Source organism: uncultured Fibrobacter sp. (assembly GCF_900316465.1).
Classification (GTDB): Bacteria; Fibrobacterota; Fibrobacteria; order Fibrobacterales; family Fibrobacteraceae; genus Fibrobacter.
Window position 1 is genome coordinate 115535 of record NZ_ONDD01000003.1, and the last position, 57671, is coordinate 173205.

Sequence of the window (57671 nt, forward strand, 5' to 3'; positions counted from 1 at the left end):
CACGGCGGGCGGCGAGAATGTGGAACTCACCTACAAGGAATACGAACTCCTGAAGCTTCTCGTGTCGCATCCGGGGCTCGTCTATTCCAGGCAGCAGCTTCTGGAAAAAATCTGGGGCATCGATTTCAAGATGGATACGCGGACGGTCGATATGCACGTCAAGACGCTCCGACAAAAACTGGGCGAGCGAGGTGCGATTATCCAGACGGTCCGAAACGTAGGGTACAAGGCACAATGAAAGACCGCATCCGCTACAGCCTAATATACATGGGAGTGATTGCGGCGCTCTTTGCAGTCTTTTTTACGACGCGTGTATTTGAAGGCGAAATGGCGGAGCAGCTCAAGGGACACCTGCGCGAAAACCTGCGCCTCATAGAAACTTCGTACAAGGGGGAATCGCTCGGCGGCGAGCCCCAGAAGCTCGCGAAGTTTGCAAGCAAGGACCTCCGCATCACGCTTGTTGATTCGAAGGGCGGAATCCTCTACGACAGCGATGCCGAAGCGGCCAAGATGGAAAATCACAACGACCGCGAAGAGATTATCGATGCGTTCGCGAAAGGCGTGGGCGAGGACCTGCGTTATTCTTCCACGTTGCAGGCGCAGGTGTTCTATTTCGCGAAGCGCCTGAGTGACGGGAACGTGCTCAGGCTCGGCATGCGTCAGGCGAACCTGCAGAAGGTGTATTCCAAGACGATCCCGTACCTTGTCGTGCTGCTCGCGGCCATTGTGGCAGCAGCTATCCTGATAGCCATCGGGCTCAGCCGTACCTTCGTAAGCCCGCTCAAGAAGCTCGTGGATCAGCTCGGCACTCCCGAATGGATGAAAATCGAGAACGTTTACAAGGAAATCGCGCCCCTCGTGAATACCATCCGCAAGCAGGACTTGGAACTGCAGCTGACTATCGAACAGCTTTCGAACGAAAAGCAGAAGATGGCTCACCTGAAGGATGAATTTACCGCGAATGCTTCGCACGAGCTCAAGACTCCGCTGACCTCTATTTCGGGCTATGCGGAACTCATCGAGAGCGGCATGGCGAAACCCGAGGATGTCAAGACGTTCGCGGGCAAAATCCACAAGGAAGCGAACCGCCTGCAGTCCATCGCGAACGACATCATCACGCTGTCGAAGCTCGACAACCATGGTGGCGAACCGTTCGAGCTGGGCGAAAAGGTGAACCTCTGGAACGTTGCGCATTCCTGTGTAGAGAGCCTCGGCCTGAACGCGAGTAAGAAGTCTATCTCGCTTTCGCTGGAAGGCGAAACATCCGCAGAAATCATCGCGAACTCCAAACTGCTTTACGAAATGATTTTCAACCTGGTGGACAACGCCATACGTTACACGGAGTCGGGCGGCAAGGTCGTCGTGCTCGTGGAACAGGGCTCCATTGCCGTGAAGGATTCAGGCATTGGAATCCCGGAGGAATGCCAGTCCCGCATCTTTGAGAGGTTCTATCGTGTAGACAAGAGCCGCTCCAAGGAAACCGGCGGAACGGGTCTCGGACTTGCTATCGTAAAGCACATCGCCGAAGTCCTCCATGCGACAATCCACTTGAATTCGATCGTTGGTCTCGGTACCGAAATCAAGGTCGGCTTTACAACCCTTTCAAAAACGAATAAGGTTTTATGATACTTGCAATTCTAAAAATGATCGGTTGCCTTGCGCTCCTCATGTTTGGCATGAAGACGATGAGCGAAGGCTTGCAGAAACTTACCGGCGGGCACTTGCGCGCCGTACTTGGCACCATGACCAAACATCGCCTGGGCGGGCTTTTGACGGGTACGTTCGTGACGGCCGCCGTGCAGTCCTCTACGGCGACGACCGTGATGACGGTGAGCTTCGTGAATGCGGGGCTCCTGACGCTCAAACAGGCCATTCCTGTCATCATGGGGGCGAACATCGGTACCACGGCAACGGCGTGGATCATGTCGATTTTCGGTTTCCAGTTCAACATGAGCAGTTTCGTGTGGCCGTTTTTCGGGCTCGGCATTGCGCTCAGCTACGTGCGCAAGAACAGCGTGAAGAGCTTCGGCGAGTTCGTGTTCGGTTTCGCGTTCATGTTCCTGGGCCTTACCACGCTGCGTGAAAATGCGGTGGCGATGGACCTCGCTCACAACGAGGCGATTATCAACTTCTTTGCGACCACGGGCGGTTGGGGCATGCTCTCGACACTCCTCTTCTTGCTCCTAGGCGGCATTCTCACGATGTGCGTGCAGTCTTCCGCCGCCATCATGGCGATTACGCTTATCCTTTGCAGTAGCGGCGTGCTCCCGATTTACCAGGGCATCGCGCTCGTGATGGGCGAAAACATCGGTACCACGGTGACATCGAACCTGGCGGCCCTTTCGGCAAGTACGCAGGCGAGGCGCGCGGCCTTGGCGCACATGCTGTTCAACGTGTTCGGCGTGGTGTGGGTGCTAATCATTTTCAATCCGTTCGTGAACATGGTTTGCCATTTTGTGGGCTTCGACCCGAATTTCGTGCCGCAGACCCAAGAAGAAATCGCCCATGCGAGCGTGCGCGTGACCTACGCCCTTTCCGGGTTCCATACCGCATTTAACCTGTGTAACGTCTTGCTCCTTATCTGGTTCATCAAGCCGATGGAAAAACTCATCTGCAAGATTATCAAGGATAAGGAAGATGGCGAGGATTTCGGCATCAAGTTCATCAGCGGTGGCCTCATGAGTACCGCGGAACTTTCGCTTTACGAAGCCCGCAAGGAAATAATCCTGTTTGCCGAACGCACCCTCAAGATGTTCCGCATGGTGCCGGAACTGCTCCGCTTGAAGAACGAGGAAGAATTCGCGAAACTGTTCGCGCGTATTGAAAAATACGAAGTCATCAGCGACAAGCTCGAAATGGAAATCGGCGAATACCTGAACAAGGTGAGCGAAGGCCGCTTGAGTCCCGAAAGTAAGACAAAGCTGCAGTGCATGCTCAAGGAAATTTCCGAAATCGAGAGTATCGGCGACGCCTGCTACAACATGGCCCGCGTCATCAACCGCAGGTACCGTTGCGGTGAGGACTATACCGAGGAACAGTACCGCCGCATTGACGGCATGGTGAAGTTCTGCGACCAGATGCTCGAACAGATGCTCCTGATTGTCGAGAACAAGCCCGAAGCGAGCCCGAAGGCGGTATTGACGCTTGAATACGAAATCAACGATTACCGCAAGATGCTCAAGGAAATGAACGTGAACGATCTCAATGCGCAGCGCTACAGCTACCAGATGGGCGTCCACTACATGGACTTGATCAACGACTTCGAGAAGCTGGGCGACTACGTGGTGAATGTGGTGGAAGCGCATGCGAACAAGAAATTCTCGACCTAAGAGAATTCGTCTATAAACTTCGCAATTCTGCATCACGATTTGGCTCACGTACGCTTTGTACGCTACGCCAAATCGTTCTTTGTTACTGAGACTCCACGCTTTTAGCGCGGGAAATGGGCTTTGCCCATTGTTCGTCGAAGGATGTCGTAATCATATCTTGTCGGAAACTTGTTTCCGTTTCAAGATATAGATTAGGACCTTGCTCGTTTCTAGGCGAATTTTGGTAATAAGGGTTGCAATTCTGCGTCTCGCAATATTTTTATATTTGCTGCCTAGTTGGTTATAAATAAAAAAGGAGGGCTTTATGAAAAAGCTGATAGCGCTGGTTTTTGCCTTGTCCTTTGCTACTGCGGCTGTCGCGGAATCGTTTGTGGCTTCGGAAAAGATTACGCAACAGGTTCTGGCTGGCAGCCTTACCCAGACTGTGGCTGCGGGCGATGAGATTGCGCCGATTAGAATTTTATATGAGAATATAGATGAAAATAAACATCAATCGGGTGGTTTTTCTGACCTTGGCTTGACGGAAAAATGGACAGGTCCTGTTTGTGAAATTTTTGGGAAGATTAGCAGAAATATTGCTGCCCAAACGGTAAAAGCTTATATCTTAGTCCAAGACGATGAGGTCAAGTACGCCAAGACGGATATAACATTTGAAATAAAAGAAAGAGAGTTTATGTTTGAATGGAATGATGCTAGCGGAGAAATGAACCAAACCGTCAAAGCTGGCGAAACCATGGTGCCTATCGTTTTCGATTATGAGGCAATTTCTGTATGGGGCGTGAGTGGATTGCCTTCCGGCCTTAAAGGAGATATTGATGAAGATGATCATGCAATAATCATTGCTGGCACGGTGGGTGAAACTGTTATGTCTGGTGATTATGATTATAAGGTAATCGTTAAAGATAAAAATTCGAAAGAACATTCGTTGTCAGGAACGATCACTGTGGAAGGACTCCCGAATGTTGCGTCAATAAGAATTGTTGAAAATGAAAAGCAGAAGGTTACGGCTGGTGAGGCAATTAAGCCGATTGTGTTCAAGTTCGCAAATGTGAGTGTTACCGAGAACATGGACAATTTTAAATTTGAACAAACTTTGCCCGGCTCGCTTAGAATCAGTGTAAAGGATGACTCTTTGACGATAAATGGAACTGTCGCGGAAAATGCGAAGGATGGTACTTATTCGATAAAAGTTATTGCAAAGGGCGAAAAGAACAATGATACTGCTTTTGCAACCGTTGAAGTGGCTCATAAGCCTGTTGAGACTTCGTCATCCAGCGTTGTGGCTTCCTCAAGCTCCGAGGCGTCTTCTAGTTCTGCTGTGTCCAGCAGCTCTGCTGAACAGTCTAGCTCCAGTGTAAACTCCAGCGATTTGAAGTCTTCGAGCTCTAGCAATGCAGATGAGTCGTCTTCGAGCGAAAAGACTACAAATATTGTGACGGCTGCAATGAATGATGTGAAGTTCGGCTATGCAAATAACGCGCTGACAATCGCGATGCCGACATCTTCGATGGTGCGTGTGCAAGTGTTCGACTTGACGGGGCATCTGGTTGAGTTTCTTGTAGAACCTGTTATGGGTTCCAGGAGCTTTAGCCTCGCTCATTTGAACAGGGGCAATTACCTTGTGCGTATCGAAAGCAATAGCCAAATGAGCGTGACGAGAATCGCTGTCAAGTAAGGTGAGTGCCTGTAAAAGTTCGCAAGAATTGCGTTCTTTTTCTGAAAACGAAAAAAGACTCCGCTGGTTGGCGGAGTCTTTTGAATTTAGAATCTTTTTGATTTTATTTCGTTTCTAAAAAATCCAGCGCTTCGCCGGCAAGTTCCACACAGCGGTTGCAGGGGATAATCTTGTTCGGGCGAATTTCGCTGCACTTGGTAAAATTCTGTGCGCCTCGCTTGAAAAAGTCCTCAATGGCCTCGGCGTGGTCAGGCTGCATCATCTTGGCCGCATAGAGCGCTCCGCAAGAACCGTTCGGGGCCTTCCCGCCACCGAAATTACGGAACATCTCGGCAGAAGCAACCGCATCCGTTTCGGGCTTGCCCGTTGCGCGTGCATAACCGTAAGCCACTGCCATCGCGCAATTGCCGCGATGCTCTGCATGGAATTGTTTTGAAATTTCCGCAATCGACATAGACGTTCCCTTGTTAAAGACTTCTAAAACTCAATATACAAAACTTAAAATCAAATCGTGCAATCAGAAGGTTGCAAAATCAGAAATTGCTCAAACAAAAAAGAAACTCCCGCAAACGCGAGAGTTTCCATAAATTCAAAATTTGATTTGCGCAAGCGCGAATTTCTAGGCTCGGAAATGCGAACGCAAGCGTTCGCGCTTCACTCGCCTTACGAATTTTTGAATTACTTGTCAGTGAGCACTGCAACACCGGGGAGGACTTTGCCTTCGAGGAGTTCGAGGGAAGCGCCACCACCCGTAGAGGTGTGGGTCACCTTCTTGTCTGCGCCGTACTTCTTGGCAGCCGTAGCGGTATCGCCACCACCGATCACGGTGATTGCGCCAGCAGCGGTAGCTTCGACGATAGCGTCAGCCATAGCCTTGGTAGCCTTTTCGAAGGCTTCGAATTCGAACACGCCTGCAGGACCGTTCCAAACGATGGTCTTTGCGGACTTGATAGCGTTCACGAAGAGCTTGGTGGATTCAGCGCCCACATCGAGGCCCATCCAGCCAGCCGGAATGCCTTCGGCGTCAGAAACAGCCTTGGTAGCAGCGTCGGCAGCGAACTTGTCAGCAGCGATGTAGTCGACCGGGAGGATGATTTCCTTGCCGGCAGCCTTAGCCTTGGCCATCAGATCCGGAACGAGCTTGGCGCCTTCTTCGTCAAACAGAGAAGAACCGATTTCGATGTTGTTGAGAACCTTCTTGAAGGTGAAAGCCATGCCACCGCCGATGATAATCTTGTCGGCCTTGTCGAGGAGGTTGTTGATGAGCTGGATCTTGTCAGCGACCTTTGCACCGCCGAGGATGGCGAGGAACGGACGCGGAGGATTGTTGAGCACCTGGTCGAAAGCCTTGAGTTCCTTGTTCATGAGGAAACCAGCGGCACGCTGCGGAAGTTCAACACCAGTCATGGAAGAGTGATCGCGGTGAGCGGTACCGAAAGCGTCGTTCACATAAACGTCAGCGAGCTTGGTGAGGCTTGCGCGGAATGCCTTGACGGCTTCCTTGTCGGCCTTTTCCTTAGTTTCGGTGCCATCGGCGTTCTTGATCTTGCGCTTGCCTTCTTCTTCGATGTGGAAGCGGAGGTTTTCGAGGAGGATGATTTCACCCGGCTTGATAGCGGCGCAGGCTGCTTCAACTTCCGGACCAACGCAGTCGGAGAGGAACTTCACCGGCTTCTTGATGAGTTCTTCGAGCTTCTTGGCAACCGGAGCGAGCGTGTACTTCATGTTCTTTTCGCCATTCGGACGGCCGAGGTGGGAAGCGAGTACGACGGCTGCACCCTTGTCGAGAGCGTACTGGATGGTCGGGAGAGCGGCTTCGATACGCTTGGTGTTGGTGATTTCGCCAGTCACCTTGTCCTGCGGAACGTTGAAGTCGACACGGATGAACACGCGCTTGCCGGCGAGTTCGAGATCTTCGATAGAAAGCTTTGCCATTGTAGCAATCCTCTTTTTTAGGTTAAAATTTTACGCGGGAAAATATAGCAATTTTAGTGGGCGATTGGTCGCTATCAGTATTGCGGCGAGAGCATGGCTAAATCACACTTTTTTGACAATCTGTAGAGCGAAGCATCTCGTGTGTAAACATTGTTAAACAGAGAACTTGTGGCGAACACTATGTGCACGGCTGTATATTACAAAAGAATTATTTTTAATACCATTATACGCATTTTTTTATATATTTCCATCAAAAATTAGACTTTTTGGAGTAGAAATGAAACGTTCACTTTTGATGGTCCTTTGCCTGTCTGTCGTATCCGCTTTCGCTAGCATATACGATATTGATGAATTTACCGCCAAGGATGCGGGTGTACCCGATGACTACATCGTAGCCGAATTCGGTGGCGAACTCAAGGTCGCTCCGGCTGACGAGGTCTCCTCTCTTCAGAGTGGCCGCATGGTTGTACGTCAGAAATTTGAAGACCCGTTTGGTGAATCTGAAACCTCTTACCAGCTCTATCAGGGTGGTAAAGGCGATGTATCCTCGATGACTCCGATGACTGCCGATGGCGTTGACTACTCCGCGCTCGTTAAGGCAAAGCTTTATACCCGTCGTGGTCAGGCAGCTGATAAGGACGTCGAAAAGGTTTACTTCGATGGTAAGGCTGTTTACGCTCCCGGTCTTTCTAGCGCAATCGTCTATATCAACGGCAAGCCGGTGGAACTGAAGGGTTCTGCTCCTGTTGCTGAAGAAGAAGAGGAAGAAGAAACTGTTGCAGCCGCTCCTGCCGTTCCGAGCAGCAAGGGTGAAGAATGTGACGAATACGATCCGGATTGCGAAGACGACGATGATGAAGACTACAGCAAGTACAAGACTTCCGCACCGGTTGACGACGATCGTGACTACGCTGCTAGCTCTGCTGCAAGTGACGTAGGCGACCGTTTCGGTATTGCTGACGAAGTCCGCTTCTGGACGGCTGTCGGTCTCTCTGCCTTGGCAGTTACTGCCGCTGTGGTTGGCATCATGCAGCACAGCAAGGCTAACGAAGCCAAGGATGCCTACGACGACTTGAAGGGCCTGAACGCTCAGATCTTGAGCGCATGTAAGGGCGACTCCAAGTGCGAAGAAATCATGGCATCGCAGGTAAGGCAGGAATCGTGGAACTTGCGCGACCTGCAGAAACGGATGGACGAAGACAAGAAGACGCAGGATTCTTACACGTCCGCTCGTAACATTTGGTTCGGCGTTTCTGCTGCCGCAATCGCAGGTGCTGTCGTACTCTTCGTATGGTAGTCGAAACCGGAAAAATCACGATTCGTGATTTGGAATTCAACTGCATTATTGGAACGCTCCCTTACGAGCGCGAAAATATGCAGCCGGTTGTCCTGAATATTTCGGTGTGGCTTGATTTTTCCCTTGCCGCCCGAAATGAAGATCTTGCCCATTCCATTGATTATGTGCAACTCGCTGACGACGTGCAGGATTTTGTCTGCAGGTCGTCTTTCCAATTAGAAGAAACCTTGGTCGTCGAAACGGCCAAGTACATCTTAAACCACTACCCGAAGACGCTTGCTGCAGAAGTCTCTGTCCGCAAGCCGTTGGCAATCCCGCAGAGTGCAGGTGCCGAATCCAGCATCAAGGTGATTCGCTAGCTCCTAAAGGCGCGGTAGCGCAAAGCTTCAGATAAGTCTATAATTTCAACAGAATCGGATTTTCGAAGGTCGGCGATAGTTCTGCCGACCTTTAATAGTCTGTAAAAGCCGCGGGCGCTGAGTCCCATTCTGTCGGCGGCGTTGATGGCGAACTGCTCGGTTTCTGCCGAAAGTTTGCAGCTCTTTTTGGCAAAGTCCGAAGACATCTCGGCGTTCGTCTTGAAGGGCGTGCCCTTGAATCGCTTGCGCTGGATTTCGCGGGCGCTACAGATTCGCTTGCGAATCTCGGCCGAAGACTCGGCGGTGCTCTTGCGACCGAATTGCGAGGCTTCGACGGGCGGGACGCTCACTTGGATATCGATGCGGTCAAGGAGCGGGCCAGATATTTTTTCTTGATAGCGCTTGCGTGCTTCGGGCAGGCACGTACAGGCTCGCTTGGGGTCCATGGCGTATCCGCAGGGACAGGGGTTCATGGCCGCACCCATCATGAATCTTGCGGGCCAAGTAACGGTCCCGCTAGCGCGGCTGATTGAGATTTCTCCCTCTTCCATGGGCTCGCGTAAAGCTTCTAGAACGCTGCGGTTGAATTCCGGCAGCTCGTCGAGAAACAAGACTCCATTATGGGCTAGGCTCGCCTCACCCGGCTTTAGCCGGGTGCCACCCCCCACCAGCGACACCATGGAAGCGCTGTGGTGGGGGGTACGGAACGGGCGGACCATGACCGGCTTGAATTCTTCGGAGTCACCCGCGGTTCTCGCACACGAATGGATTCGGGTTGTTTCGAGAATTTCAAGCTCGGTCATTTCGGGCAGAATGCCCGGTATGCACTTTGCGCATAGGGTCTTGCCCGCTCCGGGCGAGCCAACCATAAGGAAGTTGTGGGCGCCAGCGGCAGCGACTTCGAGCGCTCGCTTCACGCCTTCCATACCGACCACATCCTTAAAATCGGGAATGTCCCGGTCGGCATTCGTTAAATACATTTGCTCTTTCAATCCGGATGCTCGCTGCGCGTAATTGTCGGCTCCGGCTTCCATTTTTTCAATGCATTCCATGAGTGTGTCTGCGCATACATATCGGATTCCTTCGACAAGCGAAGCTTCTTGCTCGTTCGCTTTTGGAATCACCAGGATGTCTTTTGATTTTTCAGACAAACTCATTGCAATGGAAAGAACGCCCCGGACAGGCTTTAGCTGGCCGTCGAGCGAAAGTTCTCCGACAAAAACGAGGTGCTTTAAGTCGGGGACTTCAATCTCTCCAGCAGCAGTCAAAAGCCCAAAAGCAAGGGGCAAGTCCAGGGCGCTCCCTTCTTTTCGCAAATCCGCGGGTGACAAGTTTACCGTCGTGCGAAAACCGGTCACCACTTTGCCTGCGGAGCGAATCGCAGAAATGACTCGCTCCCTCGACTCTCTTACGGCATTGTCTGGCAAACCTACCAAGGTGAATCCCGGCAGACCCTGCGAAGAGTCGACTTCGACATTTACAGGGACTGCTTTAATTCCAAGCAAGCAATAAGAGCGGATTCTGCGGAACATGTTGGCTCCTATACGATGGCGGCCTGGTACTTTTCAAGAATGCAATTTTCAATGTGTTCGCGAAGCTGTCGCGTTACCGGGTTGCAAATCGAACGGTAGGTTTCACCTTTGAAGAACGGATCAATAGGGTAGCCTACGAAGAGTCCGTTTTCGCCTTCCGTCACGCGGAGCCCGCGAATCATGAACTGGTCGTTCAGCACGATTGACGCAATCCCCTTGGTGTGTCCCATGGAAGGGCCTTCCTGGAAGGGGTAGACTTGCACATTCGTAACGGCGAGGCAGTCGAATGCGGAACTTGCTTCGGTTTCTTTTTCGGGCATTTTATTTTTTACAGCCATAGAGGTCTCCTGTTTTTGTTGGTGTTTTTTGCTTTATAAGCGAACCTCTAATTGCAATTAGTGTGCCAATTTTTTGAAATGGCGAAATTGACAGAAAAACGCCAATTCCTTAAAAACACCTATGGCAATTCAAGTGATTAATCACTGATTAATCAGTGATTAATCACTTTACTACCTTTTAATCATGCTCTTGAAACCGAATATGAATTGGGTGGCAAACCAGGGGAAGGCTCTTCCGACGGTGCTTGCCGAAGTCGAAATCTCGCCGGATTATTTCACGGTGAATTTTACCGTTGAAGAACCTTCGGACTGTTTCCGCGCCGAAGTCAAAGAAGATAACGGTTCCAGCTGGGAAGATTCCTGCGTCGAAATATTCTTGCAGAATCCGGCGAACCCCGCCGAATACTTCAACTTCGAAACGACTTGTCGCGGCTACTTGCTGGCAGCCCATGGCCCCGATCGCAATTCGCGTACCAAACTGACGCAACCCGAAATTGATTCGGTTATTCGAACCAAACAGTTGGCTAGTGTCGCGGGCAATCTTGTATGCTGGGGCATGATCGTGCAGATTCCGGCAACGCTCTTTGGACTTCGTTCGTTCGATGGCGTTACACTTAAGGGGAACCTTTACAAGTGTGCCGATAAATCAAAGACGCCTCATTACCTGAGCGCCTTCCCGGTAGAAACAGAAAAGCCGGATTTCCACCGGCCTGAATTTTTCAGCGAATTTTAATTCGGTTATTTCATCTTAATTTTCATTTCGAAGACTTGGCGACCGGTGTCGTCTTCAATCTTCATGTAGGTCGCACCCATCTTATCGGTGCGGAAGATCTTGACTTCCTGGCCTTCGCGGGTTTCTCCCATAAAATGCAATTCAAGCATCGCAGGAATGCAAAGCTCCAAGTCGGCGGCGCTGAATACGTTCAAGGCGAGTTTCACGTATTCGATGTTGTTCATGTGGTGCGACATGTCAATGTGCTGCGGCAACACCTTCTGGCGGTACACTTCCTGGTATTCTTCGGGCTCCACAGGGAACTTCGAAAACTTGTTGTCCATAAAGTGCTCCGGAGCGCCTTCTGCCGGAAAGTCAACAGCTTCAAGCTTCATAGGGCGGTGACGTTCCAAGTCTAGGCAGCAGGCTTCCTGCACGGCAAGAATAATCGGTTCGCCTTCGACGGTCGTGATGGAGGTGTTCACGTAGGTACGAATCGGGGCGTTGTCCGTGGGGAACGATGTCGTGATGACTTTGTCTCGCCAGAACGGACGCTTGAAAAACTTGAATTTCGCTTTGTAGATTGCCCAGTAGCCGCCCTTTTCGTTTACGCAAAAATTGTCCATCTTGAGCGCGCCGAAATTTTCGGTGAGGTTGTCCTGAACCATGAGCACGGTTTGTGCAATGCCCATCTTGCCTGAAACGTCGATGTAGGCCGAGGTAATGGTGCGCTGTTTCTGGAAAACGAGCGGATTTTTAGCAAGCGAATAAATATCAATCATGCTTTGAATATAAATAAAAAAAGGACGGTTGTGATACCGTCCTAAAATATTTTGTCAACAGTCATTCCGCATTTGGAGCGGAATCTTCTTGAACCTAGATCTTCTTGAGCACCAGCAAATGGCCGGGAGCCTTGGCGGGGTCAAGTTTCACGTAGTTCTTGTTGCCACGCCAGACAAAGCTTTCGTCGGTAATCAAGTCCTTCAAGAAATAGAAGGCGTCCTGATTCAGGCCGAGCTTGCCCATGTCGAGTTCCACCATGCCTTCCTGGACGTTATCCATGTCCATGTTGCATACGCATAAAATAACGTCTTCGCCGGACTTCTTGGAATAAACCATTAGCTGGTCGTTGGCACAATAGTGGAAATCGAGGTTGTCGTATTCCTGCAGGGCGATGTGTTCCTGACGGGCGGTATTCACGCGGCGCACGAAATCCTGAATGCCCGGGCCAGTCCAGTTGTGGACCTTGTACTGGTACTTTTCGCTGTCCAGCAATTCTTCCTTGATGGGGCTCGGAATGTTTTCGCAGAGCTCGTAGCCATTGTACATGCCCGTAAGGCTAGAAAGCGTACCGGCCAAGAAGTAACGCTGCTTGAAGGCGTTCGGGCCCTTGTAGGCGAGGTACTTCGGGAAAATGTCCGGAGTCGTCGGGAAGAAGATGCCGCGCATGTATTCCTTGGCATCGGACTGCGTCAGTTCCTTGAGGTACTGTTCGAATTCCCACTTGGCAGAGCGCCAGGCGAAATACGTATAGCTCATGTCGAAACCGGACTTTGCGAGGCGATGCATCATCTTCGGGCGCGTGAACGCTTCGGCGAGGAACACGAGTTCCGGACGCTTTTCCTTGACGTCTGCAATCAGCCATTCCCAGAACGGGAAGGGCTTGGTGTGCGGGTTGTCGATACGGAAAATTTCGATGCCCTTGTCGGCCCAGAACAGGATAATGTTTTCGATTTCTTGCCACAAGGCCTTGTAGTTCTTGTTGTAGTAGTCGAAGGGGTAAATGTCTTCGTACTTCTTGGGCGGGTTTTCGGCGAACTTGATGCTGCCATCCGGTTCGTGGTAGAACCATTCCGGGTGGCTCTTCACGTACGGGTGGTCGGGGCTGCAGTTCAGCGCGATATCGAGAGCGAGGCGGAGACCCTTCTTGCGGGCGGCCTTTGCAAAGTGCTCGAAATCCTTCATGCTGCCAAGTTCCGGGTCCACATCGTAGTGGCCGCCGTTCTTGTTACCCACGGCGTACGGACATCCCGGTTCAAGCGGCTTGCCCTTCTTGTCCACCTTGGCGTGCAGGGCGTTATTGGCACCCTTGCGGTTCGTGACACCGATCGGGTGAATCGGTACCAGGTAAACGGTATCGAAGCCGAGGCCGGCAATGTAGTTGAGCTGGTTTTCGCAATCCTTCCAAGTGGCGCTCTTCTTCGGGTCGGTGCCCTGGCTCTTCGGCCACATTTCGTACCAAGTACCAATGCGGGCGTAAGAGGGGTCCACGCGGAGCTTCATTACGGGGCTTTCGGTCGGTTCGTCCTTGGGCTCAATCGTCCAGGCGCAAATCTTGTATTCGTAGTAGCCGATATTGTTGACCGTGAAGGAGCCTTCCCACTGGTCGTTATCGACAAAGTGCATGGGAGCCTTTTCCCATTTTTTCTTGGAATCGTGGCGGTAGAAAATCGCCGCGTCATACTTTTCGTGGCTGTGGCGGAAAATGTCCGCGGTCAGCGTAACCGTATCGCCCGGTTCGCGCTTGAGCATAAAACGCCCGCCTTCGATCTGGGGGCGAATGTTTTCGATGACGAGATTGTCTTTACGAGTAGGAATAGTAGCCATAGTAACGAAAATTTAGCAAAAAAGGCTCGCCGTGGCGAGCCCTTAAAATGCGTTTTAGTTTTAGTTGATTCTTAATACCTTGACTTCTTTAATCCAGAAGGTTCGTTCGGAACCGCCGAGGTTCAGTTCAAAGCGGGCGAACGGATCGCTGACTTCGGGCGTGAACGTGATTCCGACCGATTGACCCGTGGTCTGCACTTGTACATGTTCCTGGAATCCGATGGTTTCGTAGGTGTTGTACGAACCGATACGGGCCGTAATCTGACCTTCCACATCGGACCAGATGGTGAATATGCACTGGTACTGGACGCCGGCAATCAGGGCAACGTTTTCTTGAATCAGCTGCACGCTGTAGGAATGCTTGCCGCCATCCGTAACGTTCACCTGCATAATGCGTTCTTTGGACCCCTTTTCGAGCAGCACCGTCGTGTCGGAATGTCCGCCAAACTGGTTCATCAAAATCCAGTCGGTGGTAAAGGGCGAAGAGAAGTTTCCGTTGATAATCGTGTTTTCGCCCTTCTTGGCTGCAATACCCTTCCATATGTCAGCGACATATTCGAAATGTGCATCGCCAGCAACTGTGGTGTAGTCATAACGCAGCGGCTGGAAGCTTGTTACGAATCGCTTGTTCATCGCGTCCCACAATTCCGAATTGTATTTGGAATCAATGTGAATCACGCTGTCTTCGCCAATTTCTGCAGAAGAGAAGTCGATGCCTTCGGTAAACTGCTTGACTCGGAATACAACAGACAAGTTAGCCTTACCGCCAGCCGTATCGATCTGCGAGTAGTGGTAGCGCAGCATGAACGTCTGGAAGTTCGAAAGACTGTAGACAAAGGGATGGTACTTCTTGTCGATGAGAATCCTACCGAATATGGCCATGGTTTCGTCGGGCTTGAATCCGACGCCCATTTCCTTCAGGTAGCCTTCTTCGTTCAAGTCAATGTCCTTGAAGGGGTCTTCAACCAAGGAGCCCTTGGTAAAGGATATCTCAAGCGACTCGTTGGGGGAGTCTTCGTAAGGCCAAAGCTGGAGTCCGACAACGGGGTCGACAATCAAAGTCGTATAATAATAGCTGGAGAAGGAACGTACTTCAGTAAGAATCAGGGAGAAGGAATCCAATAGAATCGGCTCATCCTTTTCTGCTTCCTTGGCAAGAGCCTTGAGATTCACTTCGGAATAGTCAATAGAGAAATCGGCGACTAGCGGAAGGGCCGGCTGTTTCTTGACAGCAGTGTCCTTAGTCGAGGTATCCTTAGGCGTGGTATCCTTGACCGAAGTGTCCTTTACGGAGGTGTCCTTTGCCGTTGTGTCTTTTCCGGTTGTATCGCGGTCAGCAATGCTCGGGTTGCCAATTTCGATACCAGTAATGGACTTGTCGTTGGAACAAGCTACCAAAGACAAAAACGCGGTGGCGTATACGGCAATCGTGGCTATGGACAAAAAGAATTTCATCACACTCCTCGGGTCAAGGGGAAGAGCTGAATGTTGACTTGCACAACATCTTCTGCTTCTCCGGCTTTTGCAGAGAAATCTAGTAGTTCTTTTCGCATTAGTTGTAAATGTTTCTTCAAATTAGGGAAATCTGAACGCCTAATTCCAAAAGTAAGCGCTGAAACGTCCCTTTCATGGCCCGGAAGATCGGACAACATGGTTGCCGACAGCTTGAGCATCTGGAAATGATAGAGTTTTACCATCATGTCCTGGACTTCGTCGTCGGTCGTAATCAGGGGGTCGCGTTGGCGGTAGCCGTTAGCGGTCTTGACAAGGAGACCCAGTTCCAAGAGCAACTGGAGCGATTCGGTCACCTGTGCGGGTGTAACGAGTCCGCGCAGCTTTTTAGAAATCATGTCAGGAATGGGACGGAAATCCTTGAGTCCTACCATCTCAAGAATTACGGAGTGATGCCATTCTTGGAAAATACGGAACTGCGCCTTGTCCATCTTGTGCAGCTTGGAGCGGGGACTTGCCTTGATAAGCTGGGCGTAGTAGATTTGCTTGTCGGCGTCGGTTTGTGCCTGGTTAAAGAATACGAGGCTTTCGAAGTAAGCGGCGCGCTGGTTTTCGAGACCCAGGCCATGAATAAGCTTGGTGACCGTATTTTTGGTGATGTTGCGCTTGCCGTCGATTGCGAGCTTTAAATGGGCATGGCTAGAAAGCCCTGCCTTCTCGGCAAAGAACCGCAAGCTGAACGCGGTCGAGGTTTTCTTTTTATACTCGTAATAGTCACGGAGAAATACCCTGTAGTTCGTGTACTGCAGGATATCCGGTTCTACGAGTTTCTGCTTTTCTCCATTATCCATGTTCAAAAAAATAGAAGAATTAACCCCTGAAAACCATATCTATTTTAAGATTCCCGTTTACCCGAGTAACCATTGTAACCATTAATATACATCGCGTGCCAGGAGCGAAAACCGCCTGTGGTCCACGAATTTGCCGTTTATGAGCTCGTAATCGCGGTTTATGCCCTCTTCCATGAACCCGCAACGGGCGGCGACGGCGGCACTTTTTCCGTTGAGTACAGAGACTAAAAGTTCCAGCCGGTTGAGCTTGAGTTGTTCAAAGGCGAACTTGACGATGAGTTTTACCGATTCGGTCATCAGGCCTTGGCCGGTAAACGGTTTTGCGAGCCAGTAGCTAAGCGTTGCCGAATGGTTGCGGACGTTTACTTCCATCATGATCGAGCCTGCAAAAACGCCCTCTTCGCTGTTTGGGGTGTTCTTGAATATAAGCCAGCAACCGCCTTGCCCGAACCGTTCGTTTAAGACCCATGAGCGGATTCTTTTCTTGAGGTCGAAAATGTCGGTTTCCTGAATCCAGGGAAGGTGCTCGGTCAAGAAATCGCGCGAACCTTCGATAGCCTTGAAGATGTTTTCTGCCGAAGCTTCGCCAGGAGCGTTTTCGCGAACGCCCCTCAGGGTGACCAGGTTCCCTTTGAGGGTTGCGGTCTCGAATGTCTCGGTGAAAAAATCGTCAAAATTCTCCATAAGGGGGAAGATAGTAAATTGGATAAAAAGGAAAAAACCGTCGAATTGCTTCGACGGTTTTTCAGTGCGGATGAAAGGACTTGAACCTTCATGCCCTTGCAGGCACTAGAACCTGAATCTAGCGTGTCTACCAGTTCCACCACATCCGCGTGGGGTAAGCCAAATTTTGAAAATTTTGCCCTATTTGTCAAGGGTTATTTAGAAAAAATCTCTAAAATCCAATCTTTGCGGTTGTTTTCCCAATAGCTCCAGTCGTGCTCGCCCTGCGGGTCGAACTTGAGGTCGCAACCTGTGCCTACGGTTTTACAGAATTCCTGAATCCAAGGGATCGTCTTGTCGGCGGGGTAGAGTCGGTCAGAACCGCCCTGAATGAATCTCCAACGCCCGTTCTTGAGTGGAGCCTGTGCGGCGACTTGTGCTGCCGGTCCGAGCGCTTCGCCATAAGAACTCATGAGAATTCGGTTCTTGATTTTGCGCTTGCCCCACATGGAGTAGGCTATGACTCCGAGCGATCCGTCCGAGATTCCGACCAGCGAAATTTCTTCAATGTTTTTTTTCAGGCGCTTGGCGAGGCTGTCCAGGGCGTCGTCTAAGGCTGCGATGGTAGCAGGCTCGGCCCAATGGTTTTGTTTGCAGGCCGAAGCGCTGACGATGGTGTAGTCCGGCATCATTTTTGAAAGAGCGCCGCCGGCTACAAGTCCTTTTTGGCAATTGTTGCTGGTCATGCCGCCGTGAAACCAAACTATAGTTCCGGCCGTATCTTTTTTGTTTATGCCTCTCCAGACACCTACAGGCATGTCGCTCGAAAGGCTTGTTGCCAGGAACATGACGGAGCCTTGTATAGGCCGCTTCATGTGTACAGTAAGGGTGTCGGTCGGCGCCTGCGCAAAGGCTAATGCAGTTGCAACAAGTGATAATATGACGAGACGTCTCATACCGACAGAGCTCTACTTTCTCTTCTTCACAATCCAGAGAATGAATAACGCGAGTGCGGCGATAGCCAAGGCGAATACGATCGTGCAGCCGATAAAGCCGTAGTAGACCTGGTAGTCCATGACGAGCGTCTCAAAGTCTATTTCTCCGTCGGACGAAGACATGCTGTGGACAATGAATGTCTTGTCGTTGATTCTGGAGGCCGAAATTTCAAGCGGAATATCGCCTGCGTCGCGGCTTGCGAAACTGTACCATTCGGCCATGTTGTTCAGCATGTCTGTCGAAGCGTACAGAATGAAGTTTGCCTGGTCGTCACCATTGATCTGGAAAATGGTCTTATCGAAAAACGGAATGTTGCTCCCGCCAAAAATGCTCGGAATAGCTGCGTGCGAAACGGTACCGTAGAACAGATGCTCTTCTTGCACCAATCCCTTGAGGGCGGGCATGATATACGAAAAAAGCCATCCTGCCAAAAAAAACAGTAGCAAGGCAAAATTCAAAAGAGCCGGTTTTCTAGAAGTATAAAATCGCATGAGTTCCTTATTGCTTGGATCTAAAAATAAAGAAGAAGGTAGAAAGCATCAGCACGAGGGTCAAGAAATAGAATGCCATCGGGATTTTTGACTTGAGCGACATTTCTTCGGCGTTCTGGCTTTGGAAAAACTGGATTAGGTCTTCGCTGTACATGATGGCAAGTTCACTATTGAAGCGGCTCCAGGCAAGGGTCTGTTCTTCGTTGTCCTGGAGCAGGGCGAAAATGGCTTCTTTGGTGGAATCGGGAATCGCACTTACAATGCTGTCGCCAAGGCCGGCGATGCCGACCATGTAGCCGGCACGTGCTGAATCAAGCGTTCCACGCAACGGGATTTGAATGCTTGCAGGGAGACTTGCCACTTGCTGGTTGACGGCCTGCAACCTTTCAAGCCACGCATGGCGGCTTGCCGCATAGCGGCGCATGCTTGAAACCTTGGCAAAGACTTCGCGTTCAAAACGTTCGACGGCCGAGCGAGGGGGAGCCTTAATTCCAATACGGCAGATGTCGTCCATTTCGCGAGTGAACGAAACGGCGATTTCGCGCAGCGTCATAGTCTGAGCCTGAACAAAAACGGTGTCTATGCCAAAACCGATTCGCACGCGTTCCATACCGCGCATGGCGTAAGATTCCTGCAGCTGGTAGTCCGAAAGCGTCTTGATGTAGCGCGAGTACATGATGATTTGCGGCTTTTGCGAGAAATAGAACAGAATGGTGAGTCCTATAGCAACGGCCAAAACCACCCACGCCCAAGGGGAGCGGATTCTTGCGTTAAAGGTATCGGCAATCGATTTATTCTTTAACTCTAGCACAATTAGAAATTACCTTTTTTCTACTTTAATTGGTATGCGTACGATTCGTTTTTTACCATTTTTCGGCCTTTTTACGGCATTTTTAATGCTCGTTTCTGGCTGTACCGTGGAACGTGCCGAAGAAAAAGTGCTGGCTGAACACGCAAATGGGGCAAAAAAGACCTCTATCTGGGTTTACCCTGATGGTGAAATCTTAAAAAGGAACGAATGGTACACCGACGGAATCAAGGAACTGGAAATTCCGTATAAAGACGGCGTCCCGCACGGCGACTTCAAGCGTTGGACGGGCTTTGGCGATGTTGCTTTGCTCGGGCATTACAAGAAGGGCCTTAAGGATGGCAAGTGGACAGCCCTTTTTAGCGACAAGAAGGTCGAGGCTTACCTTTATTACGAAAACGATCACCCCGTGGGTGACTGGGAAGGTTGGCATTACAATCGTGAACGTTCTTTTGAAGAACATTACGATGACGAAGGCCGCGCCATAGGAATCTGGAAAAAGTGGTTTGATAACGGAGCCTTGCAGCAAGAGGGCAATTGCCACGCCAAGTGGGACCCGAAACGCGAAATTCAGTCTGCCTCGGGTGACTCGACTTACCTGAAACGCTTTTCGAAAGATTGCCACCTGCTCGAAGAATTTACGTGCAAGAACGGGATTCTTGATGGCCCGTTCTCGCTGTATTATGAAAGCTATGACGAAACGGTAGATACTGCAAATTGTGGTATAGGCCGCGTGCGAGTGCAGGGTGTGCTCGGCATTGGTGAAAACGGAAAAGACAGTGCGCTTATCGGGACTGTCACTTACTTTAGGGCCGATGGCACACGCATGAAACAAGAACATTGGAACAAGGATGGCAAGCGCGATTCCGTATGGCGTTGGTTCGATGAACGCGGCGAGTTGGTGCGCGAGGTGGACTTGAGCATGAACGGAGTGATTTATGGCGCCTGCGAAGGCAATATGTCCAAGTTCTGTGCCGAAACTTCGTACGTGGGTGGAATAGGCGGATTACTTGATAGTAGCAAGCTTGCCCAAAGTGAAAGTTTTGTACAAAGTATCGGAAAGTTTCCTGCGACAGTACGTTATGTAAAACCGGGTCGATTGCTATTGTACGAAGAGCTCTGGAAAGATGGCCAAATTGTAGAAAGCCGTAGCTTTTTCCCGGACAGCATGGGCGGAAAACTCGCTAGCGAGACATTCTGGAAAGACGGCAAACGTAACGGAATCATGCGTAACTGGTACCGGAGCGGCGTACTCCGCGACAGCCTTACCTTTGTAAATGGTGAGCGCGTGGGTGAACAGTTCAGTTACGACAGTACCGGCAAACTCACCATTCATAAAACAGAGGCCGGTAAGAACCGGCCCGTGATTATGCATTTGCTTGGAGAGTAGTTAGAAGTTGAAGGCGAGGCCGATTCCGCCTTGTGGAGTCGGTGCCACTTCGATATTGATAGCGGTTGTGCTTTTGCCGCTTTCGCTGTTGTAAATTTCGATGGCGCCGTCTTTCTTGGAATTGCCGACTTTTTCCATGATGATTCCGATAAGGACTGCTGCCGCACCGCCGAGAATGATTATGCCTCTGCCTTCGCCGAATGTGCCGTGTTCCATGTCGGCCTGCCCGGCCATAATGCCGTAACCGATGCAGAATCCGCCTGCAAAAGAGATTCCCCAAGAAGCGTAGCGCAGAATGTTGCCAGTGTTCCACTGGTCGTTGGCTTCGGGGACGTAGAGGAGCAGCCGTTCGACTTCTTCTTCGCTTGATTCCTTGCCGTCAACCGTGAATGTGTTCGTGAATATGCCGCGTTCAAAGGTGATGGTGTGCTTTTCGTTGCCGTCTAAGGGCTCTTCGGCAAATGCTAATGACGAAAACACGAATAGAATGCAAAAAACGATGGCGTTTTTCATGAATTTTCTCCTAACTCCCAAAAGGGCGGACGAAATATAACAAAAAAGACCCCTCAGTGAGGGGTCTAAGAGCGGCGGACCGGGATCGAACCGGCAACCATTAGCTTGGAAGGCTAAGGCTCTACCATTGAGCTACCGCCGCGAGCAAGTCCAATTATACAAAAATCCGCCTATTTTCAAAGGGGTTCGTTAAAAAGTTCTTGCATTTTTTATTAAAAAAACTATATTTAGCGCCACAATAACAATTTTACCTAGAGGTAGCTTAACTTGGCGTTACAAAACCCCCGCGACCGTCGCATGCCGAACAGACAGAGTGATGGAACCCGCATTAACGAAGACATTCGCATTTCCCCGATCCGTCTTGTAAAGGAAGATGGCGAGGCCGTCATCATGGATACCAAACAGGCTCTCCAGATGGCCAAGGACGCCGGACTGGACCTGGTGGAAGTGTCTCCCAATGCTAAGCCGCCTGTATGCCGTATCATCAACTACGGCAAGTTCAAGTTTGAACAGATCAAGAAGGCCAAGGCCGCAAAGGCCAAGCAGCACGTGGTGAAGCTTAAAGAAATCAAGATGCACCCGAAGACTGCCGAGAACGACTACCTGTACAGGATCAAGCAGGCCGCCGAGTTCTTGCAGGATGGCATGAAGGTCAAGCTTATTATGCAGTTCCGTGGGCGCGAAATGGCGCACATGGACTACGGCAAACGCCTGATGGAGCGCGCTAAAGAAGACTTGCTCCAGTACGGCGACTTGGAAATGGATTCGCGAGTCGAAGGCAACACAATGCTCTCGATTTACGGTCCGAAACGCGGTGCAGCAGGTGCTGCCAAAAAGCAGCCCCAGGCACCAAAGCCCGTAACCGAGCCCATGGCAGCAGGTGAGGCTTCAACTTAATAACCTAAAGAGGTAAAAATGCCTAAGATGAAAACACACAGCGGTGCTAAGAAGCGCTTCCGCCTGACTGGCTCCGGCCACGTCAAGTTCAAGCGTGCTGGCATGCGCCACATTCTTGCCAAGATGTCCACGAAGCGTAAGCGTAACCTGCGTAAGGGCGCTCTCGTTAAGAAAGTCGATGTTTACCATGTCAAGCGTCTGCTTGTCGTTGCATAAGGAGTGTAAGAATGCCACGCGCTAAAACCAGAGTTCCTTCCCGCGAACGCCGCAAAAACATCCTCAAGGCCGCCAAGGGTTTCTATGGCCGTCGCAAGAGCAACCTTCGCCTTGCTATTGACGCCGTAGCCCACGCCGGTCAGTATGCCTACGCTCACCGCCGTGACAAGAAGGGTGACTTCCGCTCTCTGTGGATCACTCGCTTGAACGCAGCTGTCCGCGAATATGGCATCAGCTACAGCCAGTTCATTTACAAGCTTTCCAAGGCCAACATCCAGATGAACCGCAAGGTTCTCGCCGATATGGCCGTCGCCGATCCGGCAGCATTTGCCAAGGTCGTGGAAACTGTGAAGGCTGCTTAATAGCTGCATCTTAAATGCGAGAAATTGCACCCTGCTCCTAACCGAGCGGGGTGCTTTCTTTTTTAATCAGGGAAATGAAAATGTTATTCTTTGATTAGTTTTCCGCTAAACCATTCCATGTATGAATACACGATGGGGCTTGGACTGGCTTGCCCATCTTCGCATTTCCAAATTTCACTATTAAGTGATTTATGGGTGGTTTGCGGATCTGTCGGATTGATTTCGTTGTTGCAGTCTTCGATTAAGAAGAATACGGATTGGAACATGTCTGTTCTGGCGCACATTCCACTTGGGTAGGCACTAGTGAATTCAAGTTCGTCATTGGTGATGTTGCTTAGAACATGTCCTGTGGGCTGAGTCCCGTCATTAGAAAGCGTCGTGAAGTAGCGGCATTCTTTTTCTGTCGGGTGCTCGCTCATTAGCTTTGCTGTCATCGGGAAACAAGTTGGAATGTCGCTTGTATTGATTTGGATTATGGGACTGTTCTTGATTAAGTCGGTCGTGCTGACTCCTGTGGCTTGTTCAGCGAATTCGATACAGGCCCATTTGGGTGAACCATTATAGGCTATCACGTGGTTGTCAAAAGAGAGTTGTTCTGCGCTGGACGCATACTGCAACACATAGTTTTCAAGTGTCTTGCTGCTGTCAATAGTTACAACCGTATCGCTTGGCTGCTGCGGCGTTATGGGGTCTTCTTCAATAACGCTAGAGGATGAACTGAAGCCTTCATTTTTCTTGGATGATGAGGGTGTTTCGTATCGGCCTGTCGATGATTCCGCGCCTTTGGACATGTCGGAACAGCGTTTTGCTGCGACAGCGCTGAAGTCAGAAATCAAAGCGCTTGCTGAACCGTCCTCTATTTCGTTTATGACGCATGCGGCTTTGAAAGCCCCATTTCTACAGCCTTTGCTTATAAGAGCATTGTGTACAAAGAATTCGCTGTTTGGAGAACTCGTGCAACTTGTCTTGAATGCGGTGTAAATGGAATCGCAAGAATCTCCGAGACCTGTCGCCTGTTGGGTACTAATTGATCTGCCGTCTTCGATTTGGATTGTCATTGCAAACGTGGCGCTGTCAGCAGTGCATTCTGCGCGGGAGCCGGTTTTATTGCCTTCTGCCATGGCGATCTTACCGCCGTCGATTTTTGCGTATGCGGATTCTTTCCAATCCAAACCGTAGTTGAACCATTCCTCTAAAGAGGCGTTGTTGTCTTCGATGGTGCCGCCTGCGGCTTTATCCGATTCGGAACAGGCTGTCAGTGCGAATATGGTCGCTGCAGAAATAAAGAGTTCTTTTTTCATGGTGGTGCCCCCTACTTTTTATGAAAAGGTTTAATGTTTTGAACTTTGTCTGTAAGCGGAAATAGCTGCAAGTTCAGTCGATACACGCGGTTGCTGCCTTTTTTGGCGGTTGCGATAGAGATGATTCTCTTGCGGCACGCTTCAAGTTCTTTTAAAATCTCGGCATAGTCTTCGTCGTCAATGCCCATAGTGATGCCGGTGAAGTTTCGTTCTTCTACAGGGTATTTCTCAATGGCGTCTTTGGCAAAGTCCGCCATTTCCTTGTGCATTTCGCGAACGAGTGTCGGCATGGCGGCAACTGACATCTGGAGCGATCGCTCTATTTGTTCGTAGGTGTCGTTGGCAGTCTTTTTCAGAAACTTTGCGCGAGTTAAAAATGCAAGCGCATTGCGGATCTCTTCGGCAGAAAAAGCATTGCCGCATGCTTTGGCGATATCGAGTGGCTTGGCTCCCGGCATCATGGGCGCGAGTTCGCGTAGCACGGGGTATTTCCACGATTCATAAAAGGATACGGATTCTCCTTCAAGAACGCGGACTTTGTGGGCGCTGGCGATTTCTTTCATTTCGGAGTAAGCGGCCTTTTTGTCGGCGTCTCTCTTGGATTGTCCGAATTTGACGAGTTGCCTAAAGTACTCGCGTTCGGCGCCAAAGAGGTTCATGGCGTCGGCAGCGCGTTCGATTCCCGTTTTAGACAATCCGCTCTTGCCTTCGCAAACGAGTTTCATGTAATTGGGAGAGGTGAACCCGCCCTTCTTGGTAAATTCTCGCCAGGAAAAAGCGGAGGTCCGCTTTTTCCATTCGTAGTAATCGTTCATGAATAAACGATAGTCTTCGTATTCAATTACAGATTTCATAGTACTCTAAATATATTCTACTGTAGAACGGAATAGAATATGATTTCTATACAAAACTTGCGATTTTTTGTTAAAATGTATAATTTTGCGTATAAAATCAAGAAACGGGAAATTTTTTATACGGGATGGGTAAAGAAAAAACACTAGCGAGGCTAGTGGTTCAAAAGATTTATGGTTTCAGAGCAAGAAACTCTTCTTCAATAGATTTTTTTTGCGATAATTACAAAGCTTCGACTTCTGCTTGAGTAAGTCCTGATGCTGCGACAATTTTTTCAATGGGAACATCCATGGTTTTAAGTGCCCGAGCCATTTCGCGAGCCTTTTTTTGTTCGCCTTCAGCAAGGACAATTGCACGGGCGCGAACCCTTGCCAATGCCATACGGTCCAATTGCTCTTCCGTAAATACCATGTCGTCTGCCTGTTCCTTGAGTAGTTTGTCTGACGCTTTGTTTACCAGCAGCCTGTTGATTGCCTTTGCAATGACATCGTCATTGAAATCTGGGAGGTTTTCGGCCGAGCCCGCATGCTTGAGCAAGTAAAGCCAGCGGTCCTCATCATTTTTGAGGTCTTCAAAGGTCTTGGTGAACTTCGTCAGATCATACATAATATACTTAATCTTTTCGCTCAATGTCAAGCCTTTCTCGTTTCGTACCGCCCAGGTCCCACGATAGTCGTTTTGTTTGCCCACAGGAAAGTCGCAAATCCAAATGGCGTACGTGGGTGGAATTTCATATCGATGAACTTCACGCTTGGCGCGTTCTTCGTCAGAAATGTCTACGGAAAGTTGGCCGAAATTAATCTGATCCCATTCATATTTACTTTGCAGAACAAAAGCGCTGTGCTGCAAAAGGACGCGATCCACAAAATAGTCCGGCCTAGCTTTCTGCATTTCGACATTAAAACAAAGTCCGTTTGAAGTTGTGGCACGGATGTCGAGTCTGAACAGCTTTACAGCGGGGAAGATGATGTTGATTTCGGTGTTCTTGATAACTACGGATTCTATCCTGTTTCTTTCATCTGTCTGAAAGACACCGTTCAAGAAACTGAGAAGGGTGTGTTCGTCGCTCAAGAAAGCCTTGAAACCCGCGTCGTAAAGTGGATTGATATACTTGTGTTTCTTGATTTCTTCGACAGTTTTCTCAACTAGAAATTCGTGGCTGAGATTCCTGTTGACCAAGTTTATCGGCAAAATGCCGTTGTTTTCAGAAGTCATTTCTTTTCCAAAAGCCGGGTACGCCCCCGTTGGGCGAATAAGGACTGTCCCTATCTTTATATATACACGCTTTTTTCGAGCAGTTGAGGGTCGTTTTTGATGTAAAAAGATGTTTGCTATTGGGGATGGGTGGGTGGGGGATGCTAGAGCGGGAAAAGCGTGCTAAACGAGTGTCGCGACAAAATGCTCGCATTTTGTCATGACCGAGTGACGCCGCGGACGCCGTAGGCGTCAAAAGGGATTGCCGCTTGAGAAAGGGACTGCGGCTGCGCCAGTCCCCGAGCTTTGCGCGGCTGGCTTGCCGCCCTACGGGCTCGATGCTCGCTTGCTCGCATCAAGCTCATAATTTGCCTCTACGCACTGCGTGCATGAGCCAAATTATGTCGCACCCTCTTCGAGGGTGCCGGGTCCCTTCCCGTGTTATAAAAAAAGAAAGCCACCTGATAGGTGGCTTTTCTTTTTTAGAGCGGGAAAAGGGACTCGGACCCTCGACCCCGACCTTGGCAAGGTCGTGCTCTACCAACTGAGCTATTCCCGCGGGGTGACCCAATTATAGAATAATAAATTCGCTATGTCAAGGGCAAATGCAGAGAAAAAATCAAAATTCCATTCTTTTTGCCCCTTAATTCGAAAAATCCAGCTTTTACGCCTAAAAATCCGTGGGGTAACGGTAGCGGCAGGCGCATGTACAGGTCTTCCGAAATCAAAAAATCCTGGCCGAGTTTGGAGCAGAGAGTCTGGATTCGGGAGGTCGTGTTCAACACGTCGCCGTGGTAGGCCATTTCGCTGCCAAAGTTTCCGACTTCGGTCGAAATCACCTTTCCGCAGTGGGCTGCAGCCTTGAACGAGGGGACTACGCCGTAACGCTTCTTGAACTTGGGGGCCGTGCGTTCTAGGCATTCGGCAAAGTCGTAAAAGCAATCGATGGGTCGTGCCATCTTTTTGCAGTCGCTGGTTTTCCAAGTCAAGAACACTCCGTCGCCAGCAATCTGGTAGATTTCGCCGTGGTTTTCTTCGCAGCAGTTCGAAAGCAGTCTGTAGTAGTCTCGAATAAAGTTGCTGTAGGTGACGTGCCCGAGTTCTTCGGCGATTTCGGTGGAATGCTTCATGTCGATGAACATGAATATCAAGTCTTCTTCCTTGGGATCTTGGTTCTTGCCGAGCAGGGTGTTGATGAACACGCGGGTTCCGAATTTCTTGTGCACGGAACGGATAAAGGTAATCAGGTGCCCGAGCATGAACAGTTCGAAAATCAGGATGTGTGTGTTGGATTGTTTGAATACTTCCAGTACGTGTTGCAGGGCGGCTTCGTTTATAAGACCTTCGCTGCGGTCAATATCCCAAATGAGGATGCATAGCGTCAGGTTTGCACAAATGCTTGCGATAAAGAACCAGGAACGGATCAAAAGGGCCGCCACTACGGGTCTCTTGTCCATTTCGTCTTGCAAAATAATCACGTCGTAAATGGCGTGCGAAAGTCCGGTCAATAGAGACATTTGCAGCATGTATAACATGCGGGTTGAATCGAACCCGTTGCCGGAACCATAAGTCAAAAGGGCCGAGGCGCTCAGGGTAAAGGTCACCCAGGTCAGGATATAGAATGCAATTGCTTTGCATTTACGCTGCGTTAATCGGGTAATGGCCATAGCACCTTCAGTGGATAAATAGCGGCAACGCCCAAATCATGGCGATAATGATGATATCTTTGTACGATTCGTCTAAAAGCAGGGTCGATGCCAAAAAGAAGATGGTGGTGGACAATGTCAAAAAAATCAGGAGCGGAAGCCGCTTCTTCAATTTTTTCTTGAATTTATTTATCTTATTATTGTCCATATACATTTATATAATCTAAATTTTATAAAAAAGGTTTTTTGTAATATTTTTATTCGCTTGCGAAAAATGTTTTGTGTTTATCTTCACGTGCCCTTTTGCAAAAAAGTTTGCGATTATTGCGATTTTCGCGTAATGCCGTCGCAATCGAAAATTTTTGCCGAGTACGCCGATTTATTGTGTAAGCAAATTGTAAGTTTTTCAAGAGCGAATCCTGGGCTGCTTGCTTCGGCAAAAACGCTTTATTTGGGGGGCGGTACCCCCTCTGAACTGCCGGCTGAATTTTTGCGCCAAATTTTTGACTGTCTCGCCTTAGAAGGGCTCGATATCTCCAAATTGAGCGAAGTTTCCATGGAGTTCAATCCGGAATCGACGAGCCGCGAGTCCGTGCGAAATGCGATGGAACTTGGCGTAAACCGCATCAGTCTTGGACTCCAGACGTTTGACGCTAATTTGTTGAAGGTGGTGGGGCGCTCGCATTCGGTAGAGGCGGGGCTTGATGCCTTGAATTTGCTGACCTCTACGCCGAACCTGCAGGTGAATGCGGACTTGATGTTCGATTTGCCCGGGCAAACGGTCGAGGGCTTCTTGGCTGATGTGGACCGCCTTTCGGATTTTCCGCTTAACCACGTGAGCTTTTACGGATTGAACGTGTCGCCGCGTTCTCGGCTTGGGCATCGCGTGGATCGTGGGGAACTTGCCGTAAACGAAGACCTTTACGAACCCATGTACATGGGCGGTGTCGAAATTCTGGAACGCAAGGGGCTAATGCGTTACGAAGTCTCGAACTTTGCGAGGCCCGGTTTTGAAAGCGTTCACAACCAGAACTACTGGAATCGCGGTGAATATATCGGTTTTGGTCCCGGCGCCCATAGCTATTTAGGGAAAATTCGCTATTATGCCCCCGAAATTTACCCGCGGTGGCGTGATTACGTGAAATCCGGCTGCCCGGAATCGGCTCTTTCGGTGGACCGGCTGAGGCGTGAAGACGAAATTATGGAGCTTTTGTGGCTTTCGCTTCGCCAAAGCAAGGGAATTGCGACTGAAGATCTCGAAAAAATGGGAATCTCTTTGGATAAATCGGTGTGTGAACGATGGATTTCGAGGGGTTTTCTGAAACAAGGTAATCTGTTAAATTCATTACAAATTAAATCCAATTTGAGCCTTAATGGTCGTGGCTGGATTTTTATGGACGAAATTGTCACGGATTTGGCCAATTCTTATTCCAACTTGGAATAATTTGCGTTGGAAATGCCTTGAGATTCCTATCACAACGTAAATTTTTGTTGTCCGTTTTCTAAAAAAAAATCATATCTTTGGAGTATATGTTATGCAAAGTTTTCTTTGCGTAAGTGGAGTCATTTGTAGAGGTCAGAATGCAGTCTGTAAAAAAACATATTCTTTCGCTGATGTTGCTCGCGTTGCTTAGTCTTGCAGCGGGTGTTTTTGCGCAGGAAACTATTGACTGCATTGACTACAGCGGCCAGCCCGATGTGCGTTGCAAGTACTACCGCATTTTTGATACCCGTGGAGCCATTCTTTACGTGGTTCCGCCCGAAGCTAAACTTGTCAAGGCGAATGCAATTCCGGGTGCTTCGTTCTATGTGCTTGCCCCGGATGAAAAGAATTATGGCCGCGACACGTTGACGCTGGAACTTTCAGAAGATTCTTCTATCGTCAAGAATCTCAGGGCTGTCCAGGGCGATCCGGATTCCGGCCTCGTGAAGCTTCGCGTGGGCAGCAAATATGAACTCAAGAACTTTAGACTCGGAACGTCCGAAGATGCCGATGCGACTGACCCGATTATAAGCCTGGTCTACAACTTCTATGTGCCGTACCTCAAGTACATTGTTGAAGGCAAGGAAGTGACGGATGCTTCCAAACTTCAGTACGAAGTGGGCGATACCATGCAAGTCGATGTCGAGGCGATTATCCCGTTTGGACCTGCCAAGGGCCGCGTGGATTCGACCCTGAAGAGAACTTTCTATTTCAAGGCTTTCGGTGAAAGCGAAAACCTCCAGTTCTTGAGCGATGGTGGAGTAAACCTGAAGCAAAGTGACAACACCATTCGCTTAAATATTGATAACGGCAAGGGCAAGTTCAAGGTGGTTGCAACCAAGGCCGTTGATGACGGCTCGACGTTCAGCATGAATGCCTTTGACAACGGCAAGGATTCCGTGGGCGACACCAAGTTCATTCTGAGTGATCCGTTCCCGGGCGAATACCAGTTCGTGAACCCCAATATGCCGACGCTGGACAATGCCGCTATTTACGATACCGATGGCGATGGCATTGGCGATAGCATTGCGACCTGGTTCGGCGGTAAGACTGATTCCATGGACGTGAAGGATTTCTTCTACAGCTGGCCGAGCGACAAGTCTCTTGATAAGTACAGTGGTGATGTCAAGCAAGATGGCGATATCTATGGACTGCCCGATGTCAAGGTTGAAATTCAGGGCGATGACGCTAAGGGAATCGTAAAGGCTTATGTTTGCTCGATTGGAAACCGCTGCGACACTCTCGAAACCACTTTGAACGACAGCATTGGTGCTGCTATTCAGACGGCAACCTTGGTCAAGGGCAATGAAGGAACGGATACCTTGATTGTTCGCTTTAACAAGGACATGGATCCGTCTTGGACAAGCGGTCGCGGTTTGAAACTCAATGGCGAAGCAATCGATGTGGATGCAATCTCCAAGAAGGGAACCCAGTGGGTCTTCACGGTAGAGTCGGGCGTTGTGTCTGTGGGCGATATGCTCAAGATCGAAACCATTTGCGATAAGCATCTTTGCCCCGATGGAATCCTGACTGCCGCCGACGGTGTGCCGACGAGCAGGAACAACCAGGAAGTCCCGGTGAAGAATGCAGGCCGCATTTTCGTGGACAACGACAAGAACGGATTCTATGACCGCGATGGCGATGGCCGCATGGACTCTACCTCGCTTGGCTTTGAAACTCCGATTACCGAAGAAGATCTCAAGAAGATGGACATCACCTTCTACTGGCTCGACAACGATGGTGAACTGGTGGCTATCAAGCCGAATCTTGCTAATCTCACCCTTTCGGAAGACGGCACCCTGCTTGGCTATGCTCTTGATCCCGAAGAATATGACATCAAGAAATTGCTGACAGGAATTGACAAGTCCTATTCGAAGGATGGCAAGACTGAATACGGCTATGCCTCGATTGTCAATAAGGTTGCTGTCGAAGATAAGGAATCGGAAGAAGAAATGATGTATGGAATGAACGACTACATGGCTCCGGTCATCTCGTCGACGTTCCTGTATCCGGAATCGTTCCAGATGATGGAACCGGATAAATTCAAGATTAGCTTCTCTGAAGCGATGGACAAGAATAACGTGGAACTTTCTGATGACTGCCTTGCGTTCTATGTCGATGGCGCCTGGGTGCATTACAGCCTGAAGTCTTCGGAATGGAGCGATGATGGCCGCGAATTGGTCCTGTACATGGAAGCCGGTGAAGATCTTGCAACCCGCATGAATCCTGCAGACTCCGTGCGCTTTGATAACTTCACGAGTGGTCTTGTCGACAAGAGCGGGAACAAGGTGTCTGAACTTGCTCCGACTGTTATGGTGGAAGGCGACCCGCGCGTAATCATGAAGACTAATTCGTTTGCGGACTTGAACAAGGCTGAAGAACTCAGCGATCGCGTGAAGCCGTTCACGATTGAACATGTGAAGGAAGCCAAGGATGCTTCTGACCAGTCTTCGCTGGGTGTGCTCATGGATATTGGCTATTCGACCATCATGGGCAAGGATGACAAGGGCGAAACTGTGCCGAACATGGAAGATATCGGACTCCATTGGGAATTGTATGTGTACACCAATATTGGCAACTACGTTGGTGGCGCTTCGGGCAGTATCGCTTGTGATGACCCGTTCTTTGACGGTAACTGCCTTGAAAATCCGGATAAACTCTATGTCCGTTGGAATATGCGTGCCAAGAATGGCCGCAGGGTAGGTGCCGGCATTTATTTGGCAAAGTTCAAAGTTAAGGTTTACGGTGCAAAGGAAGATTTTAAGGTTGAAAGAATCTTTAGATGGGGCGTTTCTGCAAAGAAGTCTAAGTAAGGATTTTTTCCGAGGGTACGAACATGAGAAAAACATTTAAATACTTTTCGATGGTTTTACTGTCTGCAGCGGCAAGCTACGCTGCAGGCGTAGATTACCCTACTCCGGAAAATCCGGCGACGGGTATTTGGATTCAGCAGATTGGCGATATCGTGCCGCATTCTGCGACCAAGGCCACGCTGTACTATACCAAGTACGAGCAGAGCGACCGCGTCAAGAGTATCAGTTACCAGTACAATGGTGCTGGCTACTTGCTGATGAAACCCTCTGACAAGAAGACTCTTTGTACAGAAGGTGATGGCATGGAAGGTGCCGATGGTATTGTTCACCACCCGGATGGCGACCTGTTGGTGGCCGGTCAGGGCGAACGCATTTTCAAGGTGAGCAAGACTGCCAAGGAAAATGGCGGAGCATGCCGTGTCGCAAGGGCTACTCCTGCAACGCGTAAGGGCGGTTTCTGGCATTTGATGATGGACCCGAAGGGTGATAACCTTTGGGCTGCCGGTATTCCGGGCTATCTGTACCGTTTCTCGACGAAAACCGATCCGCAAAACAATAACTTTGCAACGACCGGTTATCAGGTTGAATTGAGACCCAAGGGACCGAAGCACACCTCTGAAGAAGACAAGAAACTGGCGACCGTGATTTGGGACGGTGATGGTACTGCCTTCTTTACGCGTTCTGACTATTTCGGCGGTGGCTGCGAAGCTGGCGGCGGATATAGGGCCTGTACGGAACAGGAACGCAAGAATAAAAACAACCTCAAGGATTCGTATTTCGGCGTGTTTACCGATACGACCTGGGTGACGGTGACCAATGCGAACCGCGGTACGTATGGCGGAAATGTCGGTGATAAGGTCATCACTTCTGTCGATACTAAGGTTTTGATTGACTCGTTGGAAGGTGCTCATGGTGGCGCCTACGATACTTATTCCAAAACGATCTTTGTGTTCGGTGGTTCTCGCATTGTGCAGATCCAGCCCTATCGCGAAGGTGGCGAAGTCAAGGCGAAAGTCGTTGCGACTATTGACCTCCGTGAATATTTCTTTGAAGAATCTAAGACGAATTTGAGTGGCCCGAGAACCAGTGGCGTGGGCTGGCGTTTGGACCAGGGTACCACGGATGGCTATGGTCACCTTTTTGTGGCTTCTAATACGGGTCACATGATTTTTGTGGATTATGCCGCAAACCCCAAGAAGTTGATTAATGACAACGTTTTGATTCATGTGCAGTGGATTGACAACTACCTTGATGACTTGGCTCCGCTTTCGGGCGTGGGCGTGATTCGTGAAGGTGGTAATTCGGGTGGCGACGAAGAATTTTCGAGCGCTTCTCAGAGCAGCTCTTCGCTGGTGGAATATCATGAATCTTCGAGCAGCGCAAAGTCTAGCAGCAGCGGCGGTTCTAACCTGAGCTCCGGCGGCAATGGCAATAGCTCCGCTGGCGATGGCACCAGTTCTGGCGGAAACGGCAATGGCTCTAGCAGCAGCGACGGTTCTTCTAACCTGAGCTCTGGCGGCAATGGCAATAGCTCCGCTGGCGATGGCACCAGTTCTGGCGGAAACGGCAATGGCTCTAGCAGCAGCGATGGTTCTTCTAACCTGAGCTCTGGCGGCAATGGCAACAGCTCCGCTGGCGATGGCACCAGTTCTGCAGGTAACGGTAATGGCTCTAGCGGTAATGACGGCTCTAGCAGCAATAGCAATGGTAACGGCTCTAGCAGCAGTGAACAGGGCAATGGCGAAGATGTGGGTGGCAATTCTTCTTCGAGCCGTACTATCGGAACAGGCGAAGATGAAGGTGAATCCAGTTCTTCGAGAGGCCAGTATTTCGGTGCTGAAGACTATGACGAAGATCCGGGTACGGGCTTCGATGAATACCCGTCTGCCGATGACTTTGAAAAGGGTGATTCCCTTGTTTCTAAGACGGTTGTTCTTAGCCCGACTGATCCGGATCCGAGTGACCCCAATGTGGTCGTTGTCAACGGCAACCACTATAAGTTGACGAATGACCCCAAGGGAATCCCGATGGATTTGCGTTATAACTCCGGCCTGGATTCTGCCAAGGTGGGCGATGTCGTTGCCATTACCTTGGATAAGGATAAGGTCAAGAAATATTTCGACTCTCCGGATTCTCTCCGCATTGTTTCGAAGACCGGTGTGAAAATCGTTGACCCGACGGATGGCTCCAAGAATGAATCCCTGGTTGTCAATGCCGATGGTTCCGTGACGATTTTCGTAACGGCTGACGAAGTGGTTCAGGGCGGCTCGATCAAGGTGTACGGTGGTAATGAAATGGTCATTATCGACAACATCAACTTCTACGATCCGATTCCGGATACTCGCGTCGGCTACATCAAGGATACCGACGGCGACATGGATTTGGACTATGTAGAAATTCTGCTGGATGATACGTTGTCTTCGAGCTACTATCTGGATGGTGTGAAACTGGTGATTGGCAAGGATACCTTGAATTGCGTGAACCCCATGCTGAACACGGCTCGCGACCGTATTTTGGTTTCTCGTGTGGATGAGTCTCTTCCCTTGCCGGGCGTTGGCGAATTCCCGAAGGATGCCAAGGCTTTGGTGATTTATGGCGACAAGGCTAGCGATGGTGCGACCTATGTGCGTGAATCAGCGATTGTGGAAGTGGGCAGCAATGTGATTAAGGATGCCTTCGCTATTCGCAATGCGAACGGTCTTGACTCGCTGTTCTTGCAGTATAACATTGATTTGTTCCCGGTAGATATCGGCATGCCTGAAATGTTGGTCATGATCAAGCAGAGTGCCGAACGCTATGGCTTCGATGTGGATCAGATCAAGAAGGTCTACATGCCTGCCAAGGATATCGTGATTTTGGTTGGCAAGAACTTCAAGTTGAAGGGTAGTGACAAGGATAGCGTGTCGCTGTATCCGGGTGTAACCTTCACGAACTTGCCTTACATTACCTCTGACGAATATGAACGCGAAGTTCCTGTTCAGGTGGTTGACAGATTTCCGATGGTTCAGAATGTGGAATACTGGGATACCGATGGCGATGGCGTTCTCGACCAGATCGTGACCGTGTTCGACAAGAAGTTGACAAAGGAAGATCTCGATGGATCGCTCTACATGAGCTTCCCGTGGTACAGCTATCGCGGAATGATGATCCAGTTGCAGGCTCAGCCTGAAAACATGAAGATCGATCCGAAGGATTCGACTCGCGTTGTCTGGGATGTTATCTCGACGACAAGGCTTGCTTCTGGTATCACGAGCATTCCGGAAGACTTGCCGCAGGCAACGGTCTATACCTACTACAAGATCTTTGGCGAAACCTTCGTGAACGAAGACGTGGCTCCGCTGGTTGACAAGATGGCACCGGTCGTTGCTAGCGCAACGCTCAGCTACGGCAAGAAGGCCGATACTCTTGAAATCAAGTTCTCGGAACCGATTCTCACGAAGAAGCTTAAGGGAACCGATTACTTCTCCTATATTCATGGCGAAGAAACAATCGAGCTGACCCCGACAAGAATTGACTGGTCTCCGGATGGCCTTACCGCAAAGCTCGTCTTTAACGGTAGCGATGGCACGATTATGCCGGGTGACTCCATTGTGGTCCATAAGGGTGCTAAGGATGCAATTAAGGATAACTACGGTAACATCGCTGGTGAAAATCCGCAGGCGGTTATTATCGGTGGTCTCTTGAACCACTTGGTCGAAGCCACTCAGATGGGTACTTTCGACATCAATGATGATACCCCGAAGGAAGATGCTGACGGCAAGAGCTACACGCTGCAGACTGTCAGCTCTGTGAACCTGCGCTATGTGCCGGGATCGACGACCAAGGAAGATATGGAAAAGGAGGGCGCGCTTGGACAGTTGGTGCAGCTCGGCGAACGCTTTGTACCGCAGCTCCTGGACCGTGCCCAGGTATCTGCCGACGGTACGTATGATCCGTCTGTGCTCGATTCCTTGAAGCCCGAAGATGTGTACATCTCGTTCATCGTGAACTACTTCGATCACTTGGGCCAGTACGTGAACGACACCATTATCACGGTGCCTTGCGAAAGCCCGAAGTTCGGCGGTAACTGCCTTGAAACCGACAAGAAGGTCTTTGTGAACTGGAACTTCAAGGATCACAAGGGACGTTTCGTTGGAACGGGCGTGTACACCGTGCAGTTCAAGATGGTTGTCCGCTACGAAGACAAGAAGATTGTCGAAGAGATCAAGGACAAGTGGGGCGTCCGCCGCAAGAAACACAAGAAGTAGGGGCGGCTGCGCCGCAGTTAATAGTACTCAGTTACGAGTTCTGAGCAAAAAAATGAAAAGTGATCGCCTTCGGCGGTCACTTTTTGTATAAGCATAAAAGAAAACGTCTGAATTATCTTCAGACGTTAAATGGTTTTAGATTGTTGCGCGAATGTGGAAAAGGGGTCCAGGGGGCGGAGCCCCATGCGTCATAGGCAGCGATTAATTATTTATTAATCGCTGCGAGGAATGCGTCCTTCTTGTCCTGCAAGAATTCCTTGCTGTTGTATTTGCGGATACGGCGGAGAGCCTGGTCACGCAACTGACGGACGCGTTCGTGGGAAATGTTCATGGATTCGCCCACTTCACGAAGCGTCTGCGGAGCTTCCTGGTTGATGCCGAAGATGCCGGTAATCACCTTGGCTTCGCGTTCCGGAAGCTGTTCCATGAGGTCGCGGGCCAAAGCTTCGACGCTCTGGATTTCGGATTCGTTTTCCGGGTTCGTTGCGGTACCGTCGGGGAGCACTTCGGCATACGTTGCCTTGGAGTCTGCCTTGAGCGGGCTGTCGAACGAAACGCCACGCTGACCGATCTGGATAAGTTCGCGGATTTCTTCGTTGATTTCCTTACCGCGGCTCTGTTCGTGCAAAGCCTTACGCACGCGGAGGTGCTGGTTAGCCGGCAAACGAATCAGGTTGCCCTGTTCGTTAATGGCACGGGTAATGTATGCCTTAATCCACCACACGCCGTAACTGATGAACTTAAGACCACGGGTATGTTCAAAGGATTCGATAGCACGTACAAGACCCATGGCGCCTTCGCTCACCAAGTCCGGCAGCGGAATCGGGCAACCACGGTATTGAATAGCGACTTTCAAAACGAAACGCATGTTGGCAGAAATAAGCTTCTTACGGGCGATCTTGTCGCCTTCTTTAGCTTTCTGGAACAGAATCTGCTCTTCTTCACGAGAGAGGGGAGCTGTGCGTCTAATATCTTCGAGGTAACGTTTTAGAGTAGTATCAGTAGAATCAATATGCATTTTATAACCTTACATCCTTAATATCGTATTTTTTTAAGCAAGATGCGTGCCAAAAGTGTAAAAAATTTGCAAAGTGTATCAAATTTCCCGTATATTGTCACACTTTCATGAATTTTGTCTCCAAATTTAGAAAAGTTGTCTGTGAATTTCAACTATTGTCGTGAATTTGTGACATTTACCGAGCTTGGGGGGGGCGCAGACATAGTGTGTGCGGACTTATGAGAAAATTTGGGGTTTTAGGGGCTTGCCCCCTAGGAGAGGGGGTAAAGGAGGACTCGTCGATGGCCTGGCCGCTAAGCGAACATTCCGGAACGGCCATGTGAGCGTGCGGAGCAGGCTGAGTCGAGGCCGTATTTAGGGGGAGGCATACCCCTTACAGACCGTTCGGCTCTATTTCTAACAAAAAAAATGTAATGTTGCCACACGGCAAAAATTGAATTCCAAATTTTGAATTCCGAATTAGTATATTTTACACGCTATGTCTATTAAAGAACCTGATCAGTCTGTCTGGAACAGATTTTGGCAACAGAAGAACGATATGGACAAGGTTTATCCTTCGTCCCCGTCTGTGTTGAATACGATTAAGAAGAATTTTAAGCTCGAAGGCCTCAAGGTTTTGGAAGTGGGTGCCGGTACCGGTCGCGATAGTGCCGAACTGGCCCGCTTGGGTGCCGACGTCTACGTGCTCGATTACGCCGAAAACAGTTTGAAAATTGTGGATGCCATTCGCGCGAAAGATAACCTTTACGATAACCTGAAGCTTGTGCGTGGCGATGCGTTCAAGGCTCCGTTCCCGGATTGCACTTTTGACTTGGTGTTCCATCAGGGCTTGGCCGAACATTTTAAGGATTCGCTCCCGCTGATCAAGGAAAACTACCGCATTCTAAAGCATGGTGGCCATTGTCTGTGCGACGTGCCGCAGACCGTTCACCCGTACACCGTTATCAAGCATATTCTGATTGCGATGGACAAGTGGTTTGCCGGTTGGGAAAAACAGTTCACCATGCCGCAGCTCAAGAAGCTCATGACCGATGCGGGCTTTGAATGCGTTTACGATTATGGCGACTGGATGCGTCCGAACCTGTTCTACCGCATTGTGCGCGAAGTGGGCTTCAAGGTGGGTGTGGAACTGCCGAAGTATCCGCTGCAGGGGTCTGCTTACCAGAAGGTCAAGGACAAGATTCTTGATTCTCTCGAAAACAATTCGCTTATGCACTACACGCAGTTGTGCATTGGAGTCTTGGGCAAGAAGCCCTAGCCGATGAACATCCTTGTAGTTAATTACCGCGACCGGATGCACCCTGCTGCAGGGGGCGCCGAAAAGCACCTTCACCGTATTTTTTCGCAGATTGTAGAAGCGGGGCACAAGGTTGTGCTCTTCACGACGGCGTTCGCTGGTTGCAAGGCTCGCGAGACGGTCGATGGAATCGAGGTGATTCGCAAGGGCGGTGATTTGCTGTTCCAGCTGACGACGGCGATGAATATTCGCAAGCTGGACCGTGAATTCAATTTTGATGTGGTGGTCGAGGACTTGAACAAGCTTCCGCTGTTTACGCCGTTCTTGACCAAGAAACCCGTGGTGGTGCAGATGCACCATTTGTGGCGTGGCTCTATTTTCCATGAGGCATCGTTCCCGATAGCCTTTATGGTGTGGGCGTTCGAAAGCATTATTCCGTGGTTCTACCGCAAACAACCGTTTGTGGTGGTGAGCCCGAGTACCAAGTACGAACTTCAAGAAATTGGAATCGAGGAAGACCGCATTTCGGTGATTTATAATGGTTCCGACGATGTGGATCCGTCGCAGGTTGTGACGACCGAAGACGTGCCGAGTACGCCGTACTTTTTGTGGCTTTCTCGCGTGCACCGCTATAAGGGGATTTGGACGGCGCTTGAAGCGTTCGAAGAATTTGCCGAGAACCATCCGGATGTAAAGCTTGTGGTGGCGGGCGATGGTCCGCTCCTGAAAAAGATTCCGGCGTGGCTTAAGGAACGCGGGCTTACGGAACGTGTTGATCTTTTGGGATTTGTATCGCCGTCGAAAAAGCGAGCCCTGCTGCGAAATGCGGTGGCACTCTTGCAGACCAGCTACAAGGAAGGCTGGGGGCTTACTGTTGTAGAAGCTGCAAGACTTGGAACGACGACGATTGCAAGCGATGTGCCGGGGCTTCGCGATAGCGTTAGAAACGGCGAAACGGGACTCTTGTTCCCGGTGGGGGATTTTCATACTTGTGCGTCCGAAATGGACAGGCTTTATAGCGACGACGATTTGCGCACGAGACTTTCGGCGGCGGCAAAAAGCTATGCGGGCGAGTTCCGCTGGGACATTGCAGCCGAGAAGACTCTCGATCTTTTGCAGGACGCCGTTATAGAGCGACAAGTGGGGGGAGGAAATGAGTAAAATGAATGGCCGACTTAAATCGGCGTTGATTTTTTGTTTGAAGTTAGTCGTGACGGCAGTTCCGGCCTACTTTGTGTACCGAAATATCGTGATGGCTCCGGACTGGAGCGTCGATGACTTGTACACGCTGTTTAGTACGCATAGCATTTGGCCTTTGTTTGTTGCGCTTTTGTGCCTTGGACTTTCGAACTTTACGGCGTGCCTGCAGTGGAAACATTTGCTTGAAAAGCAGAACGTGAAGCTCGGTTACGGGCATTTGCTCAAGCTTTATTACGTGGGCTTGTTCTTCAATAACTTTATGCCGGGCAATGTGGGTGGCGATGCCAAGAAGGTTTATGACATCCGCATGCAGGGTGGTCAGGATTCCGTGGGCGCTGGGCTTACGGCGACCTTCTTTGATCGCCTTTACGGGCTGTTCTTTATTACGCTGTTTGCGCTTGCGATGGGCTTGTTGTTTTTTATGCACGATGAAGCTCAGCGCTCGTTCATGTGGCCCTCGGTTTGGATTTTCCTGGGATTCTGCGCGCTGTTTGCCGCCCTTTGCAGCCGTAGGCTCGGGCGCTTGCTGTGCAAGGTGCTTACGAAGATTTTTCCGAAAAAGATTAACGAACGCCTGATTCACATGTTCGAACGGTTCCAACACTTTCGTTCGGCAAAGCTCTTGGTGTCTATCAACTTGCTTTCGGCGGTGACTCAGGGCCTTCGAATCTTGGTGCACTATTTTTGCGGAATCGCGGTCGGTGTGGACCTCTCGATTTCGTGGTATTTTTACTACATCCCGCTGGTTGCAATCGTGAGTGCGCTCCCGATATCAATTGGCGGTTTTGGCCCGCGTGAACTTTTGGCGCAGTCGCTGTTTGCTCGTGCCGGAGTGCCTGGGCTTGAATCGGTGGTGATTCAGCTGCTTGCTTACTTAGTGAGTTTGGTGCTGAGCCTGTTCGGCGCATTCGTATTTTTGCTTGGCGGAACGCCTGCGACAAATACGCCTGCTAAGACTACGGGCGAGCCGAAATAATTCGACGGCGCAGGCCTTGAACAGACGTTGGGGCGTGCGACGGTTTTTAAATAGCGGTGGCGATTTACATGTACTTCGCCCCATTCCATACGAGGCGTTATGGACGCCGAAGAAATCCTGAAAGGGTTGAATTCTGACCAGCGTGCAGCGGTGCTGCACGACCATGAACGAGGTGCACAACTTTTGATTTTGGCGGGGGCCGGCTCGGGCAAGACTTCCGTCTTGACCAAGCGAATCCAGTATAGGATTCTTTGCGGTGTAGAACCTGAAAAAATCTTGGCGCTGACTTTCACCGCAAAGGCCGCCGCCGAAATGCGGGAACGCGTGCAAAAGCTGTTCCCGAATGCGGGCGTGCGATTGTGTACGTTCCATTCGCTTGCGCTTTACATGCTGAAGTGCAAGGTACCGTGCGGGAAAAAGGGTGGCGCGGGCGGCGAGTGCCCGGCTTATGAACTGCTTGGCTTCAAGAAAATTCCTTCGCCGACGGAGTCTTCGGAACGTGAATTTTCACAGGCGCTTTCGAAGCTCAAGTTGAAGGTCAAAGTGTCGCGGGAAAACTTGTTTTCGGACTGCTATGGCGCGGCGGTGTCGGCGAAACTGCAACCGCTTCGTGAAGCGGTTCTGGAATCGGGCCAAGTCGTTTTTGAAGACTTAATCTATTCGGCGATTCAATTGCTCGAAACCAACGAAACGGCGCGGGATTACTTTCGCGAACAGTGGAAAGAAATATTGGTGGACGAGTACCAAGATATAAATCCCTCGCAGTATCGCTTGGTGAAAGGTTTGCTCGGCGATAGAAAGCAACTGTTTGTCGTAGGTGATGATGATCAAGCCATTTACGGGTTTCGCGGCGCCGACATCGGAAACATCGAACGCTTTTGTGAAGACTTCAAGGAGTCAACGCAGATTCGCTTGGAATGGAATTACCGCTCGGTGCCGAATGTGCTCTATTTGGCAAATGATATTTTCAAGAATAAGCCGATTCACCTGCGCAAGATGCTCCGGGCTGGCAACTTGAACGGTTCCGGCGGAAATCCGCTCTATAAGGAAAATCGTAAACCCGAGATCTGGGAATCCGATAACCCCGTCGAAGAAATTCAGAAGATTGTCGTGTCCATCAAGGAACTTCGTGAAGGCTATGACCTTGCCTGGAAAAACTTTGCGATTTTGGTTCGCTACAACCGTCAGCGCCTTTATTACGAGCAGGCTCTCCGCGACTATAACATTCCGATTGCAGGCGACGTGATGACAGATACAGGCGATGCTTCGCCCGAGATGACGGTTGAAGACGGTGTGCATATAGAGACTGTGCATGCATCCAAGGGACTCCAGTATGCGGTGGTGTATTACGCGGGCTTATGCGAAAAACTCACGCCCGGAGAATGTACGGGAGACAGTAAAGCCCGAAAACGCCAGCTAGATGAGGAACGAAGGCTTTATTACGTGGGGGTGACCCGTGCCGAGGCCTGCCTGTTTTTGTTATATTGCAAGCGTAGATTCTGGAAAGGCAAATTGCGAAGGTTTCGGCGTTCGAGATTTTTGCCTCACGAAAGAAATCGAAGTACGGAATGGAGTATGCCTGTAATCTTGTTTAAAATTTATGTGGCGGTTGCGGTGTTGGGATATATGCTTTTTTATATCTTGACGCTTCCGTTTACGACGCTTTATCACGGAAAAAATTTTGACGCATGGCTTGACCGCAAGATTCAGGATTTTTCAAGATACTGCATGAAGGTGCTGCGCGTAGACTTGACGATTGAAGATCAGGCGCAGCTCGGTAAAGTGGATTGGAGCCGCCCGGTGTTCGTTGTCGGGAACCATAATTCGTTTGCGGATATTCCGATTGTCTTTTTGGCTCTCCAGAAGACCGTGGGTTTTGTTGCGAAAAAGTCGCTCGGTCGTATTCCGTTCTTGCATTTTTGGATGCTCAAAATCGGTTGCGTCTTGGTGAACCGCGAAAAGGGCGGTGCCGCCAAGGCGGTGCGCCAGGCAGTTTCTGAAAGAGGAAACTCGGCACGCGTGTTTATATTCCCTGAAGGCACTCGCAGTAAGACTGGTGCGCTTGGCACTTTCAAGAGTGGCGTATTCCGCTTTGCTTGCGAAAACGATGCCTTCATGTTGCCGCTTGTCATCAAGGGCTCGGGCCCCGTGTGGGAACGCCGTAAGGATACCAAGCGTTGCAAGGTGAATGTGAAGGTGCTTGCACCAATCGATGTTCTGGAGTGCCGCAAAGAAAACGAAAAGTTTGACCCCAAGATTCACATGCTCCCCATGGTCCACAAGATGATGGAGGATGCCCTGTGATAGGTGTGTTCGATTCGGGCTTTGGCGGACTTACCATTCTCAGAAACCTGCAGAAGGCGCTCCCGCAGTACGACTACCTTTATTTGGGCGATAACGCTCGCGCCCCTTATGGTTCGCGTACGTTCGAAACGATTTTCCGCTATACGCTGCAGGCGGTTCGCGAATTGTTTAGCCGCGGCTGCCCTTTGGTGATTCTCGCTTGTAATACGGCGTCGGCGAAGGCGCTCCGTAGCATTCAGCAAGATGTTCTGCCGTATGAATTCCCGGACAAGCGCGTGCTCGGCATTGTGCGACCCACCGCCGAAGAAATCGGCAAGTTCAGTAAGTCGGGGCATATCGGCATTTTCGGGACGGCGGGTACGGTTTCGTCGGGCAGCTACCTGATAGAAATCAACCATTTCTACCCCGAGCTCAAGGTGACGCAACATGCTTGCCCCATGTGGGTGCCGTTGGTCGAATATGGCGAAAGGGAATCCGAAGGCGCCCGATTCTTTGTCAAGAAGGATGTAGACGCCCTGCTCGCCCAAGACCCGGATATCGATACGGTCTTGCTCGCCTGCACCCATTACCCGCTCCTGGAGGGGGCGATTCGTGCCGCCCTGCCTCCTCATGTGAAGCTCGTGTTCCAGGGAGATATCGTGTCTGAAAAGACCGTGGACTACCTGAAACGCCATCCGGAGATGGATGTTCGCCTTACAAAAAATGGAAAAACCAGGTTTTTGACCACCGATACCGCGAAATTCTTCGAAAAAGGGGCATCGCTCTTTGGAATGACCGGTTTTTCGGCAGAGTCAGTTACCTTTTAGCTTATAAATTTGTATCTTGCATACTGAAAATAAGCAACGGACTGCCATAAGTAGTCCGATTGTAAGATTTATATAAAAAGGGGACCCCGGACCAAAAATTCGGGGTTCCCAAAGTTTAACCTAACTAGAGTGGATGACAAATGCCTAAAACACAGATCAATCTCGAAGGTTGGCAGGATTACCGCGGCAACGCTGCTGGTAGCTTGCTCTACGTCGAAACCAGCCACCAGTCCGAAATGCCGGTCCGCGACCAGCTCAACGAAAACGGCAAGGGTTTTCTTTATGAACCCAACTATGAAACCAGCACCTATGGTCTGATGAGCTGCTATAACGTGAAGGCGATCAACGCAATCCTCAAGGCAAAGAGCCGCTACATTCTGTTCGGCACCCGTTACGAAGGCCTGAGCGATTCCGAACTCCGCAACAAGTACTTGATTATGGGTTACATGCGCATCGACAAGATCAAGGACGTGCGTACCCGCCACATCCAGCGCTACATGGCTAATCCGGAACTCCAGGAACCGGAATGCATGCAGATGGAACACAACTGGGCTGTTTATGGCCCCATGCGCTTTGTCTCTATGAACGATGCCTTCGTGGTGACCGACGAAATCCTCAAGGAATGGGGCTATCGCGGACACGCTAGCCGTCAGCTCAAGGCCGTGTTCAAGAAGGAACATCTGGAACAGATTCTTTCTTACCTTGATTCCAAGGACGACATGATCGACGAATATATCGCAACGGTCGACGAATACAAGGAAGCTCTCGAAGAAGGCTAATTGAGTTGCTGAAGCAACAAAAAAAAGCGGGCTAAAGCCCGCTTTTTTTGTTATGTGTGATGTGAGATGAGCTGTTTTAGATTTTCATCTCACATCAATCATTTCACATTATTTCTTGATGGCCTTGATGGTCGAGGACTTGGTCTTTACGAGATACATGCCCTGACGGAGGTCGAGGCGCAGCGTACCGTCGGCGTTCAGAGCCTGGCCTTTGATGCCGCTCCACACGAGGTTGCCATTCAGGTCGAAGATTTTTGCCGGGGCGAAACGGTCGTTCGCGACAAATTTCGGTGCCTTTGCGATGCCGGTCGAGGTGCAACCCGTAGCCACAATCTTTGCAATGTAGATTCCGGTTGCGTCGCTGTTGAAGTGCAGGGCGGTAGAGCCGTTGTCGCCTTCTTTTTCAAGATCCACCGTGGTTTCGCTCCAGCTGTTTGCGGCGGCGGTGCGGCCATACTGGTAGTCGACCCAGCTGCCACCATTTGCGGCACCCACGTTCACGTAGGCGTTGGAAGTGCCCTGGCTGCGCATGGTAATCACCAGTTCGGAGCAGTTTGCCAGTGCGGCGGCGCCTTCTTCGCTGATGCTCACGAGCTGGCTCTTGTAGCCGCATTCGGCCTGTTCGCAACCGGCGAGCGGTACGCTGACATAACCGGTAATGCCGTCGAGTTCGCCGGCTTCGTAGGTGACGGCGCCGAGGTCGTCGCTCATGGCCTGCCAGGTAGAAACATCGGAGGTCTTAGAGTAGTCGAGAATGACGACGTCTGGTGCCGGGACAATGACCGGTTCTGTGTAGTTCGGGTCGGTGGTTTCGTCTTGGCAGGCGGCGACGGTCGAGGCGGCTGCGGTCTTGGTGAACACAAGCGTCGTTACCGAACGAGCGGGGAGCATGTAGCAGGTAGCGAGCGTGATGTTCTTGCTCTTGAAGCCGTTTTCCTTGGACTGCACGGCGGTTGCGACGTTCATGCCGCTGATAGCCGGAGCGTCAAGCTTGATGGCGGTCTTGCCGGTATTGATGACGACTACGGAAACAGAGTCGCCGGAGGGGCTTGCGAAAGCGACCGTCTTGAGGTCATTTTCAGTGGTGGAGGCAGAGATGGCCTTCCAGCCCGGATTCACGAACTTGGAATAGTGACGCATGGCGTGGTATTCAGGGCCGATGACGATTTCGTCTTTCTTGCAGCTGCCCCAGCCTTGGGTGCAAACGCCGATAAGCTGGCCGGTGCCGTTACCCCAGAAGAGTTCCCAAGCGATATAACCGCCGAGCTGGCCGTCGGTAAAGCCGACCTGCATAATGTGGGCGAGGCCTACCATGTCTTCTTCGCGGGTCTTGTCGAGCATGTTGCAGAATTCGGTCATGATAATCGGCTTGCCCTTGCCGCCGTATGTGGAGCCGATGGCCTTCATGGACTTGCGGAAGTTTTCGGGAGCGAGGTAGTTGTTGCCGGCGTTGTCGTTGCCATCGCCTGCGTGATACAGGTGGTAGGCGTAGCCGTCCAGCTTGCTGTCGTCCAGTTCCTTGGCGTACTTTTCAAAGTTGTCGTAGCCGATGCCGAGCGGTTCCGGTCCGAGAATTTTGGTTTGGCCTTTCACGGCGTCATAGACTGCATTCAAAGCTTCTTTGTAGCCGGCCATTTCGCTTGTTTCGGTGGGCTCGAACAGGGTTTCTTCGTAGTCGGCATTCATGTCCGGTTCGTTCTGAATACTAATGTAGTCCGGCGTGATACCTGCGGCCTTGTAGGCTTCGAGACTCTTTTTCCACCAGTTGGCGAAATCTGTGTATGCGTAAGAACCATAGGCGTCGCCACTGACTTTTTTCAGGGAGTTGTCGGCCGAACTTGAACCGTCCTTACCGTTCACGCTGCCGCTCGGCTTGAGGCTGCCCGGTGCAGACCAGCTAGACATTTCGATCTTGACATGGTCGCCGAGGCGCTGCTTGGCGGCCTGCACGATGGCAATGTCATCTTGGCTTACCTTGGCGGTGTCTGCCTGAAGCCAGTTGCCCACGCGCAAAAGGGAAAGGTTGAGGCCGGTAAAGGCGGTGTCAAAAAGAGCTTCCTTGTTTTGGTCGGCAAGAGCCGTAATCCAGCTCTGGTAATAAACAGAGCCGCCACCGAAACCGACGATTTCTTGCTTGGTTGCGGTTGGGTCGACGGTAATACTTGCTGCAGAAGCGATTGTGGCTGCAGCGAGGGCTGCAGTAGAAAGTTTTTTCATCATAACACAACTCCAAATTTTGGTTGAAGATAGCTTTATTTTTCGGTTCTGTTTACCCTAGAATTGTAAAAAAGAAATCGCAAAAAGTGGCCTGCTTAAGAATGGTTCTATTTTAGGGGTTTATTGTTCCGAATTGTAAGTATTTGGGTATATTTAGAGTGATGGAAAAAGAAAAACAGAAGGCGACGGATACTGTTCCGTTAAATCTTGTGATGGTGAAACATGAAACGCCGTCGTCGTTTCGCCTTGATGAACCTGGTACATGGCCTGTGGTCGTTCAGTTCTTGCTGTACCCCAAAACTCTCGGCGGTGCACATTTTGTTCCGTTCCGTTTGTTGCTTGTGATTGCGATGATTTTCTTTACGGTGCAGTTGATGCTGGACGGATATGACGCATGGATTGCGCAGTATTTGCATTGCTTGAATTTGCCGGTGCACGAAACGGGACATTTGGTGTTTTCGATTTTTGGAAATCGTGTGTTGCATTCGCTAGGCGGTTCGTTGTTCCAGATTATCATGCCGCTTGTATTCTGCTTTGCACTTTGGATTAAACCCCGCGATATTCTTGGCGCGTCGGTGGCGCTTTGGTGGGCGTTTGAAAACTTTATTGACGTGGCTGTCTATATTGAAGATGCTTTGCCTATGAAACTGATGCTGATTAGCGGCGGTACGGGAGCCGAGGCTCCGTATGGTTTTCATGACTGGAATTTTATTCTGTCAGAAATGGGATTGTTGCTCAAGTACGATACGATTACAAACGCCGTGTATGCCGCGGGCTATGTAGGAATGTGGCTTTGCGTGCTGTGGGGTGGCTGGAGCCTATTTTACTACTGGTTTTACCAGCGAAATGTTGACTAGATTTTGCTGCAGATAGGGCAGTTTTCAGGCTTGTGCCCGAGGGCCTTGCAGTAAGTGCGCCCGAACAAGATAATTTGCAGGTGGCGCTTTTCCCATTCGTTTTCGGGGAATATTTTCTTGAGGTCTTTTTCGGTTTGTTCGACCGAAGAGCCGTCGGAAAGTCCCCAGCGCTTGGCGAGGCGGTGAATGTGCGTGTCCACCGGGAAGGCGGGAATCTTGAACGCATGAATCATCATGACGCTTGCGGTCTTATGGCCGACGCCGGGAAGCGCCTCGAGTTCTTCGAAAGTTTGCGGAACGACGCTGTCGTACTTTTCGACAAGGATCTTGGACAGGTTGAAAATGTTCTTGCCCTTGGTGGTCGAAAGGCCGCAGGGCTTGATGATTTCGGTAATCTTCTCGACGCCGAGTTTCACCATGGCCTTGGGCGTTTTTGCCTTCTTGTAAAGTTCCTTGGTCACCTGGTTTACGCGGAGGTCGGTGCATTGTGCGCTCAAAACGACCGCGACCAGGAGTGTGTAAGGATCGGAGTAATCAAGCGGAATCGGCGGGTTCGGAAGCAACTCGTCGAGCGTTTCGCTGATGAACTTGATTTTTTCTTTTTTATTCACAGTCTCGCGTGAAGTCTTGCTGCATGTTGAAGCTGGGCATTTCGTCATCCGGGTGGCCGACTTCGACGGCGGGGACGCCGGCGTAAGTCGTATGCGGCGGAACATCTGTCACTACCACAGCGCCAGCACCAATCTTGGCACCATCGCCAATGTGAATGTTACCGAGCAACTGAGCATGCGCCCCGAGCATCACGCCGTTACCGATTTTCGGGTGACGGTCGCCGGTTTCCTTACCGGTACCACCGAGAGTCACGCCGTGCAAGAAACTCACGTTGTTGCCGACCACGGCGGTTTCGCCAATCACAATGTTGGTGGCGTGGTCAATCAAGAGACCATGACCGATTTTGGCTGCCGGGTGGAAGTCCATGCCGAACTTGCGGCTCACAATGCTCTGGATCATCTTGGCCGGGAAAGAACGGCCTTCAAGCCACAAAGCGTGGGCGGCGCGGTAGGCCTGCAAACCCTGGAATCCCTTGAAGAACAGGAGCGGTTCCAAGTAGCTGGTGCAAGCGGGGTCGCGAAGGACGGTTGCATGCAAGTCCTTGCAGGCGCAAATTAAAAGTTCGGGGTATCTCAAATAAAGAATGTCGAACATCTTTTCGAGCTCGGCGCGGTCCATCACTTCGCCGGCGAGCTGACATGACAGCGTAACCGAAAGCATCGCGGCAAAGTCCTTACAATTCAGGACTTGCTCGGTGAGCATGAGTACCGAAAGCGGTTCGTCGTGAACCAACTTTTCGGCTTCTTTTCGGATCGCTTGTTCTATCTCTTCGATGTTCATTTCTTGGCCTTGTCCTTAGCTTCGCCTTCGTCTTCGTCTAGGGTTGGAATAACCTTGTTTTCGCGGCACAGATTTTCTTCGCGGATTTTGAAGGTGAAGTCTACGAGGTTGTTTTCAAACATTTTCTGGTATGGTTTTTTCTTCTGCACGCTTTCAAGTGCGCAGGTACAATAGTTGATTCGCTGGATGAGCGACTTTTCGCTACTGGGTGTGCCCTTGCCAAAAACGCATTCGTGCATGATTGCATATTCCATGGCTCGGTCATAGCGGAACTTGCACTTGTTCGGCATGTCGGGTTGGGCAGCCACGCGTTCGATAATGCCTTCGTTCGGAATGCTCGTGAATACACTACAGGTGATGATGCCTGCGATAAAGAATAGCAGGCACACGCCCAGGTTAATCAAGAATCGCTTGCCGCGGCCAATCTTGTTGTAGCTGCGTTCTACCGCTTCGAAAGCTTGGGTGGCATGGAGTCGGACGTCATCTAAATCGTTGTTTGCCATTTAGTTGGTCTCCTGTAGTGTCCAGATGTCCGGTAGGAATCGGTAATCGTTTGCGTAGTCGAGCCCGTAACCTACCACGAATTCGTTTGATATTTCAAAACCTACAAAATCTGCCGTGATGTCTACTTCGCGACGCTCCTGTTTGTTCAGTAAAACGCAGGTGCGGACCTCTTGGGCGCCGGCATCCCGGAGCATTTCGCAGAGCCCGAGCAGGGTAGTTCCCGTGTCGGCGATGTCGTCGACCATCAGGATTTTCTTGCCCTTGATGTCGATTTTTTCAAGTCCGCGCACCTGGAGTTTGCCGCTAGATTCCGTAGAATCACCGTAGCTAGAAGCCTTGATAAAGGCAATCTTTTTCTGGGTCGCTTTGGCGCCTTCGGCTTTGGCAAGTTCTCGAGTCAAGTCGGCAGTAAACATGTAGGCACCGGTGAGTGCCGAAATCAGGATGTCGTAATCGTAGACGGCGACGATTTCGCGGGCAAGTGTGGTTACTCGTTCGCAAATTTCGTTTGCGCTAATCAGCGGTTTTTCAGACATCCTGTACATGCTTTATACCTCAAAGTTCAGCCAGCTGAACATGGGCTTGAGGCCCGAAATCTTGCTGGTCGGGTACTTCACATATTCCTGGTATGCAGGGAATACCTTGTTTTCGAGGCTGGTCTTGTCGATGCCGAGGCCAAGCCAGTCGGCCACCGTAATGAGGCCTGTAATGTGCTTGACTGCAGCGGGGTCGAAACTTTCGAATACGGAATCAATCAGCTTCACGAGCTTGGCATGGAACATGCGGCCCGTACCGCCGAATGAGAAGTGGGTGTGCAATGCCTTTGCTTCTTCGATCAGGTCCTTAATTTCGTCAAAGACCTTCTGGTCGTCGTTTTCCATGTAGGCGAGTGCCAGATGGTGAATCTTGGAGTTGATTTCGAGCGAAAGGATTTTGCGCATGGTGTCCGGCAGGGTATGGTCGGGGTCGGCCAGACTGTCGATTGAAAGACCGTGCGAAAGCGCGAAACTCGAGAACGATTCCGTAATTTCGTTCAAGTACTTCTTGGTCGAAATCTGGTTGATGCGCTTGATTGAGTCGCTCATGAGGTTGCGCATACGCACCACGTAGGCGGTGGGGTAGGTGGCCTGCAATTCCTGCGTGCTCATGTTCGGGTTTTCTACGAACTTAAGCCCGTTCTGTTCATTTTCGCCATCGGCGACAACCAGGTTGATTCGGCCGAGCATGTCGGTAATGGCAAGCACCGTCGAAATGCGGCGCTCGTTGATGTACTTGTCGTAATACTCGGTGCGTACAAGAGTCTGGCGTCTGCGAGAAGCAATCTTCGTGGCGGCAATCTTCTTGTTCTTTTCGTTGTCGTCTTCCAGGTTCAGGTGGAATATGGCGGCCTGTTCGGCCATTTCCTTCACAACCACCGGGACCTTTTCTTCGGCGTAGTTCGTAAACACTTCGGCGCCGTTCCACTTGTGTTCGTTACTCGTGGCGCGGGCAAGAATGCTGATGACTTCGTTCTTGATATGGTGACCATATGGCAGGAACGGTTCCATGAGTTCCATGGCACGCAGGGCGTAGCGCATGTTCTGCACCGGTTCCAGGCCTTCGATGTCGTTGAAGAACCAGCCGCAGCTCGTAAAGCTGAACAGGCAGAACTTCTGGATTTCAAGCAGGCGGATTGCCTTGGCGCACATGTCCGGATCGTTCGGATCCTTGACGGTCTTGGCGAGGAAAGCCTTGATGCGGGATTCGTCTTCGGGAGCGACAAGGACTTCCACAAAGTTGTTGCGGGCATCCCACGGGTTCACATCCGAAATCTTTTCGAATTCGCGGTAGAAAATGTCGTCGGCGAGCTTTTTCAGGTGGTTGAATGCGTCGCGCAACGGTCCGCGCCATTTTTGGTTCCAACCCGGGCCACCGCCTGTCGAGCATCCGCAATCGCGGTACCAGCGGCCAACGCCGTGGGCGCAGCTCCAGGCGCAACCTTCGCTGTGGAAGTTCTTGAGCATCACTTCGTGCTGCGGCGGGAACTGTTCCAAGAACCAGCCGTAGTTCACCGGCACCATGTTGTGGTCGGGAGCGTAGTGGTTATAGAGCCAGGCGGCGCACATGTCGCCAAAAGGTTCGTGGTGGCCGTAGCTTTCGCCATCGGTACCGATGCTTACCAGCTGCGGGTCGTTGCGCTTTTCGTCCCAGGCATCCCTGATGCGGCTGCCGAAGGTGCCTGCGTTACGCAGCAAGTGTTCAAAGCCAACAGCCGAAGAAAGCCACGGGTTGTAGAAGAATACATCCAGGTAGCCGTCGCAAACGAGAACGCCGTCCTTGTTGCGCGGGTAAATGCGGTACGGGCGAGTCGTGTCGATATCGGTGTTGCTGCAGCCGGTCCATTCGGTATCGCCCAGCTTGCGGAACTTGTCGGCCTGCGTGGGAGAAAGAATCGTAAACTTGATGCCGGCCTTGATGAGTTCCACCACCGTCTCGAAGTTGATTGCGGTTTCGGCGAGCCACATGGCTTCGGGCATGCGGCCAAAGTGGAACTTAAAATCTTCGATGCCCCAGCGGATCTGCGTCTTTTTATCTTCGGCGCTTGCGAGCGGCATAATGATGTGGTTGTACACCTGCGCAATCGCGTTGCCGTGACCGTTCAGGCGTTCTTGGCTCCGCTTGTCGGCTTCTTGTATGCGCTTGTAAGTCGCAGGCGCATTCGTGCGGATCCAGCCCATGAGAGTCGGACCCATGTTAAAGCTCATAAAATCGTAGTTATTGACAATATCGACAATACGTCCGTTCGGGCTCAAAATACGGCTAGCGGAATTCGGACTATAACATTCACTCGCAATACGGTCATTCCAGTCGTGAAAGGGTCGTGCGCTCGGCTGATTCTCGATAACGCCCGTCCAAGGATTTTCACGAGGCGGCTGGTAAAAGTGACCGTGGATCGTAAAATAAAGGGGGTGCTTCTTTTCCATGTTAACAAATATAAAAAATAGTAGGCGGTAGGCAGTAGAGAGTAAACAGAAGGACTCGCTTGTGCGAGTCCTTGTTCATGAGAAATTGGAAAATTTTTTGGCTTAGTCTATTTCACTCTGATTCTTTGCGCGTAGCCTGCAGTGCCGTTCTTGGCGCGTACGATGTAGTTGCCGCTGGCGATGCCGTCGAGGCTGAATTGCAGGGTGCCTGCGGGCAGGTTACCCTTGGCGAGGTGTGCAACCTTGTGGCCGAGCATGTCAAAGAGGGCGATGCTTGTGTGGCCTGCCTGCGGAATGGTGATGCTCAGGTTGTTGCCTTGCAGCGTGATGCTTAATTTGTTTGAAATTTGCTTGAATGCCCTGGTGGTTCCTTCAGAACCGATGGCGCTTACCTTGTCCCAGCCGGGCATGTTGTCGAGGGCGATAATGCGTTCGTCGTCCAGGTTACGCTTCCACATGTCGGCAGGAGTCTTTTCCAAGAAGTTTCCGCTCCAGGTCTGGCTCCAAGTCATCCAGTAGCTCCAATATGCCTTGTCTTCGGCAATGCTGTCAATGTCCGGGATGGCGCCGTTTTCGCTCAAGGCGATCATCTTGCTTGTGCCCACGTCGCTCACAATCTTGTTGTAGTAATTGGCGGCGGAATTGTGATCGTTCAGCGGGTCGTAAATGTCGACTGCCACGATGTCCACGTATTCATCGCCGGGGTACCAGGCTGCATTGAGGGCGCTATAGTCATAGCCGAGTGCCGGGTCGGTATTGATGTTCCAGACCCAAATCAGGTTGTTGAGCTTGTTGGTTTCGACCATGCGCTTGAACACCAGACGGTACAGCTGCACATAACATTCAGCGCTAGCGGTACCCCACCAGAACCAGCCGCCGCTTGCTTCGTGAAGTGGACGCCACACAACGGCGATGCCTTTGTCCTGCAGCTGCTTGAAGTAGCCCGAAACGATGTCCACGTCGGCAACGATGTCCTTGTATTCCTGCGAGGTTTCGTCGATTTCTGCGCACTTGTCGCCCTTGAATGCCTTGGTGTAGTTAAAGCAGGTGTTGCTTTCGCTGGTGCCCTTGACGCCTTCGGTGCAACCGCTGGCGTTGAATCCGTTCATGGGGTAGGTATCCTTGGTGTAGAATACGGTGTCTTCGCCGACTTTCCAATGCCAGGTATAAGTCGGAATGCCGCCCATGGTCCACAAGTCTTCGGTCATCAAGAGGTTGTTTTCGGTGTAGCCACGGAACCAGCCTTCTTCGTGATGGCCGCCTGCGGCAAAGAGCATGTCGAAGCCGCCGATGGCGGGGTAGTGACCGCTACGCTTGTAGAATTCGGCGATGTCGGTTTGGCCCTTCCAAGAAACTTCTTCGTCGGTGTATTTGCAAGAATCCGCGGGCGTGCAGCCGCCGGGCGGAATAATCTTCATGTCGCCGTAATTGTAGTTGAAATTCTGGTCGCTAATCATCATACCGCTGATGGTCTTTTTGCCGAAGTTATCGCGCAGGAATCCGTAGAGCTTTCTGGCGCTTTCGCTTGCATTCGGCGTGACCGGGCTGGCACTGATTTTGTATTCCGGATCCGGATGGCGTTCGACGGTAATGTAGTCTACGCCAATCGACTGGTTGCCAACAGTAATCTGGTTTTCGCCGACCTTCATTTTGGCAGACGCCGCGATGACGTAGCTTGAATCCACATTGCGCGGGGTCGTGAGCATGGAGCCCACATCGACGCCGTTGACCACGATTTTCGAGGTGATCCAGTCGTAAATCTTGATGCGCACTTTGGCGGTAATGTCGTAGACGGCGGTCTCTTCGACTTTGACGGTAAACGTCATGCCGGCCGCATCGGCGGGCTTCACGTACTTGGCGCCTTCATCGTCTGTGGTAATGTCTGCGGCGGTAACGCCCGCCTGTTCTTCTGCTTCGTACTTGGTGGGGGCGGCAAAAGCAAGTGCAGCCGCCGACAAAACGGCAAAAGCCATCAGAGTCTTACATCCCATACATCACTCCTTAATTTATGCCTTAAATATACCTTCGAATGGCCGCGATTTTCATTTTGAAAGCAAAAAAGCGGAAAAGATGTTGTCTTTTCCGCAATAGCTTAAATGGCGTTTTTTACTGAAAATCGCTTATTTTAGCGTGATTTTGTGGTTTTGTGCCAAACCGTTCGCCTGGATACGCACTAGGTACGGTCCGCGGGCGAGGCGTGAAAGCGCAATCGTGCCGTTTTGGCTCATCTTTTTCGCGAGCACGCGGTTTCCTTGCAAATCGTAAATCGAGACTTGTGCGGTTGAGGCGTTCAGGTTCACCTGCAAATCGCGACCGACAAGCTGGATTGCTGGAGCCGCTTTCTTGGAGGTGACGATGATGGTCGTCTGCATTTCGTACTTGTCCCAGCCGGGCATGTCTTCGAGCGTCAAGGTGTATTCGTTGTTCATGACGGTCTTCCAGCTTTCGGCATTGTTGTCGTTTGCCCAGCCTTCCATGGCGTAGTCGCCGTACCACGGCATGAACCAGCTCCAGTTGGCGCCATCGGCCTTCATTTCGTCGGGGTAGGGCACGGAGCCGTTTTCAGACAATGTGACGATTTTCTTGGCGCCATACATATCCTTGACTTTTTCAAAGGAACTGATGAGCGATGCGTGATTCGATTCGCGCGGGTAGTAGTAATAGTCGCGACCCACCACGTCTACGTATTCGTCACCGGGATACCAATCCAGTGCATCGGGCGCTTCGTCGGTCGTCCAAACCCAAATCAGGTTATGGAGCCCCTTCTTGTTTACAAAAGTGTCGAACATGAGCTTGTACAGGGCTACGCAGGCTTTTGCGCCGTCGGTGCCCCACCAGAACCATTTGCCGCTTGCTTCGTGAAGCGGACGCCACAGCACGGCAACGCCTTCTTTCTGGAGCGTGAGCAGGGAATCAGCAATCATTTCCATGTCGCGCATAATGGCCTTGTATTCGTCGCTGTCGGTTTTCCACTTGCCGGTGGTGGTGTCGTAGGCAAGGCCGATGCTGAATTCAGTGTAAGGGTCGTTTCCGCTAGAGAAAGTGTAGAAGGCTTCTACGCTGTGCATCGGGTCTTTCCAATGCCAGTTGAATTGCGGAATGCCGCCCTTCTTCCATACGGTCTTTGCCATTTCCAAGGAGGCATGCGTGTAGCCCTGATACCACTGCTGATCGGAATTCTTGCCGGAGGCATGCAAGAAGTCGAAACCGACGAGAACCACGTTCTTGCCGCTAGCCTTGTTGATGTAGCTGAGTTCAGTCTGGGTGTCAAAATCTTGCGGGGTGTAATTGCCGTCGTTTTCGAAGGGGCGTTCGGTCATCACGCCGCTAATGACTTTCTTGCCAAAGTTCGTGTACAAGAAGTTGTAGAGCTTCTGGGCACTTTCGGTAGGCTCTGGAGTGACGGGCTTGGGACTGATGTTCCAAGGAGTTGCTTCGAATTCGGTGATTTCGATATAGTCAATGCCGACCCATCCCCAAGAATGGGTAATCCCGATTGCGTTTTCACCTTTTTTTAGTTTGATTTTACCTGCCGCCTTGAGGACCGTAAAATCATCGGCGGAGCCGAAAGTAATTTGGCCGGCGGAGCTTCCGTTCAAAGTCAAGTTTTGAGTCTTGTTGCCGCGCTCGGTGGGGAGCTTGTAGCTCACATACAGTGTATAGTAGCCGTCGTTAGGCATGTTTACGGTGAAAGCAAGGTCGCCTTCGCCCATTTCCACATACTTGCCGCCCGAGGCGTTTGCATCTGTAGTGATTTCAAGTTTGTGGTCGTCGGCGGGCACGGCAGATTCGGCTTCAACGCGAATGGCTGCGGCCATGGAGTAGGTTGAAAATGCGAGCGCTGTTGCGGTCAAAAAATGATAGGTATTCATACAACCTCCGGTTCTTTTTAAAATAATTTATTTTTCCCGGTTTATAAATTCTGTAGTTTAAAAAACGTATTGCAAAAAAGAATCCCCGCGGCAAACTTGCGTCAACCACGGGGATTCAGGAGTCATGAAGAGAAACTTACTTGATTAAAACCGGCTGGGTAGCGGCAAGGCCTGCGCCCTTGACGCGCACAATGTAGCGGCCCTTAGGCATATCGGCGAGGCTGAATGCGCTTGTGCCTGCGGCGAGGTTGCCCTTGTAGAGGGTTGCCACGCGCTTGCCGTTCATACCGAATACTTCGACAGATACGAGGCCAGCCTTTGCAGTCGTGAGAGAAACGGTCTTGCCCGAGACGCTCAGCTTGGCGGAGGCGCTAGCCTTGGCGACTACCGGCTTGATGGCGGCAGGTGCGCCAGATTCGTCGACGAGCTCGATCTTGGCGATGTGACCCTTGCTCTGCGTTGCAGTCTTGAAGAGTTCAGAGGTCTTGTCGAAGGCAGAAATCACCTTGCCGTTGTCAGCGACGAGATCGTCGAAGATTACGGTTCCTTCGAAGCCCACGGCAGCAACCATCAGCGTTACAGAGAAGAGCTTGTCGAGGTCCATGGGGTGTTCCACTTTATCATCGTCTTCGTACTTGGTAATGTCGAATTCGCAAGTCGAAGATGCGCCGTCGTTAATCCAGCAGCCGGTGGAGGTAGACATTTCCCATGTCCAACCGTCGTCTTCCATACCGTTGCGGACAAAGGCGAGACCAACCCAGATGCCTCCGTCTGCACCGCCGGAACCGTTATTCGTAATCTTGAGGGAAACAGTCGTTGCACCCGTGAGGTTAGGAACCTTTTGGAGTTCAATGTTGGCACCACTGTCGTTTAATGCCTTGTAGGTCACGGCCATCATCAAGTTCTTGTAGTCTTCTTTCTTGGAGGTGTCGGCGTCGAACTTGGCGCTTTCACTTGCAGTCGGGCAAACCTTCGTCGCAGAGGCTGCTTCGGTGTAGTTATCCCAACCCGGCATTTCGTCAAGAGTGATAATGCGTTCGTCAGCGAGGTTCTTCTGCCATACGCTTGCGGCTGTCTGGCTAACGTAGCCGCCGTTCCAAGACGGGGATTCGTACCAAGGCATCCACCAGCTCCATGTTGCACCGTCGGTGTACATGTTGTCGACATCAGGAATCGGGCCGTTTTCGCTGAGCGAAATAATCTTGTTGGTGCCGCCCTTGTTTGTGAGGTCAATGAATGCAGCGCTGTTGCTCTGGTGATCGTTTGCCTTGTTGTAAATGTCAACGCTCAACACGTCATAGTAGGTTTCGCCCGGAGTCCAAGACATCGTGGCGGCATCTTTTGGGTTAAAGTCCCAAATCAGGTTGTTCACGCCGTTCTTGAAGACCATACGTTCGTAGACCAACTGGTAAAGGGCTGCGAACTGCTTGCCAGTATTGACGCTCCACCAGAACCAGTTTCCACCGGATTCGTGCAACGGGCGGAAGATGGCGGCGACGCCTTCTTTCTGAAGGTCAAGGAAAATATTAGAAACGAGGTCGATATCACCGACAATGGCCTTGTACTGGGCGGAAGTCGTATCCCATG

The 57671-nt window shown here is 50.8% G+C and carries 49 protein-coding genes and 3 tRNA genes (2 of these 52 running past the window's edge); 21 read left to right on the forward strand and 31 right to left on the reverse strand.

From position 1 onward, the window contains the following. From QZN53_RS01980 to QZN53_RS01995, 4 genes are all read left to right on the forward strand, one after another. Positions 1 to 238, forward strand: the 3' end of a protein-coding gene (locus QZN53_RS01980; protein WP_163437088.1) for a response regulator transcription factor. The gene continues 440 nt to the left of window position 1, outside the view; the window shows 238 of its 678 coding nt (coding positions 441–678); its start codon lies beyond the left edge, outside the window; the stop codon is at positions 236 to 238. Beyond that, positions 235 to 1626 carry an ATP-binding protein gene (locus tag QZN53_RS01985; RefSeq protein ID WP_163437089.1) on the forward strand — a complete coding sequence of 464 codons (1392 nt, stop codon included), beginning with the start codon at positions 235 to 237 and terminating at the stop codon, positions 1624 to 1626. The genes QZN53_RS01980 and QZN53_RS01985 overlap by 4 nt, the downstream gene beginning before the upstream one ends. Then, positions 1623 to 3329, forward strand: a complete 1707-nt coding sequence (locus tag QZN53_RS01990; RefSeq protein ID WP_163437091.1) for a Na/Pi cotransporter family protein — start codon at positions 1623 to 1625, stop codon at positions 3327 to 3329. The genes QZN53_RS01985 and QZN53_RS01990 overlap by 4 nt, the downstream gene beginning before the upstream one ends. Before the next feature lie 304 nt (positions 3330 to 3633). After that, positions 3634 to 5004 (forward strand): T9SS type A sorting domain-containing protein, encoded by a 1371-nt coding sequence (locus QZN53_RS01995; protein WP_163437093.1) that lies wholly within the window; start codon positions 3634 to 3636, stop codon positions 5002 to 5004. A gap of 103 nt (positions 5005 to 5107) precedes the next feature. On the opposite strand, the gene QZN53_RS02000 is transcribed toward QZN53_RS01995, so the two are convergent. After that, the gene (locus QZN53_RS02000; RefSeq protein ID WP_163437094.1) at positions 5108 to 5458 is read right to left on the reverse strand and encodes a hypothetical protein; all 351 of its coding nucleotides are present in this window, start codon (positions 5456 to 5458) and stop codon (positions 5108 to 5110) included. A gap of 224 nt (positions 5459 to 5682) precedes the next feature. Continuing rightward, positions 5683 to 6939, reverse strand: coding sequence for a phosphoglycerate kinase (gene pgk, locus QZN53_RS02005; protein ID WP_072826912.1), 1257 nt, complete (start codon positions 6937 to 6939; stop codon positions 5683 to 5685). A gap of 277 nt (positions 6940 to 7216) precedes the next feature. On the opposite strand from pgk, the gene QZN53_RS02010 reads away from it, so the two are divergent. Together QZN53_RS02010 and QZN53_RS02015 are read left to right on the forward strand one after the other, a co-directional pair. Then, positions 7217 to 8236: a hypothetical protein gene (locus QZN53_RS02010; protein WP_163437096.1), complete on the forward strand. Its 1020-nt coding sequence runs from the start codon at positions 7217 to 7219 to the stop codon at positions 8234 to 8236. Further along, the gene (locus QZN53_RS02015; protein ID WP_163437098.1) at positions 8230 to 8595 is read left to right on the forward strand and encodes a dihydroneopterin aldolase; all 366 of its coding nucleotides are present in this window, start codon (positions 8230 to 8232) and stop codon (positions 8593 to 8595) included. The genes QZN53_RS02010 and QZN53_RS02015 overlap by 7 nt, the downstream gene beginning before the upstream one ends. On the opposite strand, the gene QZN53_RS02020 is transcribed toward QZN53_RS02015, so the two are convergent. After that, positions 8592 to 10127 carry a YifB family Mg chelatase-like AAA ATPase gene (locus QZN53_RS02020; RefSeq protein WP_163437099.1) on the reverse strand — a complete coding sequence of 512 codons (1536 nt, stop codon included), beginning with the start codon at positions 10125 to 10127 and terminating at the stop codon, positions 8592 to 8594. The two genes, QZN53_RS02015 and QZN53_RS02020, sit on opposite strands and share 4 nt — an antisense overlap. Before the next feature lie 8 nt (positions 10128 to 10135). Then, the gene (locus QZN53_RS02025) at positions 10136 to 10465 is read right to left on the reverse strand and encodes a SpoVG family protein (protein WP_294651186.1); all 330 of its coding nucleotides are present in this window, start codon (positions 10463 to 10465) and stop codon (positions 10136 to 10138) included. A gap of 202 nt (positions 10466 to 10667) precedes the next feature. On the opposite strand from QZN53_RS02025, the gene QZN53_RS02030 reads away from it, so the two are divergent. Then, positions 10668 to 11198 carry a carbohydrate-binding family 9-like protein gene (locus QZN53_RS02030; RefSeq protein WP_294651189.1) on the forward strand — a complete coding sequence of 177 codons (531 nt, stop codon included), beginning with the start codon at positions 10668 to 10670 and terminating at the stop codon, positions 11196 to 11198. Between the two features lie 5 nt (positions 11199 to 11203). On the opposite strand, the gene QZN53_RS02035 is transcribed toward QZN53_RS02030, so the two are convergent. The 9 genes from QZN53_RS02035 to QZN53_RS02075 all read right to left on the reverse strand — a co-directional run bounded on the left by QZN53_RS02035 (position 11204) and on the right by QZN53_RS02075 (position 19048). Further along, on the reverse strand, positions 11204 to 11959 hold the full coding sequence (locus QZN53_RS02035; protein ID WP_163437103.1) for an acyl-[acyl-carrier-protein] thioesterase: 756 nt from the start codon (positions 11957 to 11959) through the stop codon (positions 11204 to 11206). Between the two features lie 94 nt (positions 11960 to 12053). Then, the gene (locus QZN53_RS02040) at positions 12054 to 13784 is read right to left on the reverse strand and encodes an alpha-1,4-glucan--maltose-1-phosphate maltosyltransferase (protein WP_163437105.1); all 1731 of its coding nucleotides are present in this window, start codon (positions 13782 to 13784) and stop codon (positions 12054 to 12056) included. 60 nt (positions 13785 to 13844) lie between these two features. After that, positions 13845 to 15239: a carbohydrate binding domain-containing protein gene (locus tag QZN53_RS02045; protein WP_163437107.1), complete on the reverse strand. Its 1395-nt coding sequence runs from the start codon at positions 15237 to 15239 to the stop codon at positions 13845 to 13847. After that, positions 15239 to 16087, reverse strand: coding sequence for a TIGR02147 family protein (locus QZN53_RS02050; protein ID WP_163437108.1), 849 nt, complete (start codon positions 16085 to 16087; stop codon positions 15239 to 15241). The genes QZN53_RS02045 and QZN53_RS02050 overlap by 1 nt, the downstream gene beginning before the upstream one ends. A gap of 81 nt (positions 16088 to 16168) precedes the next feature. Further along, positions 16169 to 16771, reverse strand: a complete 603-nt coding sequence (locus QZN53_RS02055; RefSeq protein WP_163437110.1) for a GNAT family protein — start codon at positions 16769 to 16771, stop codon at positions 16169 to 16171. Between the two features lie 65 nt (positions 16772 to 16836). Then, positions 16837 to 16920: transfer RNA gene (locus tag QZN53_RS02060), tRNA-Leu, on the reverse strand. 45 nt (positions 16921 to 16965) lie between these two features. After that, entirely contained in the window at positions 16966 to 17706 is a 741-nt protein-coding gene (locus QZN53_RS02065; protein WP_163437112.1) for a hypothetical protein, read from the reverse strand. 12 nt (positions 17707 to 17718) lie between these two features. Next, on the reverse strand, positions 17719 to 18150 hold the full coding sequence (locus tag QZN53_RS02070; RefSeq protein ID WP_163437114.1) for a hypothetical protein: 432 nt from the start codon (positions 18148 to 18150) through the stop codon (positions 17719 to 17721). Positions 18151 to 18244: 94 nt separating this feature from the next. Further along, positions 18245 to 19048 (reverse strand): hypothetical protein, encoded by an 804-nt coding sequence (locus QZN53_RS02075; protein WP_163437116.1) that lies wholly within the window; start codon positions 19046 to 19048, stop codon positions 18245 to 18247. Between the two features lie 34 nt (positions 19049 to 19082). Here QZN53_RS02075 and QZN53_RS02080 point away from each other — a divergent pair, with 34 nt between their 5' ends. Next, a complete protein-coding gene (locus tag QZN53_RS02080) occupies positions 19083 to 20435 on the forward strand; it encodes a hypothetical protein (RefSeq protein WP_294651200.1) in 1353 nt (450 codons plus the stop codon). Here the strand turns inward: QZN53_RS02080 and QZN53_RS02085 are convergent, their stop codons facing one another. Then, positions 20436 to 20948 (reverse strand): hypothetical protein, encoded by a 513-nt coding sequence (locus tag QZN53_RS02085; RefSeq protein ID WP_163437118.1) that lies wholly within the window; start codon positions 20946 to 20948, stop codon positions 20436 to 20438. It lies immediately after the preceding gene. A gap of 70 nt (positions 20949 to 21018) precedes the next feature. Next, positions 21019 to 21090, reverse strand: a tRNA-Gly gene (locus tag QZN53_RS02090). Positions 21091 to 21215: 125 nt separating this feature from the next. On the opposite strand from QZN53_RS02090, the gene infC reads away from it, so the two are divergent. Genes infC through rplT form a run of 3 tightly spaced genes read left to right on the forward strand, consistent with a single transcriptional unit; the run spans position 21216 to position 22423 of the window. Next, complete coding sequence (infC, locus tag QZN53_RS02095; protein ID WP_294651204.1) at positions 21216 to 21845, forward strand: translation initiation factor IF-3; 630 nt, start codon at positions 21216 to 21218, stop codon at positions 21843 to 21845. A gap of 18 nt (positions 21846 to 21863) precedes the next feature. Further along, positions 21864 to 22061 (forward strand): 50S ribosomal protein L35, encoded by a 198-nt coding sequence (gene rpmI, locus QZN53_RS02100; protein ID WP_072800243.1) that lies wholly within the window; start codon positions 21864 to 21866, stop codon positions 22059 to 22061. 11 nt (positions 22062 to 22072) lie between these two features. Beyond that, positions 22073 to 22423, forward strand: a complete 351-nt coding sequence (rplT, locus tag QZN53_RS02105) for a 50S ribosomal protein L20 (protein WP_088627192.1) — start codon at positions 22073 to 22075, stop codon at positions 22421 to 22423. An 83-nt stretch (positions 22424 to 22506) separates the two neighbouring features. Here the strand turns inward: rplT and QZN53_RS02110 are convergent, their stop codons facing one another. The 6 genes from QZN53_RS02110 to QZN53_RS02135 all read right to left on the reverse strand — a co-directional run bounded on the left by QZN53_RS02110 (position 22507) and on the right by QZN53_RS02135 (position 27588). Beyond that, a complete protein-coding gene (locus QZN53_RS02110; RefSeq protein WP_163437120.1) occupies positions 22507 to 23724 on the reverse strand; it encodes a hypothetical protein in 1218 nt (405 codons plus the stop codon). Between the two features lie 11 nt (positions 23725 to 23735). Continuing rightward, complete coding sequence (locus QZN53_RS02115; RefSeq protein WP_205428111.1) at positions 23736 to 24578, reverse strand: TIGR02147 family protein; 843 nt, start codon at positions 24576 to 24578, stop codon at positions 23736 to 23738. A gap of 220 nt (positions 24579 to 24798) precedes the next feature. Continuing rightward, positions 24799 to 25791, reverse strand: coding sequence for a PD-(D/E)XK nuclease family transposase (locus QZN53_RS02120; RefSeq protein WP_163437122.1), 993 nt, complete (start codon positions 25789 to 25791; stop codon positions 24799 to 24801). A gap of 465 nt (positions 25792 to 26256) precedes the next feature. Beyond that, a tRNA-Gly gene (locus QZN53_RS02125) sits at positions 26257 to 26329 on the reverse strand. Positions 26330 to 26360: 31 nt separating this feature from the next. Further along, positions 26361 to 27437: an adenylate/guanylate cyclase domain-containing protein gene (locus tag QZN53_RS02130; RefSeq protein ID WP_163437123.1), complete on the reverse strand. Its 1077-nt coding sequence runs from the start codon at positions 27435 to 27437 to the stop codon at positions 26361 to 26363. A gap of 7 nt (positions 27438 to 27444) precedes the next feature. Then, on the reverse strand, positions 27445 to 27588 hold the full coding sequence (locus QZN53_RS02135) for a hypothetical protein (RefSeq protein ID WP_163437125.1): 144 nt from the start codon (positions 27586 to 27588) through the stop codon (positions 27445 to 27447). Positions 27589 to 27690: 102 nt separating this feature from the next. On the opposite strand from QZN53_RS02135, the gene hemW reads away from it, so the two are divergent. From hemW to QZN53_RS02150, 3 genes are all read left to right on the forward strand, one after another. Continuing rightward, positions 27691 to 28860 (forward strand): radical SAM family heme chaperone HemW, encoded by a 1170-nt coding sequence (gene hemW / locus QZN53_RS02140; protein ID WP_163437198.1) that lies wholly within the window; start codon positions 27691 to 27693, stop codon positions 28858 to 28860. Positions 28861 to 28997: 137 nt separating this feature from the next. Continuing rightward, positions 28998 to 31712: a hypothetical protein gene (locus tag QZN53_RS02145; protein ID WP_163437126.1), complete on the forward strand. Its 2715-nt coding sequence runs from the start codon at positions 28998 to 29000 to the stop codon at positions 31710 to 31712. Positions 31713 to 31762: 50 nt separating this feature from the next. Next, on the forward strand, positions 31763 to 35959 hold the full coding sequence (locus QZN53_RS02150; protein WP_163437128.1) for a hypothetical protein: 4197 nt from the start codon (positions 31763 to 31765) through the stop codon (positions 35957 to 35959). Positions 35960 to 36164: 205 nt separating this feature from the next. Here QZN53_RS02150 and QZN53_RS02155 read toward each other — a convergent pair whose 3' ends face one another. Further along, positions 36165 to 36977, reverse strand: a complete 813-nt coding sequence (locus tag QZN53_RS02155; RefSeq protein ID WP_072800257.1) for an RNA polymerase sigma factor RpoD/SigA — start codon at positions 36975 to 36977, stop codon at positions 36165 to 36167. A 478-nt stretch (positions 36978 to 37455) separates the two neighbouring features. On the opposite strand from QZN53_RS02155, the gene QZN53_RS02160 reads away from it, so the two are divergent. From QZN53_RS02160 to QZN53_RS02185, 6 genes are all read left to right on the forward strand, one after another. Continuing rightward, positions 37456 to 38235, forward strand: a complete 780-nt coding sequence (locus QZN53_RS02160) for a class I SAM-dependent methyltransferase (protein WP_163437129.1) — start codon at positions 37456 to 37458, stop codon at positions 38233 to 38235. A gap of 3 nt (positions 38236 to 38238) precedes the next feature. Continuing rightward, the gene (locus QZN53_RS02165) at positions 38239 to 39375 is read left to right on the forward strand and encodes a glycosyltransferase family 4 protein (protein ID WP_163437134.1); all 1137 of its coding nucleotides are present in this window, start codon (positions 38239 to 38241) and stop codon (positions 39373 to 39375) included. Next, entirely contained in the window at positions 39368 to 40390 is a 1023-nt protein-coding gene (locus QZN53_RS02170) for a lysylphosphatidylglycerol synthase transmembrane domain-containing protein (protein WP_163437136.1), read from the forward strand. The genes QZN53_RS02165 and QZN53_RS02170 overlap by 8 nt, the downstream gene beginning before the upstream one ends. A 99-nt stretch (positions 40391 to 40489) precedes the next feature. Continuing rightward, positions 40490 to 42694 (forward strand): UvrD-helicase domain-containing protein, encoded by a 2205-nt coding sequence (locus QZN53_RS02175; RefSeq protein ID WP_163437137.1) that lies wholly within the window; start codon positions 40490 to 40492, stop codon positions 42692 to 42694. Continuing rightward, on the forward strand, positions 42691 to 43500 hold the full coding sequence (gene murI / locus QZN53_RS02180) for a glutamate racemase (RefSeq protein WP_163437141.1): 810 nt from the start codon (positions 42691 to 42693) through the stop codon (positions 43498 to 43500). Before QZN53_RS02175 ends, murI begins: the two co-directional genes overlap by 4 nt. A gap of 140 nt (positions 43501 to 43640) precedes the next feature. Then, positions 43641 to 44279, forward strand: coding sequence for a hypothetical protein (locus QZN53_RS02185; protein WP_163437142.1), 639 nt, complete (start codon positions 43641 to 43643; stop codon positions 44277 to 44279). A gap of 108 nt (positions 44280 to 44387) precedes the next feature. Here the strand turns inward: QZN53_RS02185 and QZN53_RS02190 are convergent, their stop codons facing one another. Next, positions 44388 to 46499 carry a glycoside hydrolase family 30 beta sandwich domain-containing protein gene (locus QZN53_RS02190; RefSeq protein WP_163437143.1) on the reverse strand — a complete coding sequence of 704 codons (2112 nt, stop codon included), beginning with the start codon at positions 46497 to 46499 and terminating at the stop codon, positions 44388 to 44390. A gap of 158 nt (positions 46500 to 46657) precedes the next feature. On the opposite strand from QZN53_RS02190, the gene QZN53_RS02195 reads away from it, so the two are divergent. Further along, complete coding sequence (locus QZN53_RS02195; protein ID WP_294651220.1) at positions 46658 to 47353, forward strand: hypothetical protein; 696 nt, start codon at positions 46658 to 46660, stop codon at positions 47351 to 47353. Here the strand turns inward: QZN53_RS02195 and nth are convergent. The 8 genes from nth to QZN53_RS02235 all read right to left on the reverse strand — a co-directional run. Beyond that, positions 47350 to 47964, reverse strand: a complete 615-nt coding sequence (nth, locus tag QZN53_RS02200; RefSeq protein WP_163437144.1) for an endonuclease III — start codon at positions 47962 to 47964, stop codon at positions 47350 to 47352. The two genes, QZN53_RS02195 and nth, sit on opposite strands and share 4 nt — an antisense overlap. Continuing rightward, positions 47957 to 48745 (reverse strand): serine O-acetyltransferase, encoded by a 789-nt coding sequence (gene cysE, locus QZN53_RS02205; RefSeq protein WP_163437145.1) that lies wholly within the window; start codon positions 48743 to 48745, stop codon positions 47957 to 47959. The genes nth and cysE overlap by 8 nt, the downstream gene beginning before the upstream one ends. Continuing rightward, positions 48742 to 49248 (reverse strand): YqaE/Pmp3 family membrane protein, encoded by a 507-nt coding sequence (locus QZN53_RS02210; protein ID WP_163437146.1) that lies wholly within the window; start codon positions 49246 to 49248, stop codon positions 48742 to 48744. Before QZN53_RS02210 ends, cysE begins: the two co-directional genes overlap by 4 nt. Further along, complete coding sequence (gene hpt, locus QZN53_RS02215; RefSeq protein ID WP_163437148.1) at positions 49249 to 49794, reverse strand: hypoxanthine phosphoribosyltransferase; 546 nt, start codon at positions 49792 to 49794, stop codon at positions 49249 to 49251. A gap of 3 nt (positions 49795 to 49797) precedes the next feature. Continuing rightward, positions 49798 to 52212, reverse strand: coding sequence for a DUF3536 domain-containing protein (locus QZN53_RS02220; protein ID WP_163437150.1), 2415 nt, complete (start codon positions 52210 to 52212; stop codon positions 49798 to 49800). Positions 52213 to 52319: 107 nt separating this feature from the next. After that, positions 52320 to 54203 (reverse strand): glycosyl hydrolase, encoded by a 1884-nt coding sequence (locus QZN53_RS02225; RefSeq protein ID WP_163437152.1) that lies wholly within the window; start codon positions 54201 to 54203, stop codon positions 52320 to 52322. A gap of 129 nt (positions 54204 to 54332) precedes the next feature. Then, positions 54333 to 56084, reverse strand: a complete 1752-nt coding sequence (locus QZN53_RS02230) for a glycosyl hydrolase (protein ID WP_163437154.1) — start codon at positions 56082 to 56084, stop codon at positions 54333 to 54335. A gap of 136 nt (positions 56085 to 56220) precedes the next feature. Beyond that, positions 56221 to 57671, reverse strand: partial view of a glycosyl hydrolase gene (locus QZN53_RS02235; RefSeq protein WP_163437156.1) — the 3' portion only. Its footprint extends 865 nt past the window's final position; only the last 1451 of its 2316 coding nucleotides appear in the window; the start codon falls outside the window, past its right edge; the stop codon is at positions 56221 to 56223.

What these genes read in the sequence shown, in the direction of transcription:
- pgk (WP_072826912.1), bottom strand. Translation starts at nt 6,939, where the DNA reads ATGGCAAAGCTTTCTATCGAAGATCTCGAACTCGCCGGCAAGCGCGTG.
- QZN53_RS02065 (WP_163437112.1), bottom strand. Translation starts at nt 17,706, where the DNA reads ATGAGACGTCTCGTCATATTATCACTTGTTGCAACTGCATTAGCCTTT.
- QZN53_RS02050 (WP_163437108.1), bottom strand. Translation starts at nt 16,087, where the DNA reads ATGGATAATGGAGAAAAGCAGAAACTCGTAGAACCGGATATCCTGCAG.
- QZN53_RS02045 (WP_163437107.1), bottom strand. Translation starts at nt 15,239, where the DNA reads ATGAAATTCTTTTTGTCCATAGCCACGATTGCCGTATACGCCACCGCG.
- rplT (WP_088627192.1), top strand. Translation starts at nt 22,073, where the DNA reads ATGCCACGCGCTAAAACCAGAGTTCCTTCCCGCGAACGCCGCAAAAAC.
- QZN53_RS02030 (WP_294651189.1), top strand. Translation starts at nt 10,668, where the DNA reads ATGAATTGGGTGGCAAACCAGGGGAAGGCTCTTCCGACGGTGCTTGCC.
- QZN53_RS02175 (WP_163437137.1), top strand. Translation starts at nt 40,490, where the DNA reads ATGGACGCCGAAGAAATCCTGAAAGGGTTGAATTCTGACCAGCGTGCA.
- QZN53_RS02015 (WP_163437098.1), top strand. Translation starts at nt 8,230, where the DNA reads ATGGTAGTCGAAACCGGAAAAATCACGATTCGTGATTTGGAATTCAAC.
- hpt (WP_163437148.1), bottom strand. Translation starts at nt 49,794, where the DNA reads ATGTACAGGATGTCTGAAAAACCGCTGATTAGCGCAAACGAAATTTGC.
- QZN53_RS02010 (WP_163437096.1), top strand. Translation starts at nt 7,217, where the DNA reads ATGAAACGTTCACTTTTGATGGTCCTTTGCCTGTCTGTCGTATCCGCT.
- QZN53_RS02130 (WP_163437123.1), bottom strand. Translation starts at nt 27,437, where the DNA reads ATGGCCATTACCCGATTAACGCAGCGTAAATGCAAAGCAATTGCATTC.
- QZN53_RS01990 (WP_163437091.1), top strand. Translation starts at nt 1,623, where the DNA reads ATGATACTTGCAATTCTAAAAATGATCGGTTGCCTTGCGCTCCTCATG.
- QZN53_RS02210 (WP_163437146.1), bottom strand. Translation starts at nt 49,248, where the DNA reads ATGGCAAACAACGATTTAGATGACGTCCGACTCCATGCCACCCAAGCT.
- QZN53_RS02115 (WP_205428111.1), bottom strand. Translation starts at nt 24,578, where the DNA reads ATGAAATCTGTAATTGAATACGAAGACTATCGTTTATTCATGAACGAT.
- QZN53_RS02035 (WP_163437103.1), bottom strand. Translation starts at nt 11,959, where the DNA reads ATGATTGATATTTATTCGCTTGCTAAAAATCCGCTCGTTTTCCAGAAA.
- QZN53_RS01995 (WP_163437093.1), top strand. Translation starts at nt 3,634, where the DNA reads ATGAAAAAGCTGATAGCGCTGGTTTTTGCCTTGTCCTTTGCTACTGCG.
- QZN53_RS02150 (WP_163437128.1), top strand. Translation starts at nt 31,763, where the DNA reads ATGGTTTTACTGTCTGCAGCGGCAAGCTACGCTGCAGGCGTAGATTAC.
- QZN53_RS02165 (WP_163437134.1), top strand. Translation starts at nt 38,239, where the DNA reads ATGAACATCCTTGTAGTTAATTACCGCGACCGGATGCACCCTGCTGCA.
- QZN53_RS02145 (WP_163437126.1), top strand. Translation starts at nt 28,998, where the DNA reads ATGCAGTCTGTAAAAAAACATATTCTTTCGCTGATGTTGCTCGCGTTG.
- QZN53_RS02085 (WP_163437118.1), bottom strand. Translation starts at nt 20,948, where the DNA reads ATGAAAAACGCCATCGTTTTTTGCATTCTATTCGTGTTTTCGTCATTA.
- QZN53_RS02055 (WP_163437110.1), bottom strand. Translation starts at nt 16,771, where the DNA reads ATGGAGAATTTTGACGATTTTTTCACCGAGACATTCGAGACCGCAACC.
- QZN53_RS02190 (WP_163437143.1), bottom strand. Translation starts at nt 46,499, where the DNA reads ATGATGAAAAAACTTTCTACTGCAGCCCTCGCTGCAGCCACAATCGCT.
- QZN53_RS02225 (WP_163437152.1), bottom strand. Translation starts at nt 54,203, where the DNA reads ATGGGATGTAAGACTCTGATGGCTTTTGCCGTTTTGTCGGCGGCTGCA.
- QZN53_RS02220 (WP_163437150.1), bottom strand. Translation starts at nt 52,212, where the DNA reads ATGGAAAAGAAGCACCCCCTTTATTTTACGATCCACGGTCACTTTTAC.
- QZN53_RS01985 (WP_163437089.1), top strand. Translation starts at nt 235, where the DNA reads ATGAAAGACCGCATCCGCTACAGCCTAATATACATGGGAGTGATTGCG.
- QZN53_RS02070 (WP_163437114.1), bottom strand. Translation starts at nt 18,150, where the DNA reads ATGCCCGCCCTCAAGGGATTGGTGCAAGAAGAGCATCTGTTCTACGGT.
- QZN53_RS02160 (WP_163437129.1), top strand. Translation starts at nt 37,456, where the DNA reads ATGTCTATTAAAGAACCTGATCAGTCTGTCTGGAACAGATTTTGGCAA.
- QZN53_RS02230 (WP_163437154.1), bottom strand. Translation starts at nt 56,084, where the DNA reads ATGAATACCTATCATTTTTTGACCGCAACAGCGCTCGCATTTTCAACC.
- QZN53_RS02080 (WP_294651200.1), top strand. Translation starts at nt 19,083, where the DNA reads ATGCGTACGATTCGTTTTTTACCATTTTTCGGCCTTTTTACGGCATTT.
- QZN53_RS02040 (WP_163437105.1), bottom strand. Translation starts at nt 13,784, where the DNA reads ATGGCTACTATTCCTACTCGTAAAGACAATCTCGTCATCGAAAACATT.
- QZN53_RS02110 (WP_163437120.1), bottom strand. Translation starts at nt 23,724, where the DNA reads ATGAAAAAAGAACTCTTTATTTCTGCAGCGACCATATTCGCACTGACA.
- QZN53_RS02000 (WP_163437094.1), bottom strand. Translation starts at nt 5,458, where the DNA reads ATGTCGATTGCGGAAATTTCAAAACAATTCCATGCAGAGCATCGCGGC.
- rpmI (WP_072800243.1), top strand. Translation starts at nt 21,864, where the DNA reads ATGCCTAAGATGAAAACACACAGCGGTGCTAAGAAGCGCTTCCGCCTG.
- QZN53_RS02155 (WP_072800257.1), bottom strand. Translation starts at nt 36,977, where the DNA reads ATGCATATTGATTCTACTGATACTACTCTAAAACGTTACCTCGAAGAT.
- cysE (WP_163437145.1), bottom strand. Translation starts at nt 48,745, where the DNA reads ATGAACATCGAAGAGATAGAACAAGCGATCCGAAAAGAAGCCGAAAAG.
- QZN53_RS02195 (WP_294651220.1), top strand. Translation starts at nt 46,658, where the DNA reads ATGGAAAAAGAAAAACAGAAGGCGACGGATACTGTTCCGTTAAATCTT.
- QZN53_RS02185 (WP_163437142.1), top strand. Translation starts at nt 43,641, where the DNA reads ATGCCTAAAACACAGATCAATCTCGAAGGTTGGCAGGATTACCGCGGC.
- QZN53_RS02120 (WP_163437122.1), bottom strand. Translation starts at nt 25,791, where the DNA reads ATGACTTCTGAAAACAACGGCATTTTGCCGATAAACTTGGTCAACAGG.
- QZN53_RS02025 (WP_294651186.1), bottom strand. Translation starts at nt 10,465, where the DNA reads ATGGCTGTAAAAAATAAAATGCCCGAAAAAGAAACCGAAGCAAGTTCC.
- QZN53_RS02020 (WP_163437099.1), bottom strand. Translation starts at nt 10,127, where the DNA reads ATGTTCCGCAGAATCCGCTCTTATTGCTTGCTTGGAATTAAAGCAGTC.
- hemW (WP_163437198.1), top strand. Translation starts at nt 27,691, where the DNA reads ATGTTTTGTGTTTATCTTCACGTGCCCTTTTGCAAAAAAGTTTGCGAT.
- QZN53_RS02170 (WP_163437136.1), top strand. Translation starts at nt 39,368, where the DNA reads ATGAGTAAAATGAATGGCCGACTTAAATCGGCGTTGATTTTTTGTTTG.